Below are 57671 nucleotides of genomic sequence, written 5' to 3'. Positions count from 1 at the left end.
TCCTGTTTATTCCCGGAAGCGATCATATTTGACATCCTCGGGAGCATAACTGTACCCAGTGCGGCAATGAGCGCCTGTGGAATGTTCATTATTTTTTCCGCATTTTCGTAATAGCCTACTTCAACTACATTCACCAGATAACCCAGCATGATCTTATCCATCATTTTATACAGGCTTACCGCAATTACAGGAATAAACAGTACAAGATTGGGTTTTATATGTCTTTTTATATCTGCCAGAGAAATTTTTACCAGTGTAACTTCTTTTCGTAAAATCCCCCACAGAACCAGCTGGCTCAGCACAGTTGTTCCGGACATGATCAGTGTATATTTCCACAGATCTCCCCTTTTTCTGACAAAAATAAAGATCAGAATAACAGACAATACTTTCAGAAAAGCATTTCTTGTGATAGTGATTTTGAATTTTTCCAGTCCAAAATAAAGCCAGTTAATATCCAGTATTGCAGATACGATAAATACAGACTGTATCAAAGCAATACTTCTGTATTTACTTTCAAAGGCAAATACACATCCCAGATATAATACAAGCATAAGCATACCCATACATAACTGAAAAATATAAATGCCCCAGAAAACTTTTGATAATTTCTTTTTGTCGTCTCTTACTTTTGCAACAGATCTGTTTCCATAATTGTTAACTCCCAGCAAAGTTAACATCATAAAATAATATACAATAGAATATGTATAAGAATATGTTCCTACTCCTGCCGATCCTATAACTCTGGCAAGATACGGTGCTGTTATCAGCGGAATTGCCATTACCAGAATCTGATAGACAATATTATATATAAAATTTTTTTTGACACTGTTCATATTACTTTTCCTGTTTTACAGAACATACTTTTTCATATACCCCGTATATATCCTTTAATCCATTTTCTGTTGTAAATGAAGCTTTTGATATTTTGTATGCATTCTCCGCCATCTTTCTTGTCTGCTCTATATGAAAAATCACGTCCTGCAGTTTTTTTCTCAGATCCTGAATATCACTATATCTGTATAGAACTCCATTCTCTCCGTCCCAGATCAGTTCTACATTAGCACCGGTATCCGACGCGATCACACATACACCGGACATCATATACTCAATGGTAACTCTTCCAAACCCCTCTGATCTGGAACACACAAAACCAATATCATAACTGTTGATCTTCTTATACAGGTCATCACAGTAGCCTTTAAATTCCACACTGCCTTCCAGCCCGTTATCTTTTATAATCTTTTTCAGCTTCCACACATATTCTTTTGCACCGGTTCCATAAATATCCAGCCTGATGCGTTTTTTCAGATTAGGATCAAGACCTGCAAGTGCCTGGATTGCCTGGATCTGTCCCTTGCTCGGAATAATTGCTCCGGAAAATATCATTCGGATCTTATCATCTTTTTTCCTGTTTGTGTTGATATCATATCTGCAAGGATCTACGCCGTCATATGCAACGTCAATCCGGTCTCTGTCCAATCCTTTTTCTGCCCAGTGTTCTTTTACTGCCTTTGATACTGCAATAAATCTGTCTGCATGGCTATTCATAAATTCAATATAAGAATCTCTTAAGGAAAAGCACTCGTAATCTTTATCTCCAAACTCTCTTATATGCCACACATGCGGAATCCCATACTTTTCTGCAAGAAGGGCTCCAACATCATTCCGGTTAACATTGGAATGTATCAGATCCACCTGACTGAAATCTACATATTTCTCTGCCTCATGTATGGCAGCCTCAATTGCTTTCTTATACTGCATTTTATAATAAGGCTTTAATGATTTCTTTATGAATTTTCTTACAGGGGTACTTCCGCTGCTTATCAGAAATGCCTTATGTCCGATCGCATGTGTTTCAAAATCATTTTCCTTCGCATATTCTGTCAGTATTCCGGTCTGGCTGGTGAGAATGACAGGTTCCACTCCATATATTCTGTTCAAACCGCTTACCATCTCTTTAAAAGATATGGCAGCGCCATATGTCTCCCCCACATCAGGAATATAAACAACTTTCATATATCTTCCCCTATTTTTTTATCTTATTGATCAGTTTGTATATGGCAACTGGATTCTTAAATCCCATTTTTCTTAAGTATCCGATCTTCCAGTTTGACTTCAGAAACGCACTGAGAGATTTCTTCGGATTCATAAGAAATGCTTTCCATCCGCAAAACTGATTGATCTTTTCGAAATACACATCATAAAATTTCAGATCTCCAAGAATCACGCTTTCTTCATATGTAGGATCGATCAGAAGTCCCTGTAGAAGCTTATATGCCTGTCTGCGTCCAAACTTCTTGGCATATTTGCTTTCTTTCATGCAGGCTGCAAATTTCAGGGCACCTTCCTGTGCTTTTCTTACAAAGTCACTGTATTCGCCCATATCTTCTTCCAGGACACACTCGTACTCCCCTGATTCCAGCTTTCTGTAATTTCTTGCTGATCCGTGGTCAGCTGTAAACATCAGCTCGATCAGGCCATTAAATCCGAATACCATCGTACTGTCAAAAGATTTTTTATTTTTGAAATTATAAATATATCCGGATGCATTGGAAAGACCGGAACCGTCTCTGGAAAGCATGCCCAGATACAGTCCGTAGAATTCTCTTTCCACTCCCGTTATCCTGCAGATCTTCTCAAAGGATTTCTGCATAGTACCGTACCAGCCGATATCTACGAGTCCTACTCTGCCTTCCGGCATTTTTGCTTTTATGTATCCAGCTGCACATTCTTTTTCGTACTGTGCATTTCTTTTCATCGGTTCCCAGATAATATGGAAAATTTCTTTTCCTTTTTCACCTGTAAGTTCACTTCTTGCTATCGTATTCCCATATTTTTTCCTAATCCTGTCTGTCAGTGCAGTATCATAAAGTCCGAGTTTTGCCAGAAGATCTTCCACACTTTCTTCTCTTTTTATATACGGTACAGTCTTAAGTATTTCTTCAAAATCCCGGACATTTTCAAGCAGAGGAACTGTGAGTGCTCTTCTGGATGCCAGAAAATACAGTGCTTCTGCATCACCGTAGATCTCATTATAAACTTTCTGAACGATCTGGCCATCCCGGGAAAGGAAACAAATTCCCTGCAGGTTTTCTTTTGTTTTCTCTTCCTGTATCCATCTGCAGAATCCATAAAGAAGAGGGCCAAGACATTTAAATCCGATTTCTTCATAATAGTCTGTGATCTGATTTTCTGAAAAAATGCGGTACATCTCTTTTTCAACAGGGTGTGTTTTATCCAGCTTTTTGTCTAAAATATAATTTTTATATAAGATGCTGGAAATCCCCTTTGACCTTGGTATAAGGAAATCACTTCTGTAATTATCTCCAATATGGAGAAGATCCTTTTTTCGGATCTTTAAATCCTTCAATACATGATCAAAAAGTTTTCCGTTTCCTTTACGCATCTGCAGTTCTGAGGAAACATAGAGTCGGTCATAGGGAATCTCCCTGCATTTCAAAAAAGAGCCCAATGTTTCTGCATCCAGATACATATCTGATATGATCAGGATCTTTTTGCCTTCTGCTTTTAGTTTTTTCAGCTGATGGACCAGCATATTATCTGCATGAAGATGTTCCAGTTCTGTCTCTGTTTCGATCTTCTCTGCCAGTATTTTTTCTTCTGTACTATACGACGTATTATTATAAATATCCTCCAGAGTTGCCTCTGTTTTGGAAGAGGACTGCGCCTTTTTCTGCGCCTCTGTTCTTTCTCTGTAAAAGTTTTTAAATCTGTCAGCATCTTTTTTGCAAAGTTTCTTTTCTGTCAGCTTAAATATCTGCCGGTAATCACTTACATCTCTATACAGAAGGGTATCAAAAATATCAAAAGATATATATTTCTGTCTGGCTTTTTCAATGTTTCCTATGTTCATCTTTCTTACTCCGTTTTGTTCAGCTGCTTTCTGATATCTGCATCAACGATCTCTTCTCCTGTGCGGCTGTCAAGCTGCGCCCTGGATTCACTGGAAAGTCCGTCATTTACTGTACAGTTCATATCGCAGGTTGAACATTTATCCAGCTCTTCTTTTGTCACTTTTCCTTTTTTGTAATCCCGTACGATCTTGTTTTCATACATGGAGTATTTCTTTTTTGTCCAGAATTTCAGCTTATGGCGGATCACCCACCAGGCCGGAACCCAGATATATTTATGCATTGCCGGTGATACGGAACCGATCATCCAGCAGTTTCTGTCACAGCAGCGGACTTTTTTACGGACTTTCTCTGCCTGTGGAGAATTCCATAACTCATCCCAGGTCTGTTCATTAAGATTCCCCATAACTTCTTTATCTTTCGTTCCGTTGCATGGCATTACATCTCCATATGGATCAATAAAGAAAGTATCAAAGGACATATCACACGGAAGCAGACGCTTCTGTCCGTAAATGTAGTTGATCAGACCATGGTTAAAATATGCACGGAACCATTTTTTCGGTGATCTTGAATTCAGAAGTTCATTGACAAGCTTCTCAAAATTCTTTGCTACCATTGGTCTGTTATGAATGATATTTTTTGCCTCTACAAAATAAAAGCTGTTATGAAGAGATGCTGTTGCAAACTCCATACCCATCTTGTTGGATAAACGGTAAAGAGGCACCAGGTCCCTTGCATTTTTATCCTGCACAGTCATTCCGAATCCAACATCCTTCATGCCCATCTTACGTAATGCTTTCAGGGTTTTATAGCCTCTGTTAAATCCATCTTTCAGACCACGGATCTCATTATTGGTTTCTTCCAGTCCCTCAATGGAAATACGGATTCCAATATCCGGAAACTCCTTACACAGCTTGATGATCCTGTCTGTAAAAAATCCATTGGTGGAGATTACGATACGATCTGATTTTTTGTAAAGCTCGCGGACGATCTCCGGCAGATCTTCCCTGATAAAAGGTTCTCCGCCTGTAATATTCGTAAAATACATTTTCGGAAGTTTTCTGATCGTTTCAATACTGATCTCTTCTTCCGGTCTGGATGGACATTTATATCGGTTGCACATCGTACATCGTGCATTGCATCTGTATGTTACGATAACAGTTCCATTTAACTTCTTTGCCATAACTTTCTACTCCTGCTGTTTTCTGCTGTTTTCTGCTGTTTTTTTGGTATCATAATACTCCCAGATAAATCCAAACAGATAGAATAACGTAAAATTCATACTTGTACGGATTACCTGTGTTTCAAGAAAGCCATAAATGAAGAATACTCCATACATAACTATATAATCCAGTCTTTTTCTCCGGAACATCCACCATATGGTTCCTGCATGTAAAAAGATAAGATACAGAAACAATATGGCTCCAAATCCAAGCAGCAGATACATATATCCATTATCCAGAGTATACAGTCCTGCTTTTTTTGCTTCCTCTGGATTTAATTTGTAATACATAAGCGGCTGTCCAAACAGAGAAAAACCGTAATATTTATAATATCTGACCGCCTGGATAATACGTGATCCAAATGTTCCCAGCACTTTAAATCTCATTTCATTTTTACATATATAGAAAAATACTGTTGTTGCCCCCAGGATCCCAAGATATCCTGTCAAAAACAGATTTCTCACTACGTGTATCTTTCTGTATAAAAAAGCGGTAACTCCCGGTATATTATACAGTACAGTGAATACCAGAAGCACTCCCAGCAACAGGACAACTGTTCCACAGTCCATAACATATTTAATTCCTATCATTGCAGCGATAATTCCTATATAGTGAATCAGAGTAAGTCTGCCTTTTCTCAGCAGCCAGAACAGCATTATGATCTGAAGGAGCTTGGCTGCAGCCATATTGGGATGCGGAAAACCTAATGCGTAAGATACTGCTGTATGACCGCTTTTTACGACTTTTCCAAATGGCACAATATCCGTTATGCACAGAACCAGCATCATAACAAAACTGAAAAGATGACTCCAGAACAGACATTGCGTGATCTTTCTCGGCCTTACATTTCTGCTGGCACACAGAAACCATAATACTGAAAGAATCATGTCTGCCGAATTGTGTCTGTATACCATAAAACCTACAGCCCCGGTTAATACGATCACACCGGCGATCCGCGGTTCTTCCGCTATATCAAATAAGATCTTAACCACAAGTATTCCATTGATAACATGGATAAAAATAACAAACTGTTCCCATTTCATAAAAGGGATATAAGATAACAGACTGCCTTCCATAACCAGCGTAAAAACTACAATATATGTACACAGACATATGAGATACAGCATTTCTTTCCAGTTAATATCATGTTGTATTTTACCGTTCATTTCTTTCCTCATTTCCTATTTATCCAATTCAGCTGCCTTCTGCCGGACAGTTCGCACTGCCTCTGTTTCCGCTCATATATTCTTTCGCACTGGTTGTTTCCGCATAAACGGGGACAGGAGTAAAAATACTGGTCAGGATTTCCCTGCCTTTTTTCTTTATACTGTCTGTGACCTTCTTTTTACCCTTGCTTATGATCTGATCGAAGAACTTCACACCACCAAATGCGATAACACCTTTCCCGATGGTTTTCCATGTGATATCGGCAATCTGAGACCGGGATGCTTTTGTCATGACCTGTTTCCATACAGAGGCCATACTTCCCTTTCCAGCTGTGATCTTTGGTATTCTGATATACTTGGATGCCGAACTGAATATAGCTCCCGCCGTACCTCCTGCCGCAGCACTTTTTGCTGTATTGTAAGTCAGATTTGCCAGTGTATAGCCATCCTCTTTCCGATAGCCTTTGGCTCCTGTAACCATACTTAATCCGTCTCCCACAAATGTTTCCACCGCTGCACCAGCTGCACCGGCTGCCATAGTATTTCCACCACTTGCCACAAAAACGCTTCCTGTTGTAAAGCCACCTGCCGCGGCACCGGCATAGCTACTGACAAAGCTCTGCCAGGAACTTACCGCCGGCTTACCGGTTACAACAGATGTTACAACATCACCTGCTGCTTTTGTTGCTACATTTGCAATTGCTCCAACAATTCCACCTGCCAGCCAGGCTGCCACCTGTCCGGTTGGATCATACATGTTTAACGGATCATTAAGACAATATGTATACGCATTCATGGTAAGCGGTATCGTGATCACTCCAGCCCAGGGATCTCTGCTTAAGAATCTGCCCAAAGACGGATCATATTCCCTTGCATTTGCATAAAGAAGCTGTCCTTCCGGTTCTCTTCGATATCCCGTAAATCCCCAGTTATTGTATTCTTCTTTCTGAAGTTCCTGATTTCCAAAACTGTCGCACATTGCATATGCCAGCATTTTTCCGGCCTGAAGCCTGTATACCGGAGTCATTCGCTCATCATTGATAAAGAATGATGTTTTTTCGTTCTCCGTCTCTCCCAGGATTCCACAGTCTCTCCAGATATTCTGGTAAGAATCTTTTTTACGGATACTGAAAAGATGATTCTGTTCACTGGAAATATCGTAAATATATTTCTCACAAAGAGGCTCCTGGCCTGAAATTTCTGTCAACGCACTGATTCTGTTTCCAAAACTGTCGTTTACGTACCGTGTTGTTTTTTCCGGTGTTTTTATCTCTGTAACCCGGTTTCTCACATCAAAGGTAAATTGCCGCACAGGATTTCCATTTACAGATTCTTCTGTCATATTTCCTCTTCCATCGTAGGCAAACTGTGAAGTTATTCCATCTGTGCAGCGGCTGATCAGCTGATTCAGCTTGTTATACTGATATCTGGTCTCTTTACCGGAAATACTGGATGTAGTGCGGTTTCCGAACCGGTCATAACTGTATATCTCTGCTGTCTGTCCATTTTTCAGCACCCTAAGAAGCTGTCCTGCTCTGTCATACTGATAAGAAAGGCTCTCATTTATTTTTCCCTCTTTTATGATTTCAGTCCTTCGTCCTGCTCTGTCATACTGGAAACGGATCATTTCTTCCGATTTTCCGTTCTGACTGTTGCAGATTTCAGCAAGATTTCCCTGTGCATCATATTTATAAGAAGCGGAAAATCCACCAGGATAATCCACTTTTTTCTTTCTGCCATCCGGCCAGTAGGAATACTCTACTCCATCCTGGCCATTTTTGCAACTGGTAATTCTTAAGCCATTATCATATGTATACATGGTTTCCATGCCATCGGGATAAATAACTTTTTTCTTTTCACCCCGCAGGCCCCACTCAAATTTCAGGATCTCCTGATCCGGATTCTTGATTTCCCGGATTCGTCCCATGATATCTGTGCGGATCCTGGTAGTGCCATTCCAGTCATTTACGCATACAGGATTTTTAAATGCATCATACGCATACGCAATAGAAGTTCCATCGGAGAACCGGTATCCCTGTACGGTTCCGTCCGGATTATAGCTGCAGCTGACACTAGTTCCATCAGCATCTTTCCTCTTAAGTGGTCTTCCACATCTGTCATAAGCAAATGTCGTCCTGTTTCCTGCCGGATCTGTAACTCCTGTGATATTTCCTGCAAGATCTCGCTGATATATGGTAGTCCTCAGAGCTTTCTGTTCCTGATTCAAACTGTTGAGAACACCTGCATCGATCCCTCCGTCTTCCGGCTGAAGAATCGCTGTCAGACGGCGGCATTTATCATATCTGTATCCTGTCTGATTTCCCAGGGCATCCGTGACGCTTTCCAACAGTCCACCCATGGAATAATGATATGCTGTTTTCGCTCCTTCACCATTTACAACAGAAATCACATTTCCAAGGGCATCATACTCATAAGTTTCGCAGATTCCATTTTCCTGCTCTGCTTTTATCACACGTCCCAGTACATCATAAGTAAAAAACCACTTCGTTTTTTCATTTTCTGTAATCTGGGTAATGTTTTCGTTAATATCATAGAAAAATTCTCTCGTTTTTCCATCCATATGAGATTCTTTTTTCAGAAGACCTCCTGGATAATATTCACGTTTCTCCATAATCCCCACAGTATCTTCGATCTGTTCCAGATTTCCAAGACAGTCATAATAAAATTTCTTTTCATAACCATCTCTGTCTTTAAAAGAAGTCATATTTCCGTTAAGATCATAGGCATATTCTTCTGCTGTACCATCAGAGTAACGCACTTCTGTAATATTTCCCAGAGCATCATACGAAGCTTTTACTTCCATATCTGAAGGATCTTTTATATAATCCGGCCGGTTGAGGGCATCGTATCCCAGTGTATGGATTCCTCCCTCCGGATCAATTCTTCGGATCAGATTTCCGCAGCTGTCGTAAGTAAGCTGATTCACTCCGCCTTCCGGATCTGTAATGCGGATCAGTCTGTGAAGATCATCGTATTCATACAGGGTGACTCCACCTTCACCGTCTGTTTTTTTTACCAGATTCCACATGACATCGTATTCCATGTGGATACAGCATCCGTCCGGGTCTGTAACACAGACCGGTTTGTTCATCTCATTATATTCGATTTCTGTAACGCCGCCGTTGAAGTCCGTGATCAGGATCAGATTTCCGCAGGCATCATATCTTAAATGTCTCTCTTCTCCGGCTGCATTTCGGATCATGGTCAGATTATCCCCGTCATCATACTGGTATCTGGTAGTATTTCCAAGAGCATCTTTTTCTGAGATCACCTGGTTTCTGTCATTGTATCCATAAATGTTTTTACCGCCCATGCTGTTGGTAACGGATTCCAGTTTTCCACCATTGTCATAGCTCATATAGATTTTACTGTTATCCGGACGAGTCCATACTACCGGCTGATCTTTTTCATCATACTCATAGGTTTCCCGATTTCCGAGCGCATCTTCACTCCAAATCTGACGACCTTTTTCATCATATTCTGCCTGATGGATAAGCTGGCCGTTCATAAAGACACTTTTCTGCTGATTTCTGCCAGTATATTCTATCTGCATTCTGTCATCCAGCGGTGAAGTAAAACTGATCAGATTTCCGTTTTTATCATAATCATAGTGGCTTATATTTCCTCTTTTATCTGTAAAAGAAGTTTTCTGGTTATTTTCGTTATAGGTAAAAGATTCCTCTCCATCCGAATAAATATTTCTTGTATTGCGGAGAAGTTCATCATGTTCATAGGTGATCCTGTTCCCATTCTGTTCGGTCATGACCACCTGATTTTTTTCGTCCAGATATTCATACCTGACAATCCCGCCGTCCGGAAATCTCTGGAGAATGGTTCTCCCTTTTTCGTCATATTCATTTTTGAGAGCTGTTACGCCTTTTGAATTTATGATCTCATTAAGATTATCCTGGCTGTCATACTCATATCGGCTTTCCCTTCCCTGCGAGTCACACACAGAAGAAAGCCGTCCTTTATCACAGTAAATATTTAAGCTTCTGCCCGACTGATCCCGTACTTCTTTCATCCTTCCTGTCTCATCATAATCAAATGCTATATAATCTCCATTCTGATCTGTGGCTTTTCTCAGAATACCTTCCATATAATTCAGGATGATCCAGGAGCCTCCGGGAATTTCTTCCTTCTGCAGCTTTCCATCTGTATCAAAATGCCAGCTGATATCTTCGTGATCTGTAACACAGTATCCTCCGTCCTCTTCGCAGAGAGTTGCCAGTGTTCCTTTTTCCGATATAAAACTGTCACCTTTTCGTAAAAATTTCAGCTGAGAAGCATCATACCTGATCATCATTATCTGATCTCCAGCGATCTTCAGACAGATTTCCCAGTTGTGCATCCAGCCTCTTCCCAGGATTCCTCCTGAAGGGTTCTGCATATTGTAAAAAATACGGAAAGAAAGATCCATCTCAGATTCCACTTTAAGCAGTGTTTTTTCGTATACATAATTTCCATTACAGAGGTTGACCGGGTCTTTACTATATGCGCTGGAACTGTCAAGACCATATTTTTCATTTACGTTATCGATCTTATTCCTGATATCTTTCAGACTTCTGTCGCTATTCCGGGAGTTCCCACCGTCTTTTCCAAGAATCCGGTTTTCTGTGCTTTCATACAGTGCAGTAATCTCTTCAAGTGCACCTGAGAGAACCTGAAGTCTCTGTTTTGCAGTTGTTACATTCTCAAGATTTCCGTTCAATTTTCTTTTAATTTCTGCCATTGCTTCTGAACGTATCTGCAGATCATTCATCACTTTTCGGACATCATTTTCTATTTCTGTTATCTCAGATGCCAGGCGTTTTTCCTGCTCTGCTGCCTGTTTCATACCGGAAAATCTTGTCTCAAATTCAGACATACCAACACCTCCCAATGGATGTTACAGATTCATCTTCCCCACATTGTTTTTCTCTGTAACTGTATATTTCTGTGAGATCTCCTCCAAAGCCTTTCCAAGCTGCTCACAGGCTTTTCCACATTTTTTCACCTGTTCTTCCTGCATTTTTATCATGGGTCTTAATGTGATAAAACTGATTCCAAGACCTGAATTCACTGATGAGATAGTATCTGCGATCTCTGCAAAGATCTGACTCTGACTGTTCAGGAGCTCTGAAGAACTGCTGAGAATATCAGGAACCACCTCAAAGTTCCCGCTGGCCATGGAAACAGTATCTTTTACTTTCCGGTCGGCACCGTTATTACGGATAACGATACTGTCCATTTTTGTATTAACGTTATGGATCATTTTAAGAAGCATCCTGATCTGTTCCGGTGTCAGTTCCACACCCCATTTATCTTTGATAAGAGTAGCGATCTTTTTTACTAACCAGTCCGGAAGTTTTCCGCCGATCCAGTCCACACCATCCAGAAGCTTGTCAAAATACTTGCTGTCCATAATGTCTTCCACAATATCAACATATCTGATATATTCTCCGTATCCCATATCATCCAGGACATTACGGATGGACTGTGCAAGTTCCGGATTCTGCTGCTCATATTTTATAAAATAGGCGATCAGATCTGCTCCACGGTCCGAATTGGAACCGTCAAAGAAAATATTCAGCAGATCTTTATAAGTGCTTCCTTCTATATTACTCTGCTGAACCATATCTCCGATCAGTTCCAGAGTCTGCTGCCTGTCTTTTTCCGGAATGCTGCGAAGATAATTGTTCAGAAATTCATCCAGATTCTGAACATCCTTATTCTGACCGGTTTCGATCAGCTCGTAGCTTCCGTCCTTATTAAATTTGAAAAAAGTATTGGGACAGTGGTTTTCCAGAAATTTTCCTTTGCCATAGTTATAGCCCTTGTAATAGGTCTTTTCCCCGATATCATTCAAAAGAATATTTACATAATCTCCGGAAGTATTATGATTATGTATCTTATACTGATTATCTGCGATCCTGTCCTGATATTTTGCGATAAATTCATCGGAGAATCCCTGTCCGTCAAAAGAAAGACATCTGTCCACAGAATCGTCCATTACTGTAACATATTTCGCTTTATTTCCACCTTTGGAATGGCCGGAGACTGTAACACTGTCGTATCCGTCAAGATTCTGGGACTGAAACCATTCCAGCGCCTTTTCCTGGCCTCGTGTAGATACACCGTCCGGCCGGTCTGTTCCTGCACCGCCCTGAAAATTGTCTTTCCATTCCTGACCGGAAACAGTTCCCTGAAAAACCACGATTGCCTCATTATCAGACGGATTGCTAAAAAGTACAGATTTTCCCTCATCGGTCCCCTGATAACAGGACTCAATCCTTGTATTACATAAAGTATCATCGGACTGAATGGCACTTATAATATCGCGCCATTCATCGCCGTTGGTATATGTGGTATATTCCGTATTGCTTTTAAACTGGTTTACATCAATGTCACGGACCAGATCTCCTACTGTACGTCCTTCATATGCGGAAATATCCGTAAACGGAGCAGTACCGTTCATATACATCAGATTATTCAGAAGCAGTACCTGTTCTGTTGATAACTGTCCCATTGCAGTACCTCCTGTCAGTTAAACTGGTTAAACTTCTGTTCCAATACAAGAGCTGTGCTGCCTTTTTCTTTCCGGAATTCCTTCCAGCTCTCCCCGTCTTTCGGATCTTCAGGTTCTGCATTCATTACTTCTACATAGTAACTTCCATAGATTTTTTTCTCCTCGATCCGGCTCTGTATCTTATCCGCAAGAATCTTTGCATTGGACGCATCTGTTTCCAACACATAAATCTCTGTCATGTTGGTAAGCTTATCATTTCCTTCCAGTACTTCCTGACCGGTAAGCTGTTCATCAAATTTTTCTCCCTGCACAGTTGAAAAACTGGTGGCAACAGCTGCACATTCCGGCACTTCTTTCTGAAGCAGAGAAAGCAATGCGGACTCGTAACTGTCTTTCAGGATCTCTCCGTAATAATTATCCTGACAATCATATTTTTTGTCGTTATCCACAGTGAGCTGCAGTTCGAAGGTGTCTTTTCCACCGTCTTCCTGGAACCAGAATGTGGAAAAGCTGCTGCCTTTCTCCCTGGGTTTACAATCTGTAAATGCAAATTTATGAGACGGATATTTTTTTTCCAGATATTCCATTGCATGATCATACTGTTTTAAAAGCTCTGTCTGCCAGTCATAGAGTTTTCCCTCTTCTATCCTTTTCTCATCTGTAGAAATTTTTTTCAGAAGATCTTTTTTCTCCTGTGTCAGCTCTGTATTCTTTTCCATAGCATTTACCTCCTGTTGATTCTCGGGCAGCATTCCCATACATCCTGTGATGCCCACCAGTCCAAATGTCAGGACAAAAGGTATCAGTTTCTTTTTCATACGCCACACCTCCTGGATTCAGTGCCTGTTTTTCAAAAATTTATTTATATATGACTTTCCTGTATTCCAGTATTCCCACACTACAGATTCTCTGAGGATCAATAGCACGATCCCATACACTGCAAAGAAAAAGATTCCTCCTGCAAGCAGACTCAGAAATACCGGAAGACTGCTTCGGCGGACTGCAAGCGAAGCCAGTACCGCCAGCCCAATTGCGGTAATGATCTTCCAGATCTGTATTCCTTTAAAAAGTTTTCCCAGATCTTTTCTCAGAACACACATCTGATAAATCAGAACGATAAATTCTGCGGATACTGTGCCGATCGCTGCTCCTGAAGCTCCAAGCCGCGGAATCAGGACCGCGTTCACGATCAAATTAACGATTGCCCCTGCAATCTCTGAATACAGTACATATTTTTCTTTTCCCATAGGAATCAGGATCTGTATTCCTGTAATATTGCTAAGTCCGATCAGAAACAGCGTTGGCATAATGATCTCCATCGGCAGGATCGCTCTCTCGAAAAGTTTTCCGGATACCAGATAGATCGTCGGCTGAGCAAATATAATAAAAAATACTGCCAGTGATCCTCCTGCTATGATCTCAAAAGCTGCTGCTTTTTTTGCCAGTGTCCAGAATTCTTTTTTGTTTCCTTTTTCCCAGTGATAGGAAACTCTCGGAAGCAGAACGGTTCCCAGTGAAGTTACTACACTGACAAGGATATTTTTGATCTTTACAGCTGCATCATAACAGCCGTTCTCGTCTGCTCCTTTGATAAAACCAAGCATAACACTGTCCATATTTGTATAGATCGTAGTCGCAATGGACATTCCGAAAAAAACCAGGATCGGTTTCATATGCTGCCGGAAATGATAATTTCCTGTGGGACAAACTGATATCATCTTATGGAGATTAATAAAATTCATGGCATTGGAACCTACCAATGCAAGCACGGTAAGAAAACCATAAACTACATAATCGTCACTGTTATGTACAAATACAAAAATACATACGAATGCGATAAATTTAAAAATAATGGAGCGTACTGTAATATAAGTATACTGTTCCAGTCCTTTATACAACCACTCCACACCAAGAGTATTAAAAAATATCAGCACGCTCATAACAAGAAACAGCGTTTTTTCCTGGCGAAGTCTTGCATTGCAGAATACTGCAACAAAAAATGCAGCATATGACAGGAAACATGTAACCATATTGATAATAAGTATCTCCTGTACTGTACGGCTTAATTTTTCGCGGTCATCTCTTACCTTTGCACATACACGTATTCCATATGTTGGAATACCCAGCTGCGCAAACATGGTAAAATATGTGATCACTGCATTTGCAAAACTTACCATTCCCATTCCATATGGTTTCAAAATTCTGGAGGCATATGGATATGTAAGGAGCGGAAACAGGATATTGCTTCCTGTAAGAATTACATTCATTATAAAATTATAAGTCGCGGATCTGTTTTTGTCTGTATTTCTCACGTCTGATTCCTCATTCATCCTTTGTATAACTTTATGGTTTCCTGAACGATACGGTCCCAGTCATATTTGCCGCATATAAAATCTGATGATCTTTCTTTATATTTTTTTACTTCTTCTGCATAATCGCAAAGATACTGAAGTTTATTCTTCAGGTCATTCACATCTCCCTTGTGAAAAGTTACACCGCAGTCCTCTATTACACCTGTGCATCCCGAAATATCTGATGTTAAACAGCAGTTTCCGTAACTCATTGCTTCCATCAGGCTTAAAGGCATGCCTTCCAGGTCACTGGGTAATGTATAAATATATGCATTACTGTAAAGTTCTCCCAACAGTCTTCCCTGTATAAAACCTGTAAAAATAATTCTGTCATTACCGGCTGCCTGCTCTTTTAGTTCCTCCAGAAATTCTCCGGTATCACTTACTCCTCCGGCAATAACCAGTTTTTTGTCTGTTTTTACTTTTTCAAAACTTTCGATCAGATAACGCAGTCCTTTTTCCGGTACGATACGTCCAAGAAAAAGAATGTAATTATCTTTTTCCAGTCCCCATTTTTCGGAAATAAGTTTTGCCTTTCTGAGAACCGGCCGATTAACACCGTTGGGAATCAGCCAGGTTTTTCTTCTGTATTGTTTCCAGAAGTATTTCTGCTCACCTTTGTTCAAAACGATAATTTCATCCGCATAGCGGACAGCACTTCTTTCTCCCATGTGGATAAACTTTGAGGCAATGCCGTTATTCCATTTTTCACGGGCCCAGTCTATCCCATGGATGGTACAGACAACTCTTTTTCCGAAAAGTTTGGGCAGCCAGCAGAAAAAAGCCGGTCCTTCCGCATGGATGTGAACTACATCATATTTTCCGAAAGCAGTCCGCAATGCGGCAAAAAATGACGCTGTTAATGCTGCAAACCCCTTTTTTTCAATGGTAAAAACATACTGTATATCAATCCCTTTATATTCATGTACTGCTTTTTTGTCGAATTGTGCCCCACTGACGTGATGACCTTTTCTGTTAAAACAGGTTACATGATAACCATTCTGAACCAGACGTGTGCCCAGTTCTTCAACAACAATTTCAACTCCGCCTTCCCTAGAAGGAATTCTCTTATGTCCAAATATTGCAATATTATGAATTTCTCTCATTGCTTTGCCTTTTCCTCCATAAATGCGTTTTCTTTCCTGTCAGATATCATTATTCCCGTCATTGCAATCAGCCAGAAAGGATTATATGCGATCTCCATAAGATGCTGTTCCATAACGCAGCAAAGGGAAACAACTGCCAGAATAAGCATTCTGCCGGACATTCCTGCATTCATCAGCCGGAACATAATATACACGGATAATACCATAAGCAGTGCCAGCACCAGGATCCCGTACTGTAAAAGAATATTGATATAAGAGGAATCCAGGAAAAAATATCCCATATCTTTTCCTATATGGACAGAACCGCCGTTTCCTTTCATAAGTACTTCCTGTCCAAGCCACGGAATAGAATATCTCTGAAATCCCTCATGTCCCTGTGATAACCGCGTATTTAAAATTTTATCAAGCATTTTCATCCAGCCAATATCCTGTCTGTAAAACAATGCAAGCAATATCGAACCAGCAGCGCAGACTGGCATACAGAAGCAGCTGATATACTGAATTTTTTTATTTTCTTTCAATATATTTTTTTTCTTTAACAGGAAAAATAATGTCAGGATCCAAAGTCCCAGTGCACTTGTTCTCGCCCCGCAGAAATGCATGCAAAATGCTCCCAGTGCTGCCGTCAGTACCAAGTCTCTGTATCGGATATTCCGAATCCTGAGCCACAGATAACAGGCTGCTGTAAAAAATATGTGCGCAGAAAAATCTGTAGGATAAATTCCCCCAAAAGCGATTCTGGTAATGCCTCCCCGCTCTTTCTGCACATAAACAAGATTTTCAATTTTTCCTGTCAGTGCCGCTGTCATTGTAATCAGCACACACCCAGTGGACACTGCCAGAAAAACTTTGATCACTCTGCCAGAATCCACACCTCGTGCCCCGATGATCAGAACTACAAGTTCTAATATATATCTTCGCATGTAATGATGCCAGCTGAGAGACAGCACTGCTGCCACTGCTGCCGCAAGTATAATTTCGTACCATTTCCAGGACTGATCACTGGCCGCTTTCGCAAATACCACCAAAATCCCAAAGAGAAATACCAGATAAAGCTGTGTATCTGTCCATCCATAGGGACACATCGTAGTATCTTTAAATGCCATCGCTGTGATCAGTCCGAAGTACAACAAATACATATTTTCAAAAATATTTTTCATTTTTAATCATTCTGTGCTGTTAGATCAATTGAATTGAATTTCAGATTGTCATAGCAGTCGATCCAGCTGTAATTGACCGGCTGATGTGTACTCTTATCATAAACAAGAATATGTAATCCTCTCAGACTGTTCGTCATTTCCTGATCGTCCATAATAATCTGTGCAAGGGAATCTTCCAGTCCGTGGCCCTCACTGACAATATTAAATGTATGGCCATCATAGCTGAAGTCATTTAATGTGATCTTCATATCAGAAAATGCATCATTTGATCCGTTCGTATAACTGATCTCTCCAAGATCATCTGCAAACAGACCTGCATAGCTCTTCTGTAAGCCATCCTTTCCGTCAAATGCCGCAGTCACACCAATCTTGCTCAGTGCTGCCTGGATATCCGCATCCATATTGATTGTTCCATCATCTCCTACAGCCATGGCGATCATAAGATTATCTTTATTTTCTGCAAGCACATTAAAGTAATCTATGATCTGCTGTTTTCTTTCTTCTTTTTTGTCCAGATATTTCAGTGAGATCCATTCTTTTCCATGATTTTTGGAAATTGGCGGATTATCATTTCCCTGGTTATTCCATGCATCATACCAGATCCTGTCTACAATGCAGTCATTTTTTTCATCATAAACAACTATGTTAAGGCCTGCTTCATTTGGTGCGTACTGTGCTGTACCGCAGAAAATCTCTGCTACCGGCGATGCATCATCATTGTCATTTTTCCTTCCGTTGCTCTTAAGGTGGAATACTCGTCCGTTATCTGCTGTATAATCAGCTTCCAGCGGTACTCCGTCCTCTGAAGACTTGCTCTGTTCCAGAACCAGTTTCGGTTTACTGCCATCTGCGTTTGTTTTTACCACAGCAACATATCCGTTTCGGAATGCCTCATCAGCTCCAAGGACTGTACTATGAAGTCCCAGTGCATTCAGTTCGCCTGCTATATTATCAATTTCTTTGCTGTCGTCTTTTGCAGCAAACATTACGGTATAACCGGAGTTTTTCAATGCGTTCAAATAATCTTTCATTGCGGAACCATCAGATGCATCACGGAAATATTTTGCCTTATTCAGAGATCCTGCTATCTGTTTACAGTAATTTGGAGTGCCGACTATTGTCATAAATCCTGTAACACCTTTTATATCTGATCCATCATCTGAATACTCCTCAGGATTTTTCAGATAATCTGCTTCCAGATCATTCCCGGCAGCTTCACAAAAGAATGAAAAATTACATTCTCTTATTTTATCTTCATTTCTCAAATCTGTACTGCTCCAGTAGCTGTCCATATTAAAACCTATTGCACGGATATTATAACGTTTCCAGTAATCCAGTGACTGCTGTAAAGTCATACCGTCATTATCTGCCATGAATAATATCCGAAGCATATCCTGTGCCTTGTTTATACTGCTCCATTCCTCAAACGTTGCTGGACTGTCAACAACTCCGATCACAGACAGGATATCTCCGTCCTCTCTGAGCACATTGTATATTTTCTGTCTCTCAGCCTCTCCTGTAAGATCCACAACCAGTTTCATATCATCTTTTGTTTTAATATAATCTGTGATAATCTTCAGATCGATTCCATACTGCTGACTGTATTTCACATAACGTACACCCTGATCATAAAGATCATCCAGTTTTGCATTTACTGCTTCTTTTGTATTGTCAATTCCGGCAATGTTTACGATCTGATATACATCTCCCTGGAAATCATTCACCCAGGAATTATCTACCAGTCTCTCATAAACTTCCTTCTCCACCGCATCACTCTTAACTGAAGTCGCATGCCCTTCTTTTGTCTGTGGGCAGATCTGTACTGTAATCTTCTTTGCTTTATTGATCTCTGCAATAAGTTTATCATCAACCTGTACATTCAGAACTCCGTCTTTGACCTTGCCGTCTTTTAATTCTTGTCCATTTACATAAACAACGGCATTTTCCGGCAGATCTGATGCTTTAATTCCCAGCGTAAATGCTTCTTTCATACGAATTGACTCGCCGCTGATGCTTCTTCCATTCTTTACCAGTTCCGTAATCTTTGGAACTTTGATCTGAGAATCATATATTTCAATGTCTGCCTTATCTGATGAAGAAGAAAAGATTCCCATAAAGTGAGATTTCGCATAAAAAGAAAGTTCTCCGGTCTCTGATGGTACAGAAAAAGCAACTTTAAGCTCTTTGCTGGATTTCTCCACGATCTTCAGGTTTTCGATCTTTTTATTGTTCAGATACAGGCTGTCTACTGCACCGAGATTGTTTCCCTTAATCACAAGAGGATCAGTCTCTGTAAAAGCAGTGTTTTCATCCAGCTGTTCCGGAATGCTCCTGACGTCAAGAGAGGGCTGCTGACCTTTGGCTCCTCCAAAGCCTGCACCTGCAATAATTCCGACAGCAACTGCTGCTACAGCCACACCGGTAAATACTTTCTTTTCTTTCGGAGATTCTTTTTTCCGTTCTTTTTCTGACTTGATAAGTTCACTTCGGAATTCTTCCATAGAACGGTATCTGTCCTGTCCTCTGACAGCAAGGGCTTTTAAAAGAACTTCTTCCTGTTTCCCCGGCATAGCAGCCCCCAGCTCTGAAGGTTTTTTCAATGTATCTTTTTCCACACGCTGGATAGATTCCTCCGGAACCTGCCCTGTAATACAGTAATAAATGGTAGCTGCCATTGCATAAACATCTGTCCATGCGCCCTGGTTTCCATCTGTATGGTACTGCTCGATCGGTGTATAGCCTTTTTTTGCTATGACCATATTGCTCAGGCCTGTATTTGCCTGTATCTTCGCGCCTCCAAAATCAAGAAGCTTCAGAGAACCATCTCCCATAACCATCATGTTATCCGGACTGATATCTCTGTGAAGGATTCCATGTTCATGAAGATTCTGCAGAGATTCCATAACAGAATCCAGTTTTGAAATCACTTCATTTACACTGAGTTTTCCGCCGTGTTCTTTTACATATTCTTTAAGGTTGATCCCGTCCAGATATTCCAGTACCATATAAACGGTATCGTTCTCATAAAAGAAATCATAAACTTTTACAATTCCGGTAAGATTATCCAGATGTGCTATGATCTTGGCTTCTCTCTCGAATTTTTCACGATTAAGCTGGTAATACTGTTCCTGTGAATCACCTGCATTGGTACTTACTGATATAGAAGTGGATGTACTGTTATCTCTGTACATATATCCCTGGACAAAAAACTCCTTGATAGCCACAACTCGCTCAAGCATCATATCCATTGCAATATAAGTAATTCCAAATCCTCCTTTTCCAAGAACCTTTCCTACCAGATACCTTCCATTCAGCACAGTATATGGTGATAAAACATACGGCGGCATAGTATATGTACTCTGGTCAAAATGACAATGGGGACATATATTCTGCTCCGGATCCTTTTCTTTCATACAGTTAATACATAATCTTGAAAAATCCATAGTATATTTCTCCTTCCTTTTCCTTTCTGCGGATACTATTCATCCTGTTTTTCCATTTTTTCCATAAAACGGGATTTTTTCTCCAATTCATCGTCCACTGTACTAAGCCCGAAACGTTCAACCAGCGTCTGTTCATAGGAAAACAGATTGGTTCCCAGCCCCAGACGGTTTCCATCGATTTCTGCACCCAGTGCAGCCAGTGTTGTCGGAAAATAATCCAGCAATGTATATTCTCTTTTATCTTCCTGCTGTGGTTTCACAGCCGAGTTAATAAACGCAGTATATACTCTTCTTTCGTAATCCCCGGAAACAGAATCACAGAAATCAGAATCCATAGTTGTATGGTCTCCGACAAGAACGATCGTTGTATCTTCATAAAAATCCTGCTGTCTGATCCAGTCTACAAACTCACTGATCTGTCTGCTTGAACAGGAGATCACATTTGCATACTGATTTCCCTCCCATTGATCTTTACATAATTCACAGACATATCCATCTTCAAAATGTGTGTCAACAGTAAGTATACTTATATTGAATGGCTGTCCGCTCTGAGACAGCTCCTGCATTTTCTCTTTCGCGAACGCAAAAGAACGTCTGTCTTCAAATCCCCACCAGACTTTATAATCTTCCGGGATCAGTTTCTGCTCTTTCGCATTATTGTAATCTATTATATCAAAATTTCCATGTTGTTTGAAGAAATGGTCTTTTCCTGCAAAAGCAGCTTCTGACCCAAGAATAAATACCTGTTTGTATCCCTGCTGCCCGAGGATATCCCCAAGTGTCACAGTGTTCGAAAAAAAACTGCTTCTTGTGTCCATCTCATTTGCATCGATAGAAGTCTTTAACGGTATGCCTGAAGACTGTCCAAAAATAGCTCCCATAGTAAAACCTGTTCCCGGAACAACATAACCGCCGTTAAGTTTTTTATCTGTGCCGGAAAAATCTTCGTTCTTCTGTGCAAGATCGGTAAGCTCCGGGATATAATCATCCTGAAAACCGCCCCCGTTTTCTTTGTCTGTATAAGTTGTTTCCATGGATTCCATGTATATATATACAAGATTTCGTTTTTTTTCGGGAAATCTGATATCTACGCTGTCAGGATCTACATAAAATCCGTCAATCAGTTCTGAATACTGTCCCTGCTTGCTGAGATAAGATCCAAAATCTATGCTTTTCCAGAACGTTACCGCAGAAAATGTGGTAATTCCTGCCGAAACTAACCATATGACTATACAAAAGCCCCGAAAAATACGGCGTTTTTTCATCGCAGCTGAAACTGCCAGGATCACAGCAGCAGCAACGGCAATTATCACTGCAGGAACTGTACATTTTTTTATAAACTCATCGATCATTGCCTGATTAGTACCCTGCAATGGTGCGCGCAGATGAAACAGAAGCTCGTCCGCAGTAAGATGATTCCAGGTTTTCAGTGCCCACTTTGCTGCACAGGTGACAAGCACTGCCACAAACACGAACACTACACTCAGAACAACTCCGATTCCTTTCAAAACTTTAAAAAATATGTTGCTTTCTTTTTCTTCCATCATCTCTTCCGCTTCTCTTTTCCTAAAAATGTTCCTCTGATAAACGGTGCTGCCGCAAACAGAAACGGATTTACATAAATATCTGTAAGCCGGGGTTCTATGAAACAGTACAAAAGTACGCAAAGAATCAGAAAGATCCTTCCGTCTGAATACTGCTGCCGAACAGCCCTGCAAATAACCACAAGTATAATAAGTGTCAGTATAAATGTCAGAACACCATAATTCATAAGAATCCGGACATAAGAATTATCTACAAAATTATAGCTGGCCAGAAGGCTGTCCGTATTATCTGAACCACCGAATCCGATCCATTCTATATTCTTTCCAAATAAGTGAACACCATAATTGCGGAACCCGGACACCATATACTGAATTCTCTTTGTCAGTAATCTGTTCATGAACTGTCCGAAACCAGTCTGAAACACTGCACAAAGCGCAGCTGTAACTATCGTCATAAAAATCCCGAAACCATCAGCCAGGAATCCTATGATCCTGTTCCGGAAAATATCGCTTTCCGGATATTTTCTCCGGATAAGCATATAAACATATACTCCGACAGTCATTACAGCAGTCATAAGAAAACCAAATCTTGAATCCGTCAGCTTAAAAAGAATAACATTCAAAACCTCGATCATCAAAAATTCAATCAGGGAACACTTCATTTTTCTGATCCAGCAGTAAAGCGCAACTGCAAAAAACAGATATGACATTACGGTACTTGGATAATTGAATCCCAGCGCATGACGTATCGGGATATCCTGCCTTTTAAACATAAGATCTTCGATCAGTCCGACTTTACATAATCCTACAGTCAGAAGTACGGTTCCTGTCAGCATAGCAAAAACAGATTTCACAATCTTATCCAGATCCATACCGCCGGATGCCATAATGAATATTATGCAGGCCAGAAACGAGCGGTCATCGGAAATCAGAGAACTGATCCCTGCAACAGCCAGAATCGCAAAGCACCATATGCTTCTCCGGATATCTGAAAATTCCAGATGAAATTTTCTTCCTCTTTCCCATATGACCTGTTCTTCTGCAATCAAAACAATTCCCAGGCCAAAAGCAATATACCTCAGCCAGACAAACAATTCGCTGAAATACGAATTCTCCACCAACAAGGTTGTCTGCAGAATGGTCGGAACACAATATAGAAAAAGGCCTGTGTAAAATAATTTTTTTCTTATTTTTGTGCTGTTATCGTTCATTACTTTCTATCTCATCTGTAATCTTTCTCAGGGATCTGCCTTCCCTGAGGTGCATTCCTGTTCTCCTTACATTTTCAATCAGCTCCTGGTATTCCCCTTCACTCATCTTATCTATAATACCAGGAATCTCCTGCAAACTTTTGACAGTAATCCCTAATTTCTGTTCCCGTATCCATGGTGCAATAGCAGCCTGGTCCCATATGATCACCGGAATCCCGCTTGCCAGATATAACGATGCTTTATGAGGATTATTAAATTTCAGGTAACCGCCAAATGTCCCTTCACATTCATGAATACTTCCACCGTCCCAGACAAGTCCCCAGCCTTCTTTCATAACTGACGGGAGCTGTTCCGGAGTGTACTGTCCTTCGTAAACTACTCTGGGATCTTTTTTTTCTTCTTTATAATTCGGACCATACAAATGATACTCCAGGTTTCCTTTAATCTGTGTAAGTTCATTCAAAAATCCACATTTTTCAGGTTTCAGATTTCCCGCAACTGCAATCTCATAACGGTTTCTTTCTGCCTCAGCTCTGAACTCCGGTATTAAATAATCAAAAAATCCCAGTATATATATCTTCTGAAAATGATATCCTTTTTCCAGAAGATATTGCTTCATTTTTTCATTATGGACGATCACTTCATCCGCAAGCTCCAGAAATTCCCTTTCTGATTCAAAATCAAGTCCTCTGAGACTTTCCAGATCATGGATAAGAAGAATGATCTTCACATTTTTCTTTTTCATCCTGCGCACAAAAGGTACTGCAAGGCGACTGACCTTCGGATACATTGCCAGAGGATACTGTATGATGATCCTGCTGCTGTGCCCGGTCACTTTGCTGACATGATTCCAGTCAGCCAAAGTCAGAGCTGACATTTTTAATTTATCTATGGTCCCTTTTTCTTCACTGTGATGTACGCAGATCGGTGTATACCCACACCTTTCCAGAATCTCAGCCACATCATTTCTGGCCTTGGAACCGGCATGATTTTCCCGGCTGTTTTTTTCAATAACACAGAAGTTTTTCAATTTTCTTTACCTCCGTATGAATGTCATAACCACCATTCTCAAAATTCTTCCGGATCACGGCCGCTTCTTCTCTTTTTCCATGTTCGACCATATAAAGCAGTTCATCTGTCCATTTTTCTTCAGGTGCCTCCAAGGAAATACGCCTGCAATTTCCATTCAGCACACATGTCTCCGGTACGGCCTGTTCTGACATGAGCATGGGCAGTCCGTTTGCCTGCGCTTCCAATGCTGCGATCGGTGCCCCTTCAAACAATGACGGAAAAACAAAAAGATCAAAGGCACTGAGCCACTGGCAGATATCCTTCTGCACACCTGCCCAGTATATATATTTTTCAATTCCAAGTTCTGTTGCAAGATTCTTTAACTTCTCCTCATCTTCTCCCTGTCCTACAAGAACAAGACGGGCGTTTTCTATTTTATTTACAGTACCTGCAAAAATCTTCAGCAGAAATTCCTGGTTTTTCTGAAAATGCAGTCTTCCCACATTTCCCATAATATAAGCATCCTGAAATCCCAGTTTTTCTCTTAACTGCTGGCGTTTTCCCGGATCATACTGCATTCTCTCTGTTGAGATCGCATTATGGATAATGCGTACTTTGCTTTTAAGAGAGTCTTTATAAAACCAGTCTGAAGCAGCTTCTGAACAGGCCCAGAAATCTGTGGCAAATTTTTCGATTACAAGACGATTCAGATGATGAACTTCTCCACGCAGCCAGGAATCCATGTTTTTTGAGTTGTGGCTGTGGATGATACGCTTCGGGATTCCATATTTTTTGGCATATTTCAAATAATCAATATTTGCCAGACTGCTTACATTGACCCAGATACATTCATATTCTTTTCCGTGGTCACTGAAGAATTTCAGGATCTCCTGTTTATATTTTCTGTAATTTTTGCTTCTGGCTGTAAAATGGATCATCTTGCAGCCTCTCTTTATAAGCTTTTCTTCATATGCTACTTTCTCATAGGAATTACATAAAAAATCAAACTGGAAATCTTTCGGATCCATTTCTGATATATAATTGTACAGAAAGCTTTCTACTCCTCCTGGATTTTCTGTCATTCCAAATACCAGTATCTTATGCATAATTCTGTTTCCTCATCTTCCGCGCTGTCTGTGTCTTATCCGTGCGATCATCTGCACGATCCTGTATAAATGAAGCTGAATACAGATCAGTGTTACCTTTCTTGTAGCTGAAAAATTTTCAGGGTGGACATTTTTCAGGGATTCCTTAAAAATCTCCTGTCTGGTAAGCATCTGAAACTCTTTAATTTTTTTTTTTCCTACTGTCGGATTCTCCGGATGGAAAGAAAAATTCACTGCAATTAAAAGAAGGTGATACAAAACGCAGCTGTCATATTCATCCTGCAGATTTTTCATCATATCCGCATTCTCCAGGTCAGCTTTTATCTTTTTCATTCCGCTGATATAACGGTCTGCATAATCCTGACGGAAGCTGTGAACTGCTGACTCCGGATTGTAGCAGTAATAATAGCTGTTATACGGTACATTTATGATCCTTGGTTTTTTCAACGCCGCAGCAATCATAAATTCCGCATCTTCTGCTGCTGACAGCTCCGTATCAAAACGGATTCCCGATTCTTCAAGCCACTTTCTGCGGTAAAGCTTGGCCCAGACAAAGCCAGCTCCGGACTGAGGCTTCAGGATATCTGCCTGAAAACGGGACAGATCTATACTTTCCTTTTCTTTTTTATAATAATGGCGTCTGCATTCCGCGCCCTGTACCATGGAATAATCCATGACAGCCAGATCCGCAGCCTCTTTTTTGAGCATGGGACAGACCTTTTCAAAAGCTTCTCCACAGATGTAATCATCTGCATCCATAAAAAAGATCCAGGTTCCATGTGCATGGCTCAGTCCATAATTTCTTGCAGCAGAAACACCCTCATGTTCCTTCTCCAGGAAACAGATCTGAAAATCTGATGTTTCTGAAAATTCCCGCACAGTCTGACTGAAGCAGGCGGTCTGATCCTTTCCATCTGCTACCAGAATTACTTCTCTCGTGAGGTTCGGAATCTCCTGTACACTTTTCAGACAACGAAGAAGAAGCTCTTCGGAAGCTTGATATACCGGAACAATAATACTGAGATCTGTATCAGAAACTTGAATCATACTTTTCTCCTAAAAATTTCGCTTTCAGAAACGCCTTTCCTTTATGTATCCAGTTGATTTTTTCCATGTAGAGGACCGGAACTTCACAATACCGGATATGGTTCTTTGTGATCCATACATCCAATAGAAGTTCTCCCACCCTGCCGATCAGTCTTGCCTGATATGGATCATAGGAATCCAGATCTATCCTTTCTTCCAGTTCCAGCAGAAGCGGAAAAAGCCATTCACAATATGCATCGCAGATTTCTCTTTTCGCAATGAACATATTGTACATATGTGCACTTCTTCTCTTCATGACCTTGTCAAAAGCCGGTACATAAGAGTTTTCTTTTTCCTTCAAAATATTTCTCATACAATCCAGATGTTCCACATAATGCGTATGAGAATAATGCGTATATAATGTTTCTATTATATAATGTCTTTTTTTCGGAAGTATAATATCATATTTTTGCAGGAGCCGAAGTACTTCCGGCTCCTGCAAAATATAATTCATACGGTTCTTTCCGTGATGCATCTTTAATGATCGGAAATATCTGCGGTAATGAACCATTCCTACATATTCCGAATCTGTATTTTTCCACAACCAGTATAATCCTGTCAGCTCGCAGAAAAATGGATTTTTATCTGAAATGTTGTCTCCTGTATCATCCCCTATATATTCTGCAAGTTTCTGCGTATGTCTGCTTTTTCCTACATGTAAGGGAAAATATCCTGTCTGTTTCGGCATTTGAAATCTTTTGTGAGTTGCGACAGCAATTTTCAGTTTATTTTTTTCTTTCATTTATCCCATCCATATTTTGAGTCACAGAATGGAACAAACACCAATTTTGTTTTTCCCACAGATATTTCATCCCTGTCTTTCAATTCTGCACTCGTCAAAACTACGTTATCATTTACATAAAACAGTTCATGTGACTCACCCGGCTGAGCAAAAAACTTTCTTTCTCTTGGTTCATATGTAATGATAGCATGTTTTGTACGTGACACGCTGTCATCTCCCTTAAGGCAGATATCCATATCAGAAGCTCTGCCCACAAAATTCTTGCCTGCATACAGACAGAAACTATATCCATAATTCGTTCCCTCAATACATACAAGCCATCCTACAACTGGTTTCGGATTTTTTACATTTCCCGAAAATGAATCTCCTGATGCTGTATTATTTCCAGTTGGAACATCGGAAGAATCCGGAAAACCGCCAAAATATGGTACCGTCTTTCCCTCATCATAAGCATCTTTATACATTGCATTCGCATTGCCCTGCTGATTCAGCGGACGGGTTGCTCCTTCATCAGAAGTTTTTCCAAAATGGCCTGCAGGTGCCGGATCAGAAATGTGACCGATCGGCATGGTTCTGGCATTGTTTCCACCAAAACCAAATCCTGAATTTGACGCAGGTATAAATGAATCAGTTACTCTGTCTGTATCATCAAAAGCATTATTGCCTGTATTCTGGCAATATGGACACTTTGTATACTGTTCAGAATCATAATAATGTCCATTCGGGCACTGTGTTAATTTTGCTCCCATCTTTATTCCCTCCTTTTAGCCTAAGATCATCTCATTGCTTCCCTGTCCAAGAGTAAGTTTTGTTCCCCTTGGAAGTTTCTGGGTTACACCTTTTTCCAGTTTCTGTGAATCATTAACAACAACACCAAATGTTGAATAATCTGTTACATAATAAGCACCTGTACTTCCCATACATTCGTATTTAACAGAACAATGCTTTCGGCTGATATCCTGCTCTGTCAAAATGATCTGACATTGCTGACTGCTTCTTCCTATCATAATTTCCTGCTGTGATTTAATATCAATCTCATTTCCGCTGAAATTACCTTTTATAAAACGAAGTGTTCCTATCGCTTTCATTCCTGTTGTTGGCTCATCATCCCTGATTCCAAGATTTCCAGATTCAAGTTTCACTGTCTCACTGCCCGGTCCGGATACTGAATGATTCGGATAAACCGGATCAGGATCTACAATATTTCCCGGTATACTCTCTTCCCTGCTGTTATATGCCTTACAGATTCTGTTTGAATTGTTGATCAGCAGATAAATAGCAACATAAGGTCCAATACCAAACAGAAATGCGCCTGCTATTATCCATAAAAGATAGGTGCTTCCTTTCTCATCGATCATTATTCCATACTTGGCACCAACATGCTGTATACGATTACCTTGCTTATAATACCAGAAAAAATGATAAATACCAAGAGTAATAATACTCAGCAGAATAACGATAATATAATTTGGCGATTTATACTCATCTTCATCCTGCACAGCATTGCAGGCCGTGTTAATATCATTGTTCATAGTGTACATAAGAATAAGCGGGTAAATACCCAATGTAAGGATTCCAAACACAATGTATTTCCACATTCTCCTCTGATCATTCAGCTTTCTGTACTCATAGCTCATACTTTTTTCCCTCCCTGGTTCCATTCGATCCTGAATTTCAGGTTTCCTGCTTTTATTTCATCACCGGAATGCAGCGGATATTTTTCTTTCACCGGCATTCCATTGACTCTCGTTCCATTTTTGCTCTGAAGATCATAGATAAAAATATTTCCATTCATGTCTTCCAGTGCAAAATGCTGTTTCGACATCATCGGATCATCACAGTAAATATCACATTCTGCTGCTCTTCCAATGATTGCGCTTCCCTTAAGAACATATTCCATTCTCTTTGGCATATCTCTTCCATTGCTGATGGAGATCACGATATTTTTGCCTGCTGTCTGATCCATGCGGATATGTTTCCGTTCTTCCACTTCATCAGCTCTGACTACCTGGTCATCGATGATCAGTACATTTTTCTTTTTTCTGATATTCCGAAGAACAATCACTACAACCACGATCAGGATCACAAATACAGCAGTCAGTACCAGTGGCCACCATTTCAGGATCATTTCGATAACTGATGCTTTTGGCTTCGGCCAGTCTGTTGATAATTTTATCTCGTTCTGCACAAGAGCATTTTTCTCATTTGACTGATCTGTGATGTTTTTAAGTTTGATCACATAATCTGCTTCATAAAGATCTTCGTCAAACAAAAGCGTGATCTCTGTTGCAGAATTTTCTCCTGCAACTACCTGTTTCACAGGAACAGCTTCCCCATCTCTGGTCACGCTGTAATTTCCTGCTTCTTTTGCATTTTCTACAGGTTTGCTGAATGTGATGGAAATACTGTTTGCTTTTTTGCTTTCTATTGACTGGATCTCCGGTGCAGTATCATCTTTCTGTCCTCTGCTCACCAGAACGGAACAGGTATCTGACATATTTCCTGCACTTAAGAATTTCAGAACAAAATCTTCTTTCTTGTTGCTTACCCGGTTGCTGGATGCTGTAAATCTGGCCCGGTAGCTGCTCATGACTGCGTCCCTGATCGTATGCAGGCCGTCAAGAGTGTTCTGTCCGCTGGAAACTGTCCATGGCACACCGCCTGTATCCCTGGCCATCGCAGCAAATTTTCCCCGGTAATTCTGGGTTTCTACTTCTGAATCTCCCTCGATGTTTTCCATCGCCATGGTATAAATAGGAATTCCTCTGGATTTTAATGTGCTTTCTGTACTTTCCGCGCTTCTTGTATCGTCTGCACAGTCTTTTCCGTCAGAGATCACGGTAATGATCCTTCGCTTTTCAGAACTTGCTCCCTCTTTCCAGATCATATCTGCTGCTGTATTGATCGCATCAAATAATACTGTATTGCCATTGTCATTGTTCAGTGCACTGATCGCAGCTGCAGCTGTATCCTGATCTTCCGTTCCATTCAGGATCTGTTTCACTTCATTTCCGAAAGTTATTAAGACCATACTGTCGTTTTCTCTTAATTCAGAATGGAACTGTGTCAGAGCTGCTTTGATATCTACAAAACGTTCCTGCGGCAGGGAACTGGAAATATCTACCAATATGTAATATTCAACAGCTTCCCCTGTTTTTTCAAAATTCTCTACATCCTTCAGACTTAATTTCTCACCGCCAAGGTATGCTTCCAGATCACTGTCGCCCTGTGAACTCCGGTAATATGCAGTTACATCCGGCATATTGATATACAGCTGCTCGATCCTGTAATCATCTCCTGCTGCAAATACAGGTGTTATACTGAGCAGAACGCACCAGAATACTGCCGCAATAGCTGCCATTATTTTTTTCTTTTTCAACTCCACTGATGTCCCTCCCTGCAAAATGGTACAAACTCAAATCTACTTTTTCCTATTGTAATTACATCTCCCAGCTTCAGAACTTCATTCTGTTTTACAAGATGGTCATTCAGATAAGTAAGCCCCACTCCGCCGTCTACAATAAAGAAACGGTTGGATTTATCGTCATAAACAATGGCACAATGTTTTCTCCTTGAGATCATCTCATCTTTCGGAAGATAAATATCCATGTCCACATCCCTGCCAGCCCAGTTCATTCCGTGAAAAATCCGGTAGTCTTTTCCTCTTTCCGGTCCCTGCACGCATACCAGCCAGCCGGTAATACAGGAAACGCCTCCTGTTCCTGTATAAAATGCCATCGTAACCTGATCATCGGTAGCGGAAACGCCTGCGGATATCCCGTCTCCTGAATGCTGCAGAAAAATCTCCTGTTCGCCGCCTGCCGGCATAGCCATCGTCACTGCTTCATTTATGTTGTCATTCTGAACCCGAAATACCGGAGCTGCCGATATTTTCTGCTGCAGCTGGGAAGCTTCTTCTTTCTTTTTCCTGCAGTATGGGCAACTGTCATATTTCGACAGATCATAAAAATGCCCATTCTCACATTTTATCAGCTCCATGTCTTTCCTTCCTCTGCTTTTTATTCTACATATACACAGATTGCGGAGTAGTTATCCATATCCGTATCTGCGGCATGCTTTTCTACTGTTTCTGTCATTTCTTTTAACCAGTCTTCTGCGCCGGAACTCTTTTCCAGGATCTGTTCCATTTCCTCATCTTCTATATTTTCCCAGAATCCATCACTGCAGAGCAGAAACGCGTCTCCTCTTCGAAGCCTGATCTGTTCTGACACATCACATGGATTTTTGTCCCACGGGTATCCGATGGTGTGGAGCAGAGTGCTTCTGTCCGGATGATGGCGTATTTCTGATTCTTTTATCTGCCCGATATTCACCAGCATCTGTGGAACGCTCTGATCTTTCGTGTGTGTCCCGGCTTTGTTTTTACGAAACCAGTACAGTCTGGAATCCCCTACATGAGCCCACTGCGCTGTTTTTCCTTCGATGATCAGGGCTACCATAGTGGTTGCCATGCCTTTTTCAGGGTTATCCTTTTTGTCTGTAACTGCTTTCTGCGATACTTCAAAAATTTCTTTCAGAAGAGTTCCCCCGGAATCCTGACTGTTTTCTCCTGTGTCCGCTGCACTGTCCACAGCTGTCCGGGAGGCAAGTTTTCCGTTTCCGCAACCTCCCAGTCCATCTGCCAGTATAAAGAGTTTTCTTTTTTCTGTATCCAGGATCTTAATGCTGTCTTCGTTATATGGTCTTGTTCCGTCGAGGCTGATGCTGGAATATGTTATTTTGTATGTTTTTTTTAGAAAATCAAACATTTACGCCTTTTCTCCGTCGTTTTGATCTGTACTTTGATCTGTACTTCCCATCAGTGCATCATATACTGTGGAAGAGAGATCTTTTTCATCTATACTGTCTGTATAAAGAGTACTGAGGATATAACCTTTTCCTTCTGCCGCATCGTAGATTCCCATAATCGTTAATTTCCTGCTGTCAGCCACATCTCCGGACATCCAGATCTTAGTTATATTTTCATCTGTCGGAACCGCTGATACAATTCCTGCATCATCGTTTCCATACCCGAGACGGGTACATAATTTGCTGATATTGTCACTTTCCGCTGTGAGCAGTTTTCCCATATATGTTTCACAATCTTTAAGGGTAATCGTATTCGTCAGGTCACGCTTTATTATTTTTTTATCGTTATCCAGCTGAATCTTTATGTATTCATTAACCAGATCTACGCCTTTTTTGATATCTGAATCATATTCGTCTTTGTTGTCCTGACTGACATATCCATCTGAATCTTCTTCTTTCTTCCGTTTATCCTTTTTATCTTCTCCCTCTCCAATACGAAGAAGCATTTCCAGGCTGGATTTTTCCTTCTCATCATTATAAACATCAGCATTTTCATCGCTGCTTCGGTTCAAAGCTCCGAGAATAATCTTCGCAAGATCTGTTTCTTCACCATCCCCAACTTCGTCTGCATTCTCCCTGATTCCATCCAGGATATCATAGACTTTTCCTACAATAAACAGTTTCGCATATTCCGTAATTTTATCTGATGCTGTATCGGAAATCTCACCATAGCTGTTTCCATTATAACTGCCAATACCTGAAATATGAACAGATGTATTTTCCGGAAGCTTATCTTTAAGATCTTCTGACAGTTTTTCAAATTCTGCTGCCTGCGGTGGTTCTTTGGTAACTTCTGGTGTTGGTGTCTCTGTCGAATCTCCTGTCGGTGTTACATCTGCCTCTTCCGGAGGTTCCGTTACAGTTGTTTTCTTTGTTTCATCAGTTGTATCTGTCGCCTTTCCCTTTGCATTCTCCGTTTCCGCGGTATCGTTTTTGTTATTATCTGCAGATGCAGTTTCTACTTCTTTTGTTTCTGTCTCCGTATCCTGATTTTTCAGATACTGAACACCCAGTGCTCCTGTGGAACCGGCAAATATCACCGCTGCTGCCAGACTGATATGAAATGCTGTTTTATATTTCTTCAGCTTTTTGTCAAATCCCCTGGAATTCTGGATATTTCGAAAAGAGTTCTGTTTCTCATTTCTGTCCACTGTTAGTCCCTCCCCTGATCATTTCTGCCAGTTATTTTACAGAATTCTTCTATGCTGTCCGGCCGACTTTCCGCATTTGGATCTGCAAGAAGATTGATCTCTTTTTCATTTTCCGCATTTCCGGTTTTCAGAATTCTCTTTCTGCCCCGTCTTCGAATGCTGACCGGTGCTTTTTTTCCGGTATATAATTCATATTCCAGGATTCCCACAGAATACAGGTCTGCATTCATGCGGACACCTCTGCATAAAAGCACCTCCGGTGCTATATATTCTTCCTGATAATTAACGATTTTTCGCTTCGCGGCCCGATACATCCTGTATTTCGCTTCTCCGAAATCCAGAAGCTTTATTCCTGTATCTGTAATATAAATATTATCCGGTGAAAGATTATAATGTCCAATTCCTCTTGCCTGCAGGATCTTCACCGTATTTATAAGCTCATCTAATATATTTTTCGGATAAATTCCAGCCTCTTCAAACCCTGTTTCCATCAAATCTGCCAGAGACACACCCTTCAAATATTCCATCACTTCATAAACTGTGTTATTTTCTTTTATGATCCTGTATATATTTATGATCTGTTTAATATCCTGATTGCAGTGAAGTCGCAGCGCTTCACTTTCAAAATCCATTCTGCCTCTTTCAAAAAGATTCTTTTCTCTTTCTGTGCTGCAGATCACATTGCTTCCGTCTCTTTTTGCAAGTTCTTTTGGAAAATATTCCCGGATCACCACACATCTGCGCAGCACTCCATCCCATGCAATATATACAAAGGAATAATCGGAACAGCTGAGCGGACGACCTATTACAAATCTTCCCTGCAAAACAGTTTCCGGTTTTAAAATATCTTCCGGCAGCTTCTGTGCCCTGAACATTTCCGCTTCTGAAAATCCACATTTGGGGCATCTGCTGTTCTGTTCACTGTATTCACTCATGCAATTCATGCATCTTTTCACTTTATTTCCTCCAATCAGCTGCTCAGATATTTACTACAGGATTGTATCTGGCGGCGATCACCGTAGTATTATCCTGTTTTGCTTCACCAAGCCTCCATGCTTCTTTACACAGACGCTCTGCTGCGATAGTCATGTTTCCACCGCTTTCCTCGATGATCGCCTGGATCTGTACCATTGTAAGGCTTTTATACAGACCATCGCTTGCAAGGATCACAATGTCTCCCTGCTTCATTACTACTGCCTGACTTCCTGAATCAACCAGCGGAAGTCCGCCTATCCCCAGAAAACTGATCAGAGCTTCTCCGCGGCCATTCATGCTCTCTTTTTTTGCTTCTTCCAGCGAGATCTTTCCGGAATTCAGAAGCTGCTCCAGTCTCAGATTATAATTATGCATTCTGGTGACCGTATGAAGTCCCTGAGCATCCATATAATAGATCACACTATCTCCTGCACTTGCCCAGTACATTCTGTTATTTTTTATCAGAACACCCACCACTGTGGAACCTGCATGAAGAATATTCCCCGCCTCATCCATAAGACTGGCAACTGCTTCATCTGCCTCCACAAAGGACCGTTTCATCCATTCTGTATACTGTATCTCATCTGATGGAAAATCATCTGCAAATTTTTTGAAAATCACATCTATTGCAGTCTTACTGGCTCTTTCTCCACCGGACATACCGCCCATGCCATCACATACCACAGCAAGAACCGTATCATCTCCCTTTTTAGCATACTGCATGGTATCCTGCTGGGAGTTCCGGTCTCCTATGATCGTATAACATCCTACCTGAATCTGTTCTTTTTTCATATTGACTACCTACTCTGTCCATAACTTTGTCAAACGGATATTCGCAATCCGCATTCTGTTAAAATCTGTTGTTAAAGGAAGAACCCTATCAGCGTCACTACCACCAGCACAGCAATACAGACTATGGCTATTTTCTGAACCTTTTTATTTTTTTCCCGTTCTCTTCTGTCATCCTCCAGTATATTATTCGAAGGTAGGTCAGAAACCGGAGGCTGAGTTTTCAAAGAAACCTCAGCTGTATACCCTGCCAGCTGAGGGTTTGCAGCTTTCAGTCCCTCATAAAAAGACCTCATATCCATATATCTGTCTTCTGTACGAAGTGCCAGGCCTTTCATGATCACTGCTTCTGTAACACGATTCATGTCTGTACAGAAAATACCAGGCTTTTCCAGATGATCCTGTTCCATTCTGGAAAGAGATTCCTGTGGGATCTTTCCTGTGACACATCTGTAAAAAGTAGCTGCCATTGCATAGACATCCATCCACGGACCAATCTTATACCCCTGTTGATACTGTTCCGGCGGAGCATATCCTTTTTTTACGGCTACCATACGGCTTGGGCCATTCACCTGTTCCTGAAAAGAAAATTTAGCTCCTCCCAGATCCATGATCTTCATTCTTCCATTCTTCAGATAACGAATATTATCAGGGGCAATATCTCTGTGATATACCCCTGATTCATTCATATCGATCAGTGACTTCATTACCGGTCTCAGGAACTGAAATGTTTCACGAAATGAAAGTTTATCATTATGTTCTTTCAAATACTGCGAAAGATCCTGTCCTTCCAGATATTCCATCACAATATAGGCGGTATTGTTTTCTTCGAAATAACTCAGAAAATTTACAACACCTCTTTTATCTTTCAGATTATGAAGAAGCTGCGCTTCGCGAAGGAATTTGTCCTTACAGATCTGGTAATACTGTATAGATTCCTGACTGTTCTCAATCAGAACAGTCTTTCCTTTCTTCCTATTAAGCAACCCCTGCACAAAAAGTTCCTTAATTGCAACTCTCTCATTTTTCAGAAGATCCAGAGTAAGATATGTAATTCCAAAGCCACCTTCTCCAAGACATTTTCCGATCAGATATCTTCCCTGCAGTACTGTGAAGGCCGGAAGCTGATGAGGCTTATTTACATACATGCCTCTTTCATATCCGCATGCCGGACAATATTTTGAATTCTTGTCAACGTACTGCATGCAGTTGACACAGATGTCATTCACATCTATAACATTGCCCATCATTTCTCCCCTCCTATACCAGAAGCAACTGGCCTCCGTTTGTGATTCCATAATCTCTCAGACATCTTTCCGGTGAGAGAATCTGTTTACTGTGTATGTCACAGAGACATAACTCACTGACATTTCCTCCAATTTTGCTGGATTCTTTCTGGCAGACCATGGTTGCCATCTCTTCTATCACCATTGCAATTCCCAGACCTTCATCAACTTCCATGTCATAGGTCTTTTCATATACAGGTACATATACATCTACAATTATCATTTTTCTGCATCTGCTTTCCCAGCAAGCGGAATGATCAGCCGTGCAGAGGTCAGTTCTCCATCTACTGTCGGCAGCATTGCCACTCCTGTTTTCTGAATCTTATTCTGTTCCTTATATGAAATATAGTCAAAATTAAGAATGTTCTGCGCGCCGGTATTGCCGCCAAGATGCAGGCCTTCTCTCTTTTTAACCAGATTATTATAAATCGCGTTTCCTTTGACTGTTGTAATCTCATCCGGTGTATATGCGGAAATAAAGTAAATTCCCAGTCCTGCACCCTTTTCTGTAATATTTTCCAGAAATCCTGCCATAAGCGGTACATCCTTCTCCGGGTACATGATGTGATTGATAAATTCCGGAAGATTGCTGATCAGCATACAGTAAAGGCCTTTTTCTGCCATCTCCTGATAGATCTCAAGATCACTGTTTCCGGCTGCTTCCATTTCTTTTTTACGTCCGTTTTTCCCTATGATCGCAGGCTGCCATTCCATAAACGCATCATACATCTTTCTGTCTGTATCAATATAAACGGCATTATTCTCTGCTGCCGCATCTCTCAGTTTTCCTGAAAAATCTGCCACATACATCTTCATTCCTGCCTGAGTTCCCACTTTCAGGAGTATCCTGAGAAGATTTTTCTTTCCAGTCTTCGCCTTTCCTGAAATGAGATAGCTGAAAATGTTATGGAGATCCAGTGCATATGGATCTGCATTATCTGCATCATAACCAATTGGAAGAAGGTGTCCGCTCCGAAGCTGTTCTTTTACTGTATCCAGTTCCATAAATTCATCCAGTACAGGCTCATCCGGGATCACCGGTACCTGTTTTGCCTTTTTGCCGTTCCATGCGGCATTCAGACGCTGGCACTCCCTCTCTATCTTTTCGATACGTGAATAGTCATCTTCCGCCTTCAGTGCAAGTGCTGTCTGATATTCCAGAACTGCATCACCCTGTTTCACAAGACCTCGGCCTTTTACGCCTGTCTCAGGAATCACATCGATCTGCATGGTATGAAGAAGATCCATATACTGGAACTTGTCGCCCATTTCAAGACAGATCACATTTTTGATATTTCTTCCTACATTATTTGAAATCTCTGTAAGTCCGAAGCCGGCTGCCGAAATAACAAGATAGATTCCGCAGGCTGCTCCGTCTCTGGAAAGATGAACCATCTGCTCTTCGTAAATGTTTCCGGTTTTTTCACGGAAGCTGGAATACTGGTCGATAAATACAAATATGGCTGGTACTTTCACGCCCATTGACTGAACATACTGTTCATAATTACCACCTTTGAAAAGCTTTTTACGCTCTTCCATAAGAACACTCAGCATATTGAAAAATCTGGAAATTTTTTCTGTATCCTGCTCATACATCACACCACCGACATGTGCAGATTTCTCAAATCCACGCATTGCATTGCTGGAAAAATCAATACAGTAAAGGTTCACATATTCCGGTGAATACCTGTGGATCAGGGAATATGCAAGTGACTGCAGGAAAACACTCTTTCCGGTTCCTACAGAACCGATCACGATCAGATGTCCCATTGCCGCAAAATCGATTTCCAGAGTTCTCTGCGCCTGGTTCACCGGATCATCACAGAGTCCGATCGGTGCTTTTAAGTTCCACTTCTTCCATACAGGCCATGTACCTGCATTAAATGTAGTCTCATTGTATCCGGCAAGTTCTTCCAAATACAGATTTTCCGGAAGAACAGGAAGCCACAGAAGGAACTCATGGTCATATCCGCGTTCTTTTGCAACTTTTCCCAGATATTCCACAACTGCATCCAGCTGCGTTTTCTGTTTTGTCTCCGGGATCCTGACGGAATGTTTTGTTTCTTCCTGAATAATGTAATCCACTTTTCCACCGGTACTTCTGTCATCTGCCAGGCAGCAAAGCCTTACGATGTTTTCCATTCGCTGAAGGCCTGATTCACTGTTAGATACATTCACATTGTTTTTAATAAGAATGTCGGTAACTTTTTCTGCACACTGTCTCAGAAGAACCGGATTGTTCAGAAGATGTTCCGGTGTGTTTCCATCTGCGATCACCTGCTCAGATGCCTCTACCAGCTTTTTCAGCCACAATGCCTTTGCTCTTTCCTGCCTGCGCATCTTCATGCGGTTTCCTACAATGGCAGTTCTTCCATGGACCGTGATCATGCGGACAGTTTCATTCCCGCTGTCTCCACCGTCTTCATCGTACGGGGCTCCGCTGTAGCCGGACTGAAACAGTTCATAGAGCTCATCATTTCCTACCTGCAGATATCCGCGACCCGCCTGTGTGATGTAAGCCGCATCCGGTTTATGGAGCATATCATTACTGTCCTGTTTGTCCTGCACACGAAGGCACAGACGGAATTTGGAGTTGCTCCAGATATTGTCATCAACAGTACCACTTGGTTTCTGTGTTGCAAGGATCAGGTGTACACCAAGGCTTCGACCTACCTGTGCTACACTGATCAGCTCACGCATGAAATCCGGCTCTTCTCTTTTCAGCTCCGCAAACTCGTCGATAATGATAAACAGATGGGGTACCGGAATCTGGGCTTCATTGGATTTGATCAGTTTCGTATAGGCATTGATGTTATTAACACCGTAATCATTGAAAATCTGCTGACGTCTTCTGTTTTCACTCTTGATGGATACCATTGCACGATGAATCTGGTTTCCGGAAAGGTTGGAGATCTGTCCCATCATATGTGGCAGACCTGAGAACAGATTGGCCATTCCACCGCCTTTGTAATCAATGATAAAGAAACCGATATCATCCGGGCTGTAGTTGATCGCCAGGGAAAGCATATAACTCTGTAAAGTTTCACTCTTACCGGAACCTGTAGTTCCTGCGATCAGTCCGTGAGGTCCATGATATTTTTCATGGACATCCAGATAGCAGAGACTTCCTCCTGCTTTCTTTCCAAGAAGTCCACGGATGGAATCATAGGTACGGTTTTTCGCCCATCTCGTCGCAACATCCAGTTCTTCCAGCTTGTGGATCCCCATCATGTCAAAGAAGGTTACAGATGAAGGAATTTCTCCTCCGTTCTGTATCTCCTCTACTTCAATATTGGACAGCATGCGGGCAAAATTCTCCACGGATGCATTGGTAATATTATCAAAACATACACTGATGCGTTCCTGCTCTTCTCCACGTACAGAATAAACCCCTGTAAATTTACCTCCGTCATGCTCATTGGCAATGATATACTCACAGCTGTTTGGAAGATCTTCAAATTTCTCTGCAAGAATAATGGTGATAAGCCCCAGCTGCGGATCGTTATCAAATACATACTTGCTGATCAGCTCATTGTTCAGCATGGAAATATCGCTGATAACCAGTACATATAACGGAAGGGGTGTTCCTGTCTGCCCGTATGCCTTTTCTTCTTTTCTCTCACGGAGAAGCTGGGTCAACTCATAATAGACATCTGCAATCTCTTCCGGTTCGTCTGCCACAAAACGGAATTTCCTGTCTGTGGACCAGGTATGGGGAAACCAGCGGAAAGATTTAAAACATTCCTGTTCTGCCTGTGAATTTTTGTTATATGTAAGCACCATCTTCACATCTGTATAGCTGTTCGCCGCTGCTATCTGCGTCAGAAGAAGACGGATCACTTCGTAAGCTCCCTGCTTTTTGGCTCCACCAAGAACACCGATCAGAGAATGGGAAAGAAGATCGACACAGATCGGGACATCCTGCATTTTTTCGAATTTCTTTTTGATCTCATCGGGTCTGTCTGCAAGTGCATCTTTATAAAGCATAAAGCGTTCCGGCGGAATGTTCACAGGTGACGGAAATGGCAGTGCGCCGATTCCGAGACGGTGGCACATAAAATCTGAATGTGTCACATTTCGGTTCCAGAGTGTAGAATTATTGTCCCGAAGGGCACAGATCATGTCCGCGGACGGATAGCGGTTATTTAATATTTGTATATCTTTTTCATACTGATCCTGTATTTTTTTCTCAATATCTGTAAGATATTCCGCATATGCTGCGGTTCTGTGTTCTTCTGTCTCAACACGGACTTTTGCATCGTATTTCAGCCGCACTCCTCCCCAGGCAGCACCCAGGGCAGCAGAACCAAAGGCGGTAATAAGTCCTGTATACATAAATACTGAAGAATTATTTCCGCTTCCTACAATGGAAAGTACACAGCCAAGCGTCATGGGGATTGCCATGGTAAGAGCCGGTCCCACTGTAAGATACCACGGTGTTCTTCTGGAGTTATCTTTTCCCGGAGGTCCTTCGATCGTATATGGCTCCACATCGATCAGCTGAAGATTTCTCGGAATTCTGTTGAAATATTTCTTTTTCTTTTCGGAAACCGGATCTGGTGCTGCCGCGATCACAGCATCCATGATGTCTCCGCTTTCCAGCGGTACGATCACATCTTCTTTGATACGGAAAGTGCCTCCTGGTTTTTCAAGTGCCAGAAAGTTTCCCAGAAATACCATTTTTAATCCGATGATATTAATAGTATCCCCATATTGAAGTACGTGCATCTGCTTCACCCGGTTATGGTTTACATAAACTCCATTCCGGCTCATATCTCTTAAGATATAATTCATCTTATTCATCTCAATAGATGCATGAATACCCGAAACCAGCCCCATGGAATCATAGCAGATATGATTGTCTTTGTTTTTTCCGATGTAAATTTTTCCTTCTGGTGGCAAAAGATATTTCTTATATACAGTAAATCCACCTGTTTTCTCCTGGATCATAACTGCAAAATTCAACGTATTAAACAGCTCAAGGTTCAGTGCCTCCCCATTATGAAGACCCTTTCTTATATAGCTTTTTCCGTTTTTTACGATTTTGTAGTTTTCTCCCTGAACAAAACGCCATTCGCCATCCACGATCTCCATTTTTACCAGAACATCGTCTAAAAGTGAAAATATTTTCTGCTGAAGTACAATCGCATAATCTGCATTGTCAATTGTCGGAAGTATAAAATCCTGATATATTTCCCTGCTGTATATTGTCAGTACATAACCCATATCTTTCGCCACCTCATGTATTATCTTTATCAGATAATATTATTTTTCAATGCAGATGCTTCCTGCTGTGCCTGCTGTTCTGCACGGTCATATTCGTCAGCCATGGTGTTTAAATCTGTCACATGTTCCTGGATCATTTTATTGATCTTGGCAATGTCTGCTTCCAGTCCCGCAAATTTGCTCTGATAGGAACTTGCCGCTTCACCTGACCATACAGTTCCTGTGATGCCGGAGATCAGTGATAACATCTGGGATGTAAGATTCTGGATCTCACTTCCATAATTGCTGAACTGGCTTGATGCAGATCTTAATTCCTGCGTTGATACTTTAATTGTTCCATCCATGATATTTTCCTCCTCATACTGTTATACAGCTCTCATTTCAGATGTTTTTAGTAGCTTCTTGTAGTTCCCACGCTTACATTCTTGGACTCAGCCTGCTCATACTGCGTGATGATCGTAAGCAGTCTGGAGTAATATTCGTCTACCGCACTTTTGAACTGACCCATTTTTCCGATATCTGTATTAAATGCATTCTCAAATGCTTCCTTAGCCTGGCCTTCCCACATTCCGCTTAAAGATTTCTCAGATGCCATCAGCTCTTCGACTTTTTTTGAAAAGTTGCTGTTTAATGTGTTCAGCTCATCTGCTTTCTGTTTAAGTGTGCTTGCTGTTACCTGAAATTCTGCCATAAGATTTCCTCCTTTTTTCGGTCAGAGCTTAACCGTCTTTATATATTTCGTTTAAGAGCCAGTTCCAGCGCAGCTATCTCTGCGTCATAAGTTACCTTCGCGATCCTCTCGATTGCCTGTGCCGTATTTTTCAGCTCTTTGCTCACTTTATGAATATCATTTTGAACTTTCTCTGCCTTTTTCAGATAGTTTCCCGCATTTTCGCCTTTCCAGTTTCCGGAAATGGAATTCATTGCATCTTCCATGCTACCGGAAGCAATCCGCTCCAGCCTGGATGCGGCATTTTCCAGCTGTTTTGCCTGCTGTCTGGCTTTCGCAAAGTTCATTTCTATGGTATAACGGCTCATATTGTCACTCTCCACTTATTTCCGGTGCATTCTCTCAGAGAATATTATTTCTGAGTGCTCCGGATTCATTCTGGTTCGCCGCTTCAGCAGCTGTATAATTTCCGGATATTGTAAGAAGTTTATCCGGATATTCTTTCAGCTGCTTAAGGATCTTCTGCATTGCTTCCTGCTGTTTCTGATAAAGAGTTCTTGCCTGGCCGGCAGCTTCACCTTCCCAGTAGCCCGACATCTGATTTACTTTCTGTGTGATCTCATCCAGACGTTTTTCCATGGATGAGATCGCTGTCCTTGCAGCTTCTGCCTTTTCCACAAGTACTTCTGTCTGCACTTTGATGTGGGCATCTGCCCCCAGCGATCCATATCCTGCCATGTCCATTCCTCCTTACTTTTCATCTCTCTGTTCTGTATTTCTGGTTCAGACATGTATGGAACTGATCCGGCTTTCCACCTGTTCCTCACAGTTTCTGTATTCATCCCTTGCTTCCACAAGTGTTGCAATATACTGTCCAAGAGTATTCAATGTTTCCTGCATACTGTTCTGATCAGACTGAAACAGGCTGACCAGTGCATCATGCGCCATTCCTTCCCATGTACCATTCAACGCATTGATCGCAGCTGCCAGATCCTCAAGACTGTTCTGGGCAGCTTTCTGAAGATTATTCATGTCTGCAAATTCTCTGGACATTGTACTTATATTGGCTCTGATTCTGTCCCCCATAATATCCCCCTTTTAACTAACGTCCATCTTTCGACACATTTCTCAAAAGAACCATACATAAGATCATACATACAATCGTCATAATGCCAAGAATAAGCCAGTTCTGCATCAGATGAACTTCTGTTGCCTTGAAGATCTCCTGAAATTCATGTTCAGCTGTAGGGATTTGTTCCTGGATCTTCATCGTCAGATCATTAAGACAGGCTATACTTCCAAGACCTTCTACTGACCATTTACTGATCGTCACATAGGAGATTTTTTCCCCTGCACCTTTCAGTTCAAAAAGGATTCCTGAAAACAAAAGCTGTATGATCAGTACAAACGGTGCCAGCGTCATAGCCTTATCCCCGCTCTTTACAAGAGATGAGATTACAAATCCCAGTGCCATGGATGACTCGATCGTCAGCCATACGGTAATAAATGTTTCGAAAAACGGATTGGAAAAGATAATTCCCTTGTCTGCTGCCCCCACAGTAAATGTAAAGATCCCGGTGATCAAAAGTGCCTGTATTAATCCAAGCAAGGTCTGAACCGCAAACTTGGAAAGCACATACCAGTGAAGTTTCAGGTTTCCCATATATTCACGTTTCAGGATCACCCGCTCTTTACAGATTTCCTGTATGGAGTTAAACAGACCGATCCAGATTCCTGCACAGCTTAAAGAAAACAGGATCGATTTTGTATCTTCATAAATATCAAAAACCCTATCATTGGCCACTATAGACAGCAGAAATGCGATCAAAACAGGCTGTATAAACAAAATCGCCAGCCTCTGAAGATCATTTTTCATAAGTTCCATATACCGCAGTGTGAGAATCGGCAGCTGCCGTGCCTGAACAGTTTTCTTTCTCTTGCGGATCTTATCGTTGCTGTTTTTCTCCGAGTAATTCTCATACTGGGAGGCCATTCTGTATTTCTGTGCCCATGCCACAGGTTCTTCCGTGATCATATTGTAAATATCTACCAGATTCTGTGTATTGAAAAAATGTTTAGCTTCCTCTGTAGTTCCGCAGAAGCAAAGTCTTCCTCCCTGTCCCATAAAGATAACCTTGTCGCAGAGTTCCAGGCTCTGTGTCGTATGGGTAACCATCACAATCGTCTTTCCCTGAGTTTTTGAAAGACGACTCAACGTGATCATCAGTTTCTGCTCTGTTCCCGGGTCCAGCCCTGAAGTTGGTTCATCCAGAAAAAATACACTTGGATCAGCCAAAAGTTCCACTGCTATGCTGGCACGTTTTTTCTGTCCGCCGGAAAGCTTTCGAATCAGAGTGTTCTGGTGCTGAGTCAGCTCTACCATTCCCAGTACCTGATCGATCCGTTTATCTTTTTCTGCTTTTGAAGTATCTGACGGCATTTTCAGATCTGCGGTATAATGCAACATTCTCCGCAAAGTCAGATTTTCAAAAATGATATCCTCCTGTGGAACATATCCGATGATACTCTTCCATTCATTGAAATGTGGTTTGAGTTCCACACCATTATATTTGATTTCTCCTGCAAATTTTTTGTCAAAACCGCTGATCGCATTCATCAGCGTTGTTTTTCCGGCTCCGGAACCTCCGATGATCGCAACAAAGTCATTGCTTCCTATATGGCAGCTTACCTGATCCAGAATCTTCTTATGGTCTTTCCCCACATATTTGTTTACGTTGGCAACATCAATATGTGTACCACTTCTGGATGTTTTATAAAATACATTTCCGTCTGTATACAAGAGTGTGCTGTTAAGAATTATGATAACATCTTTCTCATGCAACACAGCTCTTTTGTTTACAACTTTTCCATTGAGAAAAATTCCATTGGCACTGTTGTCTACAAGTACCGCTTTATTTCCCTCTTTTATAATATACGCATGATTTCTTGATACACATGGATGATGTAGTATAATGTCGTTTTCTTCTCCACGGCCAATGGAAATTCTGCCGGAAAGAACAGATGTTTTTCGCCATACTCCTTTTTCTGACGCGTTGGTATACAACATCACCACTGATTTATCTGGTGTACTGTGGCTGGACTGAACTCGGAGAATACTTCCGTTTCTAAGCTCATAGTATCTTGCATTTCCATGAAGAAATTTCTGATATCCATCCGTCTCCACAATAGTTCCATTGGTGCTGTTTAAATCAGCAAACAGTACCCGGTTATCCGCAAATTTTAATTTACCATGCACATGGGAGATAATATTCGACTGAATAACAATATCACACTGCCTGGGATCAGATCCCAGGATCAGACGGTCTTTTCCGAAAGATTCCAGCGGAACCTCCTGGATTTTTCCATGATTATCAATAATTATAAGATATTTTTTCTGCTCCACATTTTTCTCCCCCCTGTATTTTATAAAAGCTGCAGAAGATTGTCACGATCTCCTACTCCAATCCAGCTCCCTCTTTCTACAGTACACATGATACCCTTCTGAAGAGGAACTGTATTGCCATCCACATCATTGTTTATGAAAATACAGGTCATCGTATTCGATATATCAACAACCCCGTAGTTGTTACTTTCTCTGTTAAACCGGATCATACAGTGTACCTGGTCAACACCCTGCTCTGATATGATCAGTGCACATCTTCTGGTGTCTCTTCCTACCAATATCTCGGATTCTCCCATTTCAATCTCCATGTTCTTCAGGTCACCGCACATACATCTGAGAACTGGCAGCTGCTGCTCCTGAACATCCTCTTTTTTCTGACCGAATATCAGCTTCAGGACAGAAATAACAGCAATTCCGGCAAACAAAGCAACACATATCCAGTATGCTGCACAAAAAGATGAAGTAATTGTCTTTCTGATGTTTTCTTCAATGTCTACATTCAAAACCAGTTTAAAAATCCCTGAAACTTTATATGCTGCTGCGATTTCTGCAATACTGCGTGGAAGGATTACGTAATAATCCACAAGCAGCCCTGCCATTCCCAAAACAGCAGAAATGATTGCTGCAATTCCTGTATAAAGACTATCAAAAAATCCTAAAACCGCTGCCACAACAGCAAAAATATAAGGAATTATAAAAAATATCCCCATTTTCCAGAGTATTCCGCTGCTGCTGATTCCTATTTCCTCCAGAAGATCCCGGATGCTGGCCATATTTGTAAGCATTTGTCTGGGTGAAATCTTCACATAATCTCCTGTTACTCCAGCCAGATCCATAATTTTGTCCAGAATTTCATTTTTACCTGATATGGTAATGTTCAGATAATCAAAAAAAGCTGTAGCAATAATACATACACTTAAAACAGCGATTATTATACCCCAGCTTTTTGTCTGATTTTTTTGTTCATTCTCTTTCATACTTCCCGTGTCCTTATTCATATACAGATATTATACCTACGATTATATCATCTATATATGACAAAATCCAGACTTTTGCAGTACACAGTTCTTTGCTTTTTATGCCGCAAACAAGGCCGATACTGCCTTATTGATCAAAAATTTCCTATCTGGGAAGTATATTCATCAATACGTTCCAGCAGCTCCTGATTGGAATAATTCGTTTCCCTGCATGTATATGCACACAGCATCTCTGCTGCGAACATTCCTGCTATATAGGAATTATAAAATTCACTGCTGTCGCCTCTGGCAGTCAGCACTACGTCAGCGAACTTGGCTGCCTCGCAGGTAGGCTTATCAGTCAGAAGGATGATGGAAGCTCCCTGTTTATGTACCATCTCCGCAGTGAGATACATCAGTCTTGAATATCTGGAATAGGTGATAAAAACTGCTGCGTCTCCTTTTTTCAGGTCGCTTGCGAAATCGAACATGTTCTGCCCGTGGCTTCCGTAGTTGTACACATGGGGAAGTGTCTGTCTGAGGATCGTATTCAGAAATTCTCCCACACATGTAGATCCCCTTGAGGAAAAAATATATTTCACATCACTGTTAATAAGAATACTGCTCGCCTTGCGGTACTGTTCTTCTGTATTGCTTGCAATGGTACTCTGAATATTACTCAGAGTATATGTGCATACCGTATCCTGTACAGTCGCCTTGTGCTCTTTTTTCTTAATTGCCTCAATTCGCTCTGCCGGAATGAGGATTCCTGTGTCCACGTCTCTGGACTGCTCTGCATAGGTTTCCCGCAGAAAGCTCTGAAAATCCGGATATCCGGTAAAACCAAGAGTCTTGGTAAGCCGGATTACAGAGGAATAACTCACATTCAGCGCCCCTGCCAGTTCTGTTGATGTCATAAAACAGCATTTCTGCAGATTCTCAAGAACATAGTCTGCAACTTCTTTTTCCTTTGGTGTCAGCTGCGCTGAAATGATCAGCTTCTGTAACTGATTCTCCATGAAATACCCTCCTGGTCTTCCTGATTTTATATCTGGCGTTCTTATACACTGTTTTTATTTTAACATACGGTTATGTAAAAACGCCAAAAAAGATATAAATATTTTTGTGTATATTTTTATGAATAAACTTATTTACCATTCATATCTGTTGTGCTATACTCAGTTCATCAGATGAATAATATTATTCTTAATCATTCAATGAAAAATATTTATTTTCAAATGAGTGGTAACAATGGCAGAAAAAAAGTATAATCCATATGACAATATGCTCTCTGTCCTGAAACAGTCTGCAGAGGCACTGAGTCTCAGTTATGAAGATTACGCAACACTTTGCTACCCGGAACGTGAGCTTAAGGTTTCTATCCCGATCCGTATGGACGACGGTTCTATTAAAGTATTCGAGGGATACCGTGTTCAGCATTCCAGCGCACGTGGACCGTGCAAGGGCGGCATCCGTTACCATCAGAATTCCGACATGGACGAGGTAAAGGGACTTGCAGCATGGATGTCCTTTAAATGTGCTGTTGTAAATATTCCTTACGGCGGTGCCAAGGGTGGTATTAAGGTTGACCCCTCCAAGCTTTCCAGAGCTGAGCTAATCCGTCTGACTCGTCGTTATACAACCCGTATCCTTCCGATCATCGGACTGACAAGGATATGTGATGTTCTGATTCCGGCTGCCCTTGAGAATCAGATCACAGAAGATAACGCCGGACGCATCCAGGCAAAGCTGATCATTGAGGCTGCCAACGGACCGACTTCTGTTGAAGCTGACGAGATCCTGAATTCCAGAGGAATCATTGTATGCCCAGATATCCTTTCCAATGCAGGCGGTGTTGTTGTTTCCTACTTTGAGTGGGTACAGAACATCCAGAACCTTACATGGGATCTTGATGAAGTTAACAAGATGCTTCAGAAGATCATGCTTACTGCCTTTAATGAAGTTTATGCTCTCAGCCAGGAGAAAAACGTAATGCTCCGTATGGCAGCTTACATGGTTGCGATCAAGAGGATCACCACAGCCGGCAAGCTCCGTGGCGGCCCGATCTCCATGGGTTGATAAGGTATAGCTGATAAATTCCTTATCTTACACAACTGCATACATAAAAAAGCTCTCCGGCGGATACAGAGAATCGTATCTGCCGGAAAGTTTTTTTTGCATCCGGTTCCCTTATTCCGGGATACCTTTGTTTACATTTCTGTATTTTCTCAAATATACCGGGATATGTTTTTACTCTGCATTCATAAACTCCCGTATGATCTCCCGCATGATCTCTTCCTCCTCCGGAGAAAGCATCTTGCTGAAGTGGCTTCCGGTAGCAGCCGTCTGACGGATACTTCTGGTGATCTTATCTACGATTTCTTCCTGCAGAACAGGATCCGACTTTTCTGCGACCGGTACTTCCTCCACCCAGGTACGGACCTGTTCCACATAATCTGCAAGAGAAGCCATCACAAGCTCTTCCTTATAAGAAAAGTCCAATGCCTGACGAAGAAGAAGCAGTACTACCGGCACTGCCGCCCCTATATAAAGATAAAGCATAGACAATCCTTCCCTGTATCCCAGTCTGCTGTTGAGAAAAACAGACAGTCCCAGAAGAAATGTACAAAACAGTGACGGATACCATACAAATCGGTTCATCCGATGCCAGAGCCTGTCCCTTGACTTCCACAGGTTCAGCCATTTTTCTTTGAGATTCTGTAATCGCTGCGTATTTCGGATCATTCTTCGGTAGGTAAGGTTTGTTGCCAGCATCCCCAGACCGCCGATACATCCCATGGATGTCATGACGTAAAGCGGGATGTTCAGCTTCATGATCATCTCCAGCATAAGCCCTCCCTTTTTCACTGCCGCACAGTGCCTGAGCGTGCTTTTGTTCTATAGCCGCACTGCTCATCGCCTTAGGAATATTATACTTCTATATAACTTAACTGGAAAGAATTTTCGTTCGTCAAATGCTGCCCCTGTTTTCGGTCTTTTTACATTTCCTGCAGTGCTTTGACTACATTTTCAAATTTCATGAAGTGAGAAGCCTTTACGAGGATGGTATCTCCAGGTTTCACATATGTGTTCAGGTTCTTAAGAAGGCTTTCCAGATCTTTTTCCCGGATGACTGTCAGGTCCGGATTGGTCTGAGATGCCTTTTCCGCGATATGGGCTGCAAGTGGTCCTACGCAGATGCATGCATCGATCCTGCACTGACCTGCATGAACGCCTACACCTTCATGAAGTGCGGCTTCATCCGTTCCAAGCTCACCCATATCGCCAAGGATGGCAACCTTTCTTCCAAGTCCGTCCTGAAGAACATCCAGGGAAGCCTTCATGGACATGGGATTTGCGTTGTAGCAGTCATCTACGATCATGAATTTATCGGTCTCGATCATATTGAATCTTCCGCTGACCGGTTCCAGGCTTTCGATGCCATTTTTGATCTGCTCTGCATTCAGTCCGTAAAGTCTGCCCACAGCTGCTGCTGCCAGTGCATTGGATACCATATGACGTCCTGGCATTGGAATATCTACATGAAATGTCTGGAACTCTCCGTTCTCTGCCATTTTTCCCTTCAGACAGATGTCACAGCTCATTCCCTTCAGGCCACGGCTTTCCACATTTTCACAGGTAACAGAAGCATTTTCTCCGTTTCCGAAAAATACCGGTTGCATGCCGTTGTATTCCTTTACTGTGGAGAGCTTATCATCATCACCGTTAAGTACGATATTTTTCTTCACATACTGAAAAATCTCTGTTTTTGCCTTCAGGACGCCGTCTCTGTCTCCAAGGTTTTCCAGATGGCAGGTTCCGATGTTTGTGATCACGCAGGTGTCCGGTTTTGCGATCTTTGCAAGACGGGTCATCTCACCGAAATCACTGATTCCCATTTCCAGAACTGCGATCTCATCTTCATCACGAAGGCGGAATACTGTCAGTGGAAGTCCCAGCTCATTGTTGAAATTTCCCTGGGTTTTCAGTGTACGGTATTTTTCCTTCAGCACAGAGGCGATCACCTCTTTTGTGCTGGTCTTTCCAACGCTTCCTGTGATTCCCACAACAGGAATATCAAGCTGCTCCAGATAAAACTCCGCAATGTCTTTTACTGCCTGAAGGGAGGAGCCTACCTGGATATACGGATGATCCGCCCCTTCAAGAGTTCTCTCGGATAAGGTCGCGAGTGCACCTGCTTCCATTACCTGCGGGATAAAACGGTGAGCATCCACACGCTCTCCTACTACCGGTACAAAAAGACCTCCTTTTTCCACCTTACGGCTGTCCGTTGTGATCGCAGTCACTTCCTCCTGAAGTTTTTCCTGCGGGCCGTGGTAAATACCATTGCAGACTTTTGTGATATTTTCCAATGTAAGATTTTTCATGAATAAAATCCTTTCTTTTGCCAGAAACTCCTCCTGTTAACAGGAGGAGTTACGGTCAGATATTTTATTTGCTGTATTTCTTAAAAGAAATGCGGATCAGTTCTTCACAGAGGTCCGGATAGTCGATTCCCAGGACCTTTGCTTCCTGAGGGATCAGACTGGTGGGGGTCATTCCCGGAAGTGTGTTTGCCTCCAGACAGTACATATCACCGTTTTCTTTCATCATGAAGTCAAAACGTGCATAGCCCTCAATGCAGAGAGCCTTTGCGCCAGCTTCCGCATAATGCTGCATCTTCTCAGTCAGTTCCGGTGAGATCTCAGCCGGACAGGTTTCTACTGTGGAGCCTGCCTGATATTTGTTCTTGTAATCATAAAAGCCCTGCTTCGGTGCGATCTCGATGATCGGATAAGCCTTTCCGTCTACAACTGCAACGGAAAACTCACGGCCCCTGATATACTCTTCAACAACTACCTCATCCTCATAGGAATAAGCACCGTCAATGGCATCCTCATATTCTTTCTGGTTGTTTACAATATAAACACCTACGCTGGAACCACCGCAGCATGTTTTTACAACAACAGGAAATTCCATACCAAGATCATGGATGTTTCTTGTACAGTTTTCTTTCAGCATGGAAACGCCCTTCGGTGTCGGTACCTGATCCATGAGAAAGATCTTCTTAGTGAGACCCTTATCCATAGCAAGGGCACTGCTTAAATATCCGGTTCCTGTGTAACGGATTCCCAGAAGATCGAAGGTTGCCTGAACCTTTCCATCCTCTCCGTTGGAACCGTGAAGTCCCATAAATACAATGTCTGCTGCCTGACACAATTCCAGTACATTCGGTCCGAAAAAGCTTCTTCTTGTGCGTTTGATCTCTTCGATATCATCATCGAAGCTTCTCATATACTCTGCCGCAGAATCTACCTCATAATCTTTATCTCCAAAGGGCTCATCCCAGTCCACCGGCTCAAGTCCGCAGAAAATATCTACAAGAATGGCATTATGGCCTTTTTTACGAAGTGCCTTGCAGACACCGGTTCCTGTTACGATGGAGATCTCTCTTTCTGTACTGGTTCCGCCTGCCAATACAACGATATTCATACTTTCATCTCCCTTGATGATCTTGTGTTTTCTTTCTTCGTATTCTTTTAATATTTCTTTTAATCTCTTATTCATAAACTACGATCGGTACTCCTACACTAATATTATTATAAATGATTGCCGCCTTATCCTTCGGGGTGTTTACACAGCCATGAGAACCATTTGTGATATAGATCTGCCCGCCATACTGTGAACGCCAGCTTGCGTCATGGATTCCGACTCCTCCGGAAAACGGCATCCAGTATGTAACCGGTGATGCATATCCAGGTCCCTTCAAAACTGCCGGTGAACGCATGGCATCCAGTGCAAAGCATCCGGTTGGTGTGGAATGGCCCTTTCGGACACAGCCGGTAACTACCGGTGTATCTACCAGAAGCTGTCCGTCTTTATAGAATACCATTCTCTGGTTGGTCAGGTCAATCTCTACATATGTATTTCCGATATCATTGGTATCTCTGCAAAGTCCACTGTAAGCATACGCCGGCTGTCTCACTTCTGTAGTTCCTGCAAGAATGGCATTATAAAGCCATTCAGTCTCTGTGGTCTGATCGATAGCCCATCCGTAATCACCGCCCTTGATGGTCTTCTGGCGGCCATCGTAGGTGGTAAATGTTCTCGTGCAGCCAAAGGTATCATATTTATATCCCAGGCTGTTCACATAAGCTGCAACCTGATCTTTATTTACTATATAATCTCCGTTTGCGTCCCTGACCAGCCAGTCTTTGATGGTATTTCGGTCAAGCTGTTCCGACCGGTCCGAAAAATCATAGGTGATCACGCAGCTGGTAAGCTTGTTCATCTGGTCACAATCTTTTTTCAGAGCTTCATCGTCTTTATATATCGATGGTTTTTTGTAGCAGTTTTTCTTTTCCAGACTAACTGTTTTGTCTCCTGCGGAAACAGCTGCACGGATCACCTTCTGAACCTTTTTTGTATCCAGGGTCGTTCCTTCTTTTTCCGGCTGGATCTCGTAGGTTTCGCCATTATCCTTAATGCATGCGTCTGCAGGCTTTTCCATATTGTCCTTCTGCATGCATTTCAGATTCTTCACAGCCTCTGTCAGCTTGTTCTGATCTTCATAAGCAGTATCCGTTGCCAGTGTATATTTTTTCTTCTGATTAAAAGCAAGGAACCATTTGTACCGGTCCTGTTTCTTGATCAGCTTTTTGGCTCCGCCATCCGGCTTGTAGACCAGGCCGGCTTCTTTTGCGGTAATGCTCTCTTTTCCGTTGTTTCTTGTATCAACGGTAAGAACATATGCCTGCACTTCCTTTGCAAGAAGCTTTTCTGTTTCATCTGCAGTTTTATAGGAGCAGTTAAAACCATTCACCTGAGATCCCGGCAAAAAATGATCTGTAAAATAGTGTACACCATATCCATAAGCCCCTGCTGTAAGGATCAGCAGGATCATGATCAGTGCAATGACCAACTTTTTGCCCGTTTTCATTTTTTCTTTTTCCTCATCCATGAGCTCTCTCCAATAGTTATGACTGCCCGGTATTACGCATGCTGAAATACCGGGCAGTCTGATGTGATCGATTTATTTCTCCAGAAGTTTTTCCACACTTACAAGCTTCACACAGAGAACAAATACCTCTGCTGCCTTGCCAAGCTCCTCAACGCTTGGGTAGCTTGGTGCAATACGGATATTGCTGTCTTTCGGGTCCTTTCCATATGGATAGGTTGCGCCTGCTCCAGTCATAACAACGCCTGCTTCTTTTGCTTTGGCAACGATGGCTTTCGCACAGCCTTCCATAGAATCAAAGGAAATGAAATATCCGCCGTGAGGTTTAGTCCACTCACCGATTCCAAGTCCGTTAAGCTCTTTATCCAGTGTTGCGAGAACAAGCTCGAATTTCGGACGAAGGATGTCTGCGTGTTTCTTCATATGCTCATGCAGTCCGTTGATATCTTTGAAGAAACGAACGTGACGAAGCTGGTTCAGTTTGTCGTGTCCGATGGTCTGTACAGTCATGTATTTGCGGAAGTCATCCAGGTTCGCCTTGGATGCAGCAACTGCTGCGATACCGGAACCAGGGAAGCTTACCTTGGAGGTAGAAGTAAATTTATAAACAATGTCCGGATTTCCTGCTTTCGCACACTCATCAAGGATCTCAAGAAGGAAATCCTGATTGTCATCATAAAGATGATGGATGCTGTAAGCGTTATCCCAGTAAATACGGAAGTCCGGTGCAGCCGGCTTCAGATGCGCAAAACGCTTAACTGTTTCTTCGGAATAAGTGTAGCCCTGCGGATTGGAATATTTCGGAACACACCAGATTCCTTTTACTGCCGGATCTTCATTGACATATTTCTCAACCATATCCATATCCGGGCCTTCCTGAGTCATCGGAATGTTGATCATCTCAATGCCGAAAAATTCTGTGATACGGAAATGACGGTCGTATCCTGGTACAGGACAGAGGAATTTCACCTTGTCAAGCTTGCACCATGGTGTATTTCCCATTACTCCGTGGGAATAGGAACGTGCAATGGTATCGAACATTACGTTCAGACTGGAGTTACCATAGATGATGATGTTCTCTGGCTCTACCTCTGACATCTCACCGAGAAGTCTCTTGGCTTCCGGGATTCCGTCGATGACTCCATAGTTACGGCAGTCCACACCGGTCTCACATTTCAGATCTGCATCCCCTGCAAGTACTTCCATCATTTTCATGGAAAGATCAAGCTGATCCGGTGCAGGTTTACCACGGGACATATCCAGTGCCAGACCTTCGGCTTTGATCTCGTCGAACTCACGGTCGAGTTCTTTCTTTAAATCGAGTAGCTCTTCCCTGCTCATCTCACAATATTTTTTCATAAGTTTGCTTCTCCTCTTTTTGTGCACAGTTTCATATCTGCGGTTGCTGTGTTTCTTCTGTTAACGATTTCTGTCTGTCAGGAATTCTCTGCAAAATCTCTTCCGCAAAAAACAGCCACAGTTTCACGGAAGCGGGAAGCCTCTGCCCCGGCAGAAAATCTCTGCGTACATTTTAGTATGTAAAAGCGCTGTTGTCAAATCTTTCGTGGAAAATCCTGCACTTCTCTTGCACAGCATCCATTTTTCCTCTATACTGGAAAAAACATTATTATGGCGTTTTTATGGATTCATGTCCCGGTCAGCCGGATCTGGTACAGTAATCTCCGGAAATGCTATATAAAAATGCTATATATATCTTATAAATTTACTATTATGAAAGAGGTATTGATCATCATGTGGATTGCAGATGGATGGAAAGAATACGAAGTTATTGATACATCAAAAGGAGAAAAGCTGGAGCGCTGGGGGAATTATCTTCTGGTTCGTCCGGACCCGCAGGTAATCTGGGATACTCCCCGCAAAAACCGTGGCTGGAAGCATATGAACGGACATTATCACAGAAGCAGCCGTGGCGGCGGTGAGTGGGAGTTCTTTGATCTGCCTCATCAGTGGGAGCTTCATTACAAGGACCTTACTTTTAATCTGAAGCCTTTCAGCTTCAAGCATACAGGACTTTTCCCGGAGCAGGCTGTGAACTGGGACTGGTTCGGTGAAAAGATCCGCAATGCAGGACGCCCGATCAAGGTCTTAAATCTTTTTGCCTATACCGGCGGCGCTACTCTGGCTGCAGCTGCTGCCGGCGCTTCCGTTACTCACGTGGACGCTTCCAAGGGTATGGTGAACTGGGCAAAAGAGAATGCTGCTGCTTCCGGACTTTCCGGTGCACCGATCCGCTGGCTTGTGGATGACTGCGTGAAGTTCGTAGAACGTGAGATCCGCAGAGGAAATCATTACGATGCGATCATTATGGACCCGCCTTCTTACGGCCGCGGACCTAAGGGCGAGATCTGGAAGATCGAGGATGCGATCCATCCGCTGATCAAGCTTTGTACGAAGATCCTCAGTGATGATCCGCTGTTTTTCCTGGTGAATTCCTATACTACAGGTCTTGCACCGGCTGTGCTGACTTATATGCTGGCTACCGAACTGAAGCCTTGGAAAGGTAGTGTGGAATCTCAGGAGATCGGGCTTCCTGTGACGGAGAGTGGGCTGGTGCTTCCTTGCGGAGCTTCCGGACGGTGGAGTTCCTCCCGGTAGGACCGGGATGTTGTGTTCTGTATTGACAGGATGATGGATTCTACTGTATTGGATGTGAGGCGTTGTGCCGATTTTTATCAGGTATTTCTTTGTATTTTCTGATTATTTGTATTGAAACGCTTTTTTGACAGGTCTATAATATAGAAAAAAGGAGGATATCTCAAGTAATAAAATTTATTAACTAATATGATTAGATGTGTTTGAATATACTCAAAGGAGTAAATTATTATGAACACATCAAATATCACAAATTACAAGCCAAAAGATTTTGCTGAACTGTTAGGTGTATCTGTAAAAACATTACAGCGTTGGGATAGAGACGGAACTGTGAACTACTCGGCAACTTAGTTACCAGAGCATCTGAAATCTGGCGGGATACCGCCTTTTTTCAGGGTGCGTCCATGACACCAATACTGCTTGCCTTTCGGCTATACAGCTACTTTTATTATTTCTGGATTTTTTAGTCCGGTTACGGACAGTGTCTTCTCTTTTCCGGATACGGAAAGATATTTCCGCAGGATATTAAATGCGCCTACTGCATCTGCATTGTAGCTTACTCCGTCAGTTATATACATACCCCGTTCTTTTCGGTTTAATGCTTCTGCATATCTTTTTGATACTTCCGGTGATAACGGGCTGCACTGGCTGGTATAGCTTTCCTCCTGTTTTATCAATTGGATCCCATACAGTTTCAGCTTATATCCCAGCATGATATACAGCCTGTTATATGGCAGTCCGTGAAACTTCTGGTTAACCTTATGCCCCATATCTTTCTCTTTACGGATATTTCGGATATCTCCCACAACCACACAGCGGATATCTTCTTTTCTGCAGTATTCTGCAATCCATCTGGTCACTTTATGAAGATAATCCTTCACTGTATTCTGCTTTTTTCTGTAAAGTCTCTGGATATGTTTCGATGATCCTGGATATCTTATCCCTCTTTCCGATTGCTGCGCATACCAGACAGACTGCACTCTGGCGATCTCTTTATGAAAGTATCTTTCCAATGAAAGATATTTCCTTCCAAGGATAAAAGTCCGGCCATTTCCGGAATCATAACAGGTCATCAGATTATGAAGTCCAGGATCAATAGATAAATAATGTCCATTCTGGGAAAGCTGCTCTGTCCCTTCAATCTCATAGATAACGATAAGGTCACATTTTCCGTTTTCCGGCGGATAGATCCGCAATTGTTTTATATGATCCATGTCCCTGAAAA

45 protein-coding genes and 1 pseudogene (1 of these 46 running past the window's edge) are annotated in these 57671 nt (G+C 41.8%); 3 read left to right on the top strand and 43 right to left on the bottom strand.

Annotated elements, in window-relative coordinates; translation table 11 throughout:
• The 37 genes from ACTNDQ_RS10310 to ACTNDQ_RS10130 all read right to left on the bottom strand — a co-directional run.
• Nucleotides 1-833, bottom strand: partial view of a flippase gene (locus tag ACTNDQ_RS10310; protein WP_441064552.1) — the 5' portion only. 574 nt of this gene lie to the left of the window's left edge; 833 of the gene's 1407 nt are visible here — the first part of the coding sequence; it begins with the start codon at nucleotides 831-833; the stop codon falls past the left edge of the window.
• 1 nt (nucleotide 834) lies between these two features.
• Nucleotides 835-2016 carry a glycosyltransferase family 4 protein gene (locus ACTNDQ_RS10305; protein WP_441064551.1) on the bottom strand — a complete coding sequence of 394 codons (1182 nt, stop codon included), beginning with the start codon at nucleotides 2014-2016 and terminating at the stop codon, nucleotides 835-837.
• A gap of 10 nt (nucleotides 2017-2026) precedes the next feature.
• Complete coding sequence (locus ACTNDQ_RS10300; RefSeq protein WP_441064550.1) at nucleotides 2027-3874, bottom strand: HAD-IA family hydrolase; 1848 nt, start codon at nucleotides 3872-3874, stop codon at nucleotides 2027-2029.
• 5 nt (nucleotides 3875-3879) lie between these two features.
• On the bottom strand, nucleotides 3880-5055 hold the full coding sequence (locus ACTNDQ_RS10295) for a radical SAM/SPASM domain-containing protein (RefSeq protein WP_441064549.1): 1176 nt from the start codon (nucleotides 5053-5055) through the stop codon (nucleotides 3880-3882).
• 6 nt (nucleotides 5056-5061) lie between these two features.
• Nucleotides 5062-6261, bottom strand: coding sequence for a hypothetical protein (locus ACTNDQ_RS10290; RefSeq protein ID WP_441064547.1), 1200 nt, complete (start codon nucleotides 6259-6261; stop codon nucleotides 5062-5064).
• A gap of 28 nt (nucleotides 6262-6289) precedes the next feature.
• Entirely contained in the window at nucleotides 6290-11149 is a 4860-nt protein-coding gene (locus ACTNDQ_RS10285; protein ID WP_441064545.1) for an RHS repeat-associated core domain-containing protein, read from the bottom strand.
• A gap of 21 nt (nucleotides 11150-11170) precedes the next feature.
• Nucleotides 11171-12790 carry an Mbeg1-like protein gene (locus ACTNDQ_RS10280; RefSeq protein WP_441064544.1) on the bottom strand — a complete coding sequence of 540 codons (1620 nt, stop codon included), beginning with the start codon at nucleotides 12788-12790 and terminating at the stop codon, nucleotides 11171-11173.
• 14 nt (nucleotides 12791-12804) lie between these two features.
• On the bottom strand, nucleotides 12805-13608 hold the full coding sequence (locus ACTNDQ_RS10275) for a hypothetical protein (protein WP_441064543.1): 804 nt from the start codon (nucleotides 13606-13608) through the stop codon (nucleotides 12805-12807).
• A gap of 18 nt (nucleotides 13609-13626) precedes the next feature.
• The gene (locus ACTNDQ_RS10270) at nucleotides 13627-15102 is read right to left on the bottom strand and encodes a flippase (protein ID WP_441064542.1); all 1476 of its coding nucleotides are present in this window, start codon (nucleotides 15100-15102) and stop codon (nucleotides 13627-13629) included.
• A gap of 14 nt (nucleotides 15103-15116) precedes the next feature.
• The gene (locus tag ACTNDQ_RS10265; protein ID WP_441064541.1) at nucleotides 15117-16247 is read right to left on the bottom strand and encodes a glycosyltransferase family 4 protein; all 1131 of its coding nucleotides are present in this window, start codon (nucleotides 16245-16247) and stop codon (nucleotides 15117-15119) included.
• Complete coding sequence (locus ACTNDQ_RS10260) at nucleotides 16244-17407, bottom strand: hypothetical protein (RefSeq protein ID WP_441064540.1); 1164 nt, start codon at nucleotides 17405-17407, stop codon at nucleotides 16244-16246. Before ACTNDQ_RS10260 ends, ACTNDQ_RS10265 begins: the two co-directional genes overlap by 4 nt.
• 2 nt (nucleotides 17408-17409) lie before the next feature.
• Nucleotides 17410-20850 (bottom strand): protein kinase domain-containing protein, encoded by a 3441-nt coding sequence (locus ACTNDQ_RS10255; protein WP_441064539.1) that lies wholly within the window; start codon nucleotides 20848-20850, stop codon nucleotides 17410-17412.
• Between the two features lie 35 nt (nucleotides 20851-20885).
• Nucleotides 20886-22397, bottom strand: coding sequence for a sulfatase-like hydrolase/transferase (locus ACTNDQ_RS10250; protein WP_441064538.1), 1512 nt, complete (start codon nucleotides 22395-22397; stop codon nucleotides 20886-20888).
• Nucleotides 22394-23605 (bottom strand): hypothetical protein, encoded by a 1212-nt coding sequence (locus ACTNDQ_RS10245; RefSeq protein WP_441064537.1) that lies wholly within the window; start codon nucleotides 23603-23605, stop codon nucleotides 22394-22396. The genes ACTNDQ_RS10250 and ACTNDQ_RS10245 overlap by 4 nt, the downstream gene beginning before the upstream one ends.
• Entirely contained in the window at nucleotides 23595-24635 is a 1041-nt protein-coding gene (locus ACTNDQ_RS10240; RefSeq protein ID WP_441064536.1) for a hypothetical protein, read from the bottom strand. Before ACTNDQ_RS10240 ends, ACTNDQ_RS10245 begins: the two co-directional genes overlap by 11 nt.
• Nucleotides 24613-25722, bottom strand: a complete 1110-nt coding sequence (locus ACTNDQ_RS10235) for a glycosyltransferase family 1 protein (protein WP_441064535.1) — start codon at nucleotides 25720-25722, stop codon at nucleotides 24613-24615. The genes ACTNDQ_RS10240 and ACTNDQ_RS10235 overlap by 23 nt, the downstream gene beginning before the upstream one ends.
• 12 nt (nucleotides 25723-25734) lie before the next feature.
• Nucleotides 25735-26769, bottom strand: a complete 1035-nt coding sequence (locus ACTNDQ_RS10230) for a glycosyltransferase family 2 protein (RefSeq protein ID WP_441064533.1) — start codon at nucleotides 26767-26769, stop codon at nucleotides 25735-25737.
• The gene (locus ACTNDQ_RS10225; RefSeq protein WP_441064531.1) at nucleotides 26753-27550 is read right to left on the bottom strand and encodes a DUF4422 domain-containing protein; all 798 of its coding nucleotides are present in this window, start codon (nucleotides 27548-27550) and stop codon (nucleotides 26753-26755) included. The genes ACTNDQ_RS10230 and ACTNDQ_RS10225 overlap by 17 nt, the downstream gene beginning before the upstream one ends.
• Complete coding sequence (locus ACTNDQ_RS10220; RefSeq protein ID WP_441064530.1) at nucleotides 27547-28299, bottom strand: FHA domain-containing protein; 753 nt, start codon at nucleotides 28297-28299, stop codon at nucleotides 27547-27549. The genes ACTNDQ_RS10225 and ACTNDQ_RS10220 overlap by 4 nt, the downstream gene beginning before the upstream one ends.
• A gap of 15 nt (nucleotides 28300-28314) precedes the next feature.
• Complete coding sequence (locus ACTNDQ_RS10215; RefSeq protein WP_441064529.1) at nucleotides 28315-29187, bottom strand: DUF4234 domain-containing protein; 873 nt, start codon at nucleotides 29185-29187, stop codon at nucleotides 28315-28317.
• On the bottom strand, nucleotides 29184-30935 hold the full coding sequence (locus ACTNDQ_RS10210; protein WP_441064528.1) for an FHA domain-containing protein: 1752 nt from the start codon (nucleotides 30933-30935) through the stop codon (nucleotides 29184-29186). The genes ACTNDQ_RS10215 and ACTNDQ_RS10210 overlap by 4 nt, the downstream gene beginning before the upstream one ends.
• On the bottom strand, nucleotides 30926-31549 hold the full coding sequence (locus tag ACTNDQ_RS10205) for an FHA domain-containing protein (protein WP_441064526.1): 624 nt from the start codon (nucleotides 31547-31549) through the stop codon (nucleotides 30926-30928). The genes ACTNDQ_RS10210 and ACTNDQ_RS10205 overlap by 10 nt, the downstream gene beginning before the upstream one ends.
• A 20-nt stretch (nucleotides 31550-31569) precedes the next feature.
• Nucleotides 31570-32319, bottom strand: coding sequence for a PP2C family protein-serine/threonine phosphatase (locus tag ACTNDQ_RS10200; RefSeq protein ID WP_441064525.1), 750 nt, complete (start codon nucleotides 32317-32319; stop codon nucleotides 31570-31572).
• A complete protein-coding gene (locus ACTNDQ_RS10195) occupies nucleotides 32320-33570 on the bottom strand; it encodes a hypothetical protein (RefSeq protein WP_441064524.1) in 1251 nt (416 codons plus the stop codon). It lies immediately after the preceding gene.
• A 2-nt stretch (nucleotides 33571-33572) separates the two neighbouring features.
• Nucleotides 33573-34505 (bottom strand): serine/threonine protein kinase, encoded by a 933-nt coding sequence (locus ACTNDQ_RS10190; protein ID WP_441064523.1) that lies wholly within the window; start codon nucleotides 34503-34505, stop codon nucleotides 33573-33575.
• Between the two features lie 43 nt (nucleotides 34506-34548).
• Nucleotides 34549-35337: a PP2C family protein-serine/threonine phosphatase gene (locus ACTNDQ_RS10185; protein ID WP_441064522.1), complete on the bottom strand. Its 789-nt coding sequence runs from the start codon at nucleotides 35335-35337 to the stop codon at nucleotides 34549-34551.
• A gap of 71 nt (nucleotides 35338-35408) precedes the next feature.
• Entirely contained in the window at nucleotides 35409-36584 is a 1176-nt protein-coding gene (locus ACTNDQ_RS10180; RefSeq protein WP_441064521.1) for a protein kinase domain-containing protein, read from the bottom strand.
• A gap of 10 nt (nucleotides 36585-36594) precedes the next feature.
• Entirely contained in the window at nucleotides 36595-36843 is a 249-nt protein-coding gene (locus ACTNDQ_RS10175) for a hypothetical protein (RefSeq protein WP_441064520.1), read from the bottom strand.
• On the bottom strand, nucleotides 36840-41846 hold the full coding sequence (locus tag ACTNDQ_RS10170; RefSeq protein ID WP_441064519.1) for an FtsK/SpoIIIE domain-containing protein: 5007 nt from the start codon (nucleotides 41844-41846) through the stop codon (nucleotides 36840-36842). Before ACTNDQ_RS10170 ends, ACTNDQ_RS10175 begins: the two co-directional genes overlap by 4 nt.
• 29 nt (nucleotides 41847-41875) lie before the next feature.
• Nucleotides 41876-42190 carry a WXG100 family type VII secretion target gene (locus ACTNDQ_RS10165; protein ID WP_441064518.1) on the bottom strand — a complete coding sequence of 105 codons (315 nt, stop codon included), beginning with the start codon at nucleotides 42188-42190 and terminating at the stop codon, nucleotides 41876-41878.
• Between the two features lie 47 nt (nucleotides 42191-42237).
• Complete coding sequence (locus ACTNDQ_RS10160; protein WP_441064517.1) at nucleotides 42238-42537, bottom strand: WXG100 family type VII secretion target; 300 nt, start codon at nucleotides 42535-42537, stop codon at nucleotides 42238-42240.
• A gap of 38 nt (nucleotides 42538-42575) precedes the next feature.
• Nucleotides 42576-42884 carry a WXG100 family type VII secretion target gene (locus tag ACTNDQ_RS10155; RefSeq protein ID WP_441064516.1) on the bottom strand — a complete coding sequence of 103 codons (309 nt, stop codon included), beginning with the start codon at nucleotides 42882-42884 and terminating at the stop codon, nucleotides 42576-42578.
• Between the two features lie 34 nt (nucleotides 42885-42918).
• Complete coding sequence (locus ACTNDQ_RS10150) at nucleotides 42919-43254, bottom strand: WXG100 family type VII secretion target (RefSeq protein WP_441064515.1); 336 nt, start codon at nucleotides 43252-43254, stop codon at nucleotides 42919-42921.
• A gap of 45 nt (nucleotides 43255-43299) precedes the next feature.
• Entirely contained in the window at nucleotides 43300-43602 is a 303-nt protein-coding gene (locus ACTNDQ_RS10145; protein WP_441064514.1) for a WXG100 family type VII secretion target, read from the bottom strand.
• Between the two features lie 16 nt (nucleotides 43603-43618).
• The gene (locus ACTNDQ_RS10140; protein ID WP_441064513.1) at nucleotides 43619-45919 is read right to left on the bottom strand and encodes an ATP-binding cassette domain-containing protein; all 2301 of its coding nucleotides are present in this window, start codon (nucleotides 45917-45919) and stop codon (nucleotides 43619-43621) included.
• A 20-nt stretch (nucleotides 45920-45939) separates the two neighbouring features.
• Nucleotides 45940-46896 carry an FHA domain-containing protein gene (locus ACTNDQ_RS10135; protein WP_441064512.1) on the bottom strand — a complete coding sequence of 319 codons (957 nt, stop codon included), beginning with the start codon at nucleotides 46894-46896 and terminating at the stop codon, nucleotides 45940-45942.
• 134 nt (nucleotides 46897-47030) lie between these two features.
• Nucleotides 47031-47894 (bottom strand): MurR/RpiR family transcriptional regulator, encoded by an 864-nt coding sequence (locus tag ACTNDQ_RS10130; protein WP_441064511.1) that lies wholly within the window; start codon nucleotides 47892-47894, stop codon nucleotides 47031-47033.
• Between the two features lie 232 nt (nucleotides 47895-48126).
• Between ACTNDQ_RS10130 and ACTNDQ_RS10125 the strand changes: the two genes are divergently transcribed.
• Entirely contained in the window at nucleotides 48127-48954 is an 828-nt protein-coding gene (locus ACTNDQ_RS10125; protein ID WP_441064510.1) for a Glu/Leu/Phe/Val family dehydrogenase, read from the top strand.
• Nucleotides 48955-49125: 171 nt separating this feature from the next.
• Here the strand turns inward: ACTNDQ_RS10125 and ACTNDQ_RS10120 are convergent, their stop codons facing one another.
• The 5 genes from ACTNDQ_RS10120 to ACTNDQ_RS10100 form a co-directional block, all read right to left on the bottom strand.
• Nucleotides 49126-49725, bottom strand: coding sequence for a hypothetical protein (locus tag ACTNDQ_RS10120; protein ID WP_441064509.1), 600 nt, complete (start codon nucleotides 49723-49725; stop codon nucleotides 49126-49128).
• A gap of 149 nt (nucleotides 49726-49874) precedes the next feature.
• The gene (locus ACTNDQ_RS10115) at nucleotides 49875-51263 is read right to left on the bottom strand and encodes a UDP-N-acetylmuramoyl-tripeptide--D-alanyl-D-alanine ligase (RefSeq protein ID WP_278794905.1); all 1389 of its coding nucleotides are present in this window, start codon (nucleotides 51261-51263) and stop codon (nucleotides 49875-49877) included.
• Between the two features lie 64 nt (nucleotides 51264-51327).
• Nucleotides 51328-52368, bottom strand: coding sequence for a D-alanine--D-alanine ligase family protein (locus ACTNDQ_RS10110; RefSeq protein ID WP_044961514.1), 1041 nt, complete (start codon nucleotides 52366-52368; stop codon nucleotides 51328-51330).
• Between the two features lie 67 nt (nucleotides 52369-52435).
• Nucleotides 52436-53836 (bottom strand): L,D-transpeptidase family protein, encoded by a 1401-nt coding sequence (locus ACTNDQ_RS10105; RefSeq protein ID WP_173761002.1) that lies wholly within the window; start codon nucleotides 53834-53836, stop codon nucleotides 52436-52438.
• A gap of 72 nt (nucleotides 53837-53908) precedes the next feature.
• The gene (locus ACTNDQ_RS10100; RefSeq protein ID WP_022427351.1) at nucleotides 53909-55192 is read right to left on the bottom strand and encodes an aminotransferase class I/II-fold pyridoxal phosphate-dependent enzyme; all 1284 of its coding nucleotides are present in this window, start codon (nucleotides 55190-55192) and stop codon (nucleotides 53909-53911) included.
• 393 nt (nucleotides 55193-55585) lie between these two features.
• Here ACTNDQ_RS10100 and ACTNDQ_RS10095 point away from each other — a divergent pair, with 393 nt between their 5' ends.
• The gene (locus ACTNDQ_RS10095; protein ID WP_441064508.1) at nucleotides 55586-56449 is read left to right on the top strand and encodes a class I SAM-dependent methyltransferase; all 864 of its coding nucleotides are present in this window, start codon (nucleotides 55586-55588) and stop codon (nucleotides 56447-56449) included.
• A 243-nt stretch (nucleotides 56450-56692) separates the two neighbouring features.
• Nucleotides 56693-56773, top strand: a pseudogene (locus ACTNDQ_RS10090) (MerR family DNA-binding transcriptional regulator); the annotation flags it as partial.
• Nucleotides 56774-56877: 104 nt separating this feature from the next.
• Here the strand turns inward: ACTNDQ_RS10090 and ACTNDQ_RS10085 are convergent.
• A partial coding sequence (locus ACTNDQ_RS10085) for an RNA-guided endonuclease InsQ/TnpB family protein (RefSeq protein ID WP_441064507.1) occupies nucleotides 56878-57671 on the bottom strand: 794 nt, incomplete at its 5' end.

It is taken from the genome of Blautia massiliensis (ex Liu et al. 2021) (assembly GCF_052064225.1).
Taxonomy (GTDB): domain Bacteria; phylum Bacillota; class Clostridia; order Lachnospirales; family Lachnospiraceae; genus Blautia_A; species Blautia_A fusiformis.
Note: the sequence above shows the minus strand (reverse complement) of the source record. Positions and strands in the feature narration are given on the sequence as shown.

Coding starts and splice junctions, on each gene's coding strand:
- ACTNDQ_RS10305 (WP_441064551.1), bottom strand. CDS start 2,016: ATGAAAGTTGTTTATATTCCTGATGTGGGGGAGACATATGGCGCTGCC.
- ACTNDQ_RS10300 (WP_441064550.1), bottom strand. CDS start 3,874: ATGAACATAGGAAACATTGAAAAAGCCAGACAGAAATATATATCTTTT.
- ACTNDQ_RS10295 (WP_441064549.1), bottom strand. CDS start 5,055: ATGGCAAAGAAGTTAAATGGAACTGTTATCGTAACATACAGATGCAAT.
- ACTNDQ_RS10290 (WP_441064547.1), bottom strand. CDS start 6,261: ATGAACGGTAAAATACAACATGATATTAACTGGAAAGAAATGCTGTAT.
- ACTNDQ_RS10285 (WP_441064545.1), bottom strand. CDS start 11,149: ATGTCTGAATTTGAGACAAGATTTTCCGGTATGAAACAGGCAGCAGAG.
- ACTNDQ_RS10280 (WP_441064544.1), bottom strand. CDS start 12,790: ATGGGACAGTTATCAACAGAACAGGTACTGCTTCTGAATAATCTGATG.
- ACTNDQ_RS10275 (WP_441064543.1), bottom strand. CDS start 13,608: ATGAAAAAGAAACTGATACCTTTTGTCCTGACATTTGGACTGGTGGGC.
- ACTNDQ_RS10265 (WP_441064541.1), bottom strand. CDS start 16,247: ATGAGAGAAATTCATAATATTGCAATATTTGGACATAAGAGAATTCCT.
- ACTNDQ_RS10260 (WP_441064540.1), bottom strand. CDS start 17,407: ATGAAAAATATTTTTGAAAATATGTATTTGTTGTACTTCGGACTGATC.
- ACTNDQ_RS10255 (WP_441064539.1), bottom strand. CDS start 20,850: ATGGATTTTTCAAGATTATGTATTAACTGTATGAAAGAAAAGGATCCG.
- ACTNDQ_RS10250 (WP_441064538.1), bottom strand. CDS start 22,397: ATGATGGAAGAAAAAGAAAGCAACATATTTTTTAAAGTTTTGAAAGGA.
- ACTNDQ_RS10245 (WP_441064537.1), bottom strand. CDS start 23,605: ATGAACGATAACAGCACAAAAATAAGAAAAAAATTATTTTACACAGGC.
- ACTNDQ_RS10235 (WP_441064535.1), bottom strand. CDS start 25,722: ATGCATAAGATACTGGTATTTGGAATGACAGAAAATCCAGGAGGAGTA.
- ACTNDQ_RS10230 (WP_441064533.1), bottom strand. CDS start 26,769: ATGATTCAAGTTTCTGATACAGATCTCAGTATTATTGTTCCGGTATAT.
- ACTNDQ_RS10225 (WP_441064531.1), bottom strand. CDS start 27,550: ATGAAAGAAAAAAATAAACTGAAAATTGCTGTCGCAACTCACAAAAGA.
- ACTNDQ_RS10220 (WP_441064530.1), bottom strand. CDS start 28,299: ATGGGAGCAAAATTAACACAGTGCCCGAATGGACATTATTATGATTCT.
- ACTNDQ_RS10215 (WP_441064529.1), bottom strand. CDS start 29,187: ATGAGCTATGAGTACAGAAAGCTGAATGATCAGAGGAGAATGTGGAAA.
- ACTNDQ_RS10205 (WP_441064526.1), bottom strand. CDS start 31,549: ATGGAGCTGATAAAATGTGAGAATGGGCATTTTTATGATCTGTCGAAA.
- ACTNDQ_RS10200 (WP_441064525.1), bottom strand. CDS start 32,319: ATGTTTGATTTTCTAAAAAAAACATACAAAATAACATATTCCAGCATC.
- ACTNDQ_RS10190 (WP_441064523.1), bottom strand. CDS start 34,505: ATGAGTGAATACAGTGAACAGAACAGCAGATGCCCCAAATGTGGATTT.
- ACTNDQ_RS10185 (WP_441064522.1), bottom strand. CDS start 35,337: ATGAAAAAAGAACAGATTCAGGTAGGATGTTATACGATCATAGGAGAC.
- ACTNDQ_RS10180 (WP_441064521.1), bottom strand. CDS start 36,584: ATGATGGGCAATGTTATAGATGTGAATGACATCTGTGTCAACTGCATG.
- ACTNDQ_RS10175 (WP_441064520.1), bottom strand. CDS start 36,843: ATGATAATTGTAGATGTATATGTACCTGTATATGAAAAGACCTATGAC.
- ACTNDQ_RS10170 (WP_441064519.1), bottom strand. CDS start 41,846: ATGGGTTATGTACTGACAATATACAGCAGGGAAATATATCAGGATTTT.
- ACTNDQ_RS10165 (WP_441064518.1), bottom strand. CDS start 42,190: ATGGATGGAACAATTAAAGTATCAACGCAGGAATTAAGATCTGCATCA.
- ACTNDQ_RS10160 (WP_441064517.1), bottom strand. CDS start 42,537: ATGGCAGAATTTCAGGTAACAGCAAGCACACTTAAACAGAAAGCAGAT.
- ACTNDQ_RS10155 (WP_441064516.1), bottom strand. CDS start 42,884: ATGAGCCGTTATACCATAGAAATGAACTTTGCGAAAGCCAGACAGCAG.
- ACTNDQ_RS10150 (WP_441064515.1), bottom strand. CDS start 43,254: ATGGCAGGATATGGATCGCTGGGGGCAGATGCCCACATCAAAGTGCAG.
- ACTNDQ_RS10145 (WP_441064514.1), bottom strand. CDS start 43,602: ATGGGGGACAGAATCAGAGCCAATATAAGTACAATGTCCAGAGAATTT.
- ACTNDQ_RS10135 (WP_441064512.1), bottom strand. CDS start 46,896: ATGAAAGAGAATGAACAAAAAAATCAGACAAAAAGCTGGGGTATAATA.
- ACTNDQ_RS10130 (WP_441064511.1), bottom strand. CDS start 47,894: ATGGAGAATCAGTTACAGAAGCTGATCATTTCAGCGCAGCTGACACCA.
- ACTNDQ_RS10125 (WP_441064510.1), top strand. CDS start 48,127: ATGGCAGAAAAAAAGTATAATCCATATGACAATATGCTCTCTGTCCTG.
- ACTNDQ_RS10120 (WP_441064509.1), bottom strand. CDS start 49,725: ATGCTGGAGATGATCATGAAGCTGAACATCCCGCTTTACGTCATGACA.
- ACTNDQ_RS10115 (WP_278794905.1), bottom strand. CDS start 51,263: ATGAAAAATCTTACATTGGAAAATATCACAAAAGTCTGCAATGGTATT.
- ACTNDQ_RS10110 (WP_044961514.1), bottom strand. CDS start 52,368: ATGAATATCGTTGTATTGGCAGGCGGAACCAGTACAGAAAGAGAGATC.
- ACTNDQ_RS10105 (WP_173761002.1), bottom strand. CDS start 53,836: ATGGATGAGGAAAAAGAAAAAATGAAAACGGGCAAAAAGTTGGTCATT.
- ACTNDQ_RS10100 (WP_022427351.1), bottom strand. CDS start 55,192: ATGAAAAAATATTGTGAGATGAGCAGGGAAGAGCTACTCGATTTAAAG.
- ACTNDQ_RS10095 (WP_441064508.1), top strand. CDS start 55,586: ATGTGGATTGCAGATGGATGGAAAGAATACGAAGTTATTGATACATCA.